The sequence below is a fragment of the Roseospirillum parvum genome (assembly GCF_900100455.1).
In the GTDB taxonomy this organism is placed as follows: domain Bacteria; phylum Pseudomonadota; class Alphaproteobacteria; order Rhodospirillales; family Rhodospirillaceae; genus Roseospirillum; species Roseospirillum parvum.
In genome coordinates this window covers 112,787-169,699 of record NZ_FNCV01000002.1, presented here as the reverse complement: position 1 = coordinate 169,699, position 56,913 = coordinate 112,787, and the positions used below count along the sequence as shown (strand labels likewise).

Genomic DNA, 56,913 nt, shown 5'->3' with positions numbered 1-56,913 from the left:
GTCGGCATGGCCATGGTGCTTCTGACCGGCACCCTGAACCGGGTGATGATCGTCGAGCTCGACGTGCCGGCCTGGCTGGTCGCCACCATGGTCGCCCTGCCGATCGTCTTCGCGCCCTTCCGGGTGCTGATCGGCTTCAAGTCGGACACCCACAAGTCGGTGCTGGGCTGGAAACGGGTGCCCTACATCTGGTTCGGCACCCTGTTGCAGTTCGGCGGTCTGGCGATCATGCCCTTCGCCCTGCTGGTGCTTTCCGGGCAGACCGAGATGGAGTCGCCCGAGATCATCGGCCGGGCCGCCGCGGGGCTGGCCTTCCTGCTGGTCGGGGCGGGGCTGCACACCACCCAGACCGCCGGCCTTGCCCTGGCCACCGATCTGGCGCCCGAGGACACCCGGCCGCGCGTCGTGGCGCTGCTCTATGTGTTCCTGCTGGTCGGCCAGATCCTGGCGGGCATCGTTTTTGCCGGCGCGCTGCTCGACTTCAGTCACTTCCGCCTGATCCAGGTCATCCAGGGGGCGGCGGTGATCACCCTGGTGTTCAACACCATCGCCCTGTGGAAGCAGGAGGCGCGCAATCCCCAGGCCACCGATCCGGAGGCGCCGCGCCCCAGCTTCCGCGAGACCTGGGCCGAGTTCATGGAGCAGGGGCGGCCGGCCCGCCTGTTGGTGGTCACCGGCCTGGGCACCGCCGGCTTCACCATGCAGGACATCCTGCTCGAGCCCTATGGCGGCGAGATCCTGGGCATGTCGGTCGGCTCGACCACCTTCCTGACGGCGCTGCTGGCGGCCGGCTCGCTGGCCGGCTTCGCGCTGGCCGGCAAGGGGTTGTCGAAGGGCTTCGACCCCCACCGGCTGGCCGCCTTCGGGGTGCTGGCCGGCATCATCGCCTTCACCGCCGTGCTGTTCGCCGCGCCGCTCGGCTCGGAAGGGCTGTTCCGGGTGGGCACCGTGCTGATCGGCTTTGGCGCCGGCCTGTTCGCCGTCGGCACCATGACCGCCGCCATGGCCCTGGCCACGGAAGGCGGCAGTGGTCTGGCGCTGGGCGCCTGGGGCGCCGTGCAGGCCACCGCCATGGGCTTTGCCATCGCCGTGGGCGGTGGCCTGAAGGACGTTCTCGGCTCGCTGGCCGAGAACGGATTGCTCGGTGAGGCGTTAGAAACCCCTTACACCGGATACGGACTCGTGTATTCTCTCGAAGTGGTGTTGCTGTTCGCGACCCTGGTCGTCGTTGGCCCCATGGTGCGCTATGGGGGAGGCGACCGGCGCGGACCGCCGCCGCGCTTCGGACTGGCCGAGTTCCCCGGCTAGTTCGTGTTGCCCGGCTTGGCCGAGTTCCCCGGCCAGCCAGATGTCCCTGAAGGAGGCCATGCAATGATTGGCGATTTTTCGAGCTACATGGACGTTGCCCAGATCGTCCTCTACGCGTTCTGGATTTTCCTGTTCGGCGTGATCTTCTACCTGCGTCGCGAAGACCGCCGCGAAGGCTACCCGCTGGAGCGCGACACCGACGGCAAGATCATGTCCATCGGGCCGTGGAACCTGCCCGCCCCGAAGATTTTCTACAAGCCGCAGGGCGGCACCTACTCGGCGCCCAACGCGGCGCGCGACACCCGGGCCATCAAGGCCACCCGGGTTGGCAACTTCCCGGGCGCCCCGCTTGACCCGACCGGCGATCCGCTGGTCGATGGCGTCGGCCCCGCCGCCTACGCCGAGCGTGCCGACACCCCGGACAAGACCCTGGAAGGCCGCACCCGCATCGTGCCCCTGCGCACCGACGCCGACCTGTGGCTGGCTCCGGAGGATCCCGATCCGCGCGGCATGGCCGTGGTTGCCGGCTGCCGCACCACCGTTGGCGCGGTGAGCGACGTCTGGGTCGACCGGGCCGAGAACATCATCCGCTACCTGGAAGTCAGCCTGGGCGGCGCCGAGGGCGGTGCCAAGGCCGGCAAGACCGTTCTGGTGCCGATGCCGATGGCCGTCTTCAACGACCTCACCCGTACCGTTACCGTGAAGTCGATGGACGCCAAGAGCTTCGCCAACGTGCCGACGCCGAAGAGCGCCGAGCAGATCACCCTGCGTGAGGAAGACCGCATCCAGGCCTACTACGCCGGCGGTACCCTGTACGCCAACAAGTAAGGCGAGGTCCGTTCTCGTGACCGATGTGATGGGTGAGTACGAGTCGGAGCCCGTTCCCGGGCTTCCGGAACACCCACCCGAGGACGAGCAGATCCTGTGGCAAGGGGGGCCAGGCCGCAAAGGCCTGGCCTTCCGCGCCCTGCACGTTCGCGCGGTGACCTTCTATTTCGCTCTCCTGATGGCCTGGGCCGGGTATTCCGCCTTCGCGGATGGCCAGCCGGCTTCCCAGGTTGTGGAGGCGACCCTCATTCCCGCCATTCCCGGCCTGTTCGTGGTCGGCCTGCTGTATGTCTACGCCTGGGCCGTCGCCCGGGGATCGATCTACACCATCACCAGCCGTCGGGTGGTGATGCGCTTCGGGATCGCCCTGCCCAGATCGATCAACCTGCCGTTCTCGAAGATCGAGACGGTGTCGCTGAAGATCCATCCGGACGGCACCGGGGACATTCCCATGGTGCTCAATCACAAGGACCGGCTGGCCTTCTTCCACCTGTGGCCGCACACCCGGCCGTGGCACTTCACCAAGACCCAGCCCATGCTGCGCGCCCTCGACAACCCGCAGCAGGTGGGCGAGATCCTGGCCAAGGCCATCGCCGCCGAACAGGCCCGCGTGGGGCGCGAGGGGGGAGCCGCCCCGGATGCCCAGCTTGATGCCGAGCTTGATGCCGAAACTGGGGCGCCGACTCCGTCCCAAGGCGGACCGGTGCGTCGCTCGGTTACCTGAGCCGGGTTCCCTCAATCGGGTCCCCAACCCGCGCCACACCAGACCACGAGATGGGCCGCCTTCGGGCGGCCTTTCGGCGTTTCGGGGGAGGCTGCCCAACGGGCGGGAGGGTGGGTCGTGAAAAGACGGGCGGGAGGGTGGGTCGTGAAAGACCGGCGGGAGGGTGGGTCGTGAAAGACCGGCGGGAGGGTGGGCCGTGAAGGACCGGCGGGAGGGCAGGCCGCGAAGGCTGGGTGTCAAGGCGGGCCGCCCGGGGGGCGTGTCGTCAGTAGCCCGAGCCGTCCGGGTTGTTCAGGTCGTGTTTCTCGCTGCCCTCAAGCGGCGGGTTGAAGACGCTGATCAGCACCATGTCCTGGCCCGGGTCGGCGCGCAGCCAGTGCTTGTCGTGCTGGTCGAGCACGTAGATGGTGCCCGGTTCGAGCGGGAACACGGTGCCCTCTTCGTCCTCCACCTCGCCGCGCCCGGCGATGCAGGTGCAGGCCTCCAGATGGTTGCGGTAGTGCAGCAGGCTTTCGCTGCCCGCCCGGACCACGGTGTGGGTAACGGTGAAGCCCATGCCGTCGGCCCGGGTCAGCAGCCGGTGGCTGGTGCCGTTGCCCCAGTCGACGAAGTTGGGCCCGGCCTCGACCTCGGCCAGGGTGCGGGTGAACATGGAGCCCTCCTCAACTCTCGATTGGCCCGGCGACCAGGTCGGCCAGCCGCCCCCGGGCCGGCTCGCTGATCGGCTCGGGGCGGCCCGACCCGCGGCCGACGAAGACGTGGATCCAGTAGGCCAGGGCGGCCGGTTGCCCGGCGTCCTGGGCGAACAGGCCCAGATTGTAGGTCACCGAGCTGGTGCCCAGCCGGACCACCCTCAAGCCCCCGGTGATCATCCGCCCGGCGTCCTTGTACTCGCCGGAATCGATGGGGGCCAGGAAGCGGCAGCCATTCTCCACCACCAGACACAACAGCGGCCCCTGGACCACGTCCAGGCCCAGGTGCTCGCGATAAAAGGTCAGGGTGATGTGTTCGAAATAGCTGTAATAGGCGACGTTGTTGACGTGGTCGAACAGATCGAAATCGCCCCAGCGCAACTGGATCGGGGTGCGGTAGGCGAAGTCGTCGAGGCCGGCGGTTTTGGGCAGCATGAGGCGGCTCAGTGGGTGGTGAAGCCGCCGTCCACCGACAGGTCGGCGCCGGTGATGCCGTCGCCGTCCGGCCCGCACAGGAACACCGTGAAGGCGCCGATCTGCTCCGGGGTGACGAAACGCCTGGAGGGCTGGCGCTCGCCCAGCAGCAGGGCCGCCTCTTCCTCGTAGGGGCGGCCGCTCTGCTTGGCCCGGGCCTCGATCTGCGCCTCGACCAGCGGCGTGCGCACCCAGCCCGGGCAGATGGCGTTCACGGTGATGTGCTGCTCGGCGGTTTCCAGGGCGACCACCTTGGTCAGCCCGACAATGCCGTGCTTGGCCGCCACATAGGCCGCCTTGTTCACCGAGGCCACCTTGCCGTGCGCCGAGGCGATGTTGATGATGCGCCCGAAGTCGCGCGCCTTCATCCCCGGCACGGCGACCCGGGTGGTGTGGAAGGCGGCCGACAGGTTGATGGCGATCACCTGATCCCAGCGCTCGGGCGGGAAGTCCTCCACCTTGTCGACGTGCTGGATGCCGGCGTTGTTGACCAGGATGTCCACCTTGCCGAAGGCGCTTTCCGCCTGCTTGACCAAGTCCACCGCCTGCTCGGGCTGGGAGAGGTCGGCCGGGTGATACAGCACGCGCACGCCGTGGGTCTGTTCCATCTCCTGGCGCAGGGCCTCGATCTCGGCCGCCTCGCCGAAGCCGTTCAGCATCACCTCGGCCCCGGCGGCGGCCAGGGCGCGGGCGATGCCCAGCCCGATGCCGCTGGTCGAGCCGGTCACCACGGCGCTTTTTCCTTGAAGGCTCACGTCTCTTCTCCCTGTCGGTTGGTGGGCGCGGACGGCGTCGGGCTGGCGGGGGTGGCGTCAGCCGCCGAAGATGCTTTCGGCGCCCGCCCGGGCCGCCTTCTTGGCCTCGATCATGGCTTCGGCGCGGGCCTGTTCGGCCTTCAACTGCTCGATATAGTCGGCCAGATCGGCCAGCGACATGCCGTCCAGATTACGTCCCAGCAGGCCAAGCGGCGGGGCCGGGGGCGGGGCCACATCGTCGGTGTCCATGGCGGGCCTCCTGGTCGAAAGGGGGAACGTGCCGATCGCCACCATGACCCAGGCCGCCCCGCCTTGTCGAGCCCCGGCGGCACCCCCCAAGTCTTCCCCTCACGCCTGGCGCGGTCCCAAGCCGTTTGACCCCGGGCCGCGAATGCCGTAAACGGAAATGTCCGTGATCCGGAGGCTCCCCGTTTCGACAGCGCGCCTCCCCTGCCGGTCCCCTGCTTTCGGGGTGGCTGGCGGGCCGGCGAACCTTTGCCCTCATCCAACCAACAAAACCCTGGAAGAGTCGTCCATGTCCCTGCCCCTGATGCCCAAGGCCACCGCCGTCTGGCTGGTCGAGAACACGGCGCTGACCTTCGAGCAGATCGCCGACTTCACCGGCATGCACGAGCTGGAGATCCAGGCCATCGCCGATGGCGAGGTGGCCCAGGGGATCGTCGGTCTCGACCCGGTGGCCAACGGCCAGTTGACGGCCGACAACATCAAGGCCTGCGAGGCCAACCCCGAGGGTAAGCTGAAGCTGGCCCGCACCGACAACCCGCGCCCGCAGACCCGGGCCAAGGGGGCGCGCTACACCCCGGTCAGCAAGCGGCAGGATCGCCCGGACGCCATCGCCTGGCTGCTCAAGCACCACCCGGAGCTGACCGACGCCCAGCTCTGCAAGCTGATCGGCACCACCAAGCCGACCCTCAACGCCATCCGCGACAAGACCCACTGGAACGCCGCCAACCTGAAGCCGCGCAATCCGGTTACCCTGGGTCTGTGCTCCGAGGCCGACCTCGAGAAAATGGTCGCCCTGAGCCCGCGCCGCCACACCATCGCCGAGCCCGACGAGCCCGCCGCCCCGGTCGAGGAAGCGCCGGCCGAGGAAATCTCGCCGCGCGACGGCCCGGCGCCCGATGCCGCCTCGGTGTTCGGCGGCCCGGTGTGGAGCAGCGCCAGCGACGACGACGCCGGCAGCGACGACCCCGAAACCAAGGACGGCTGAGCCGGCCGATGACCGAGTCCGACCCCGCAATCGCGGCGCTGATCGCCCTGCACCGGGGTCTGCCCCGCCAGGGGCCCGGCTCGACGGCGCTGACGGCGCGCCTGCTCGACGATCTGGCGCCCCGGTTGCCGGCCCGTCCCCGGGTCGCCGATCTGGGCTGTGGCAGCGGCGTCGCCGCCCGCCAGATCGCCGAACATCTGGATGCCGAGGTGGTGGCGGTCGATTTCGCGGCCGACTTCATCGACCAGTTGAAAGCCGCCCCGCCGCCCGCCGCCGGGCGCGTCATCCCCCGGGTGGCCGACATGCTGGACCCCGGCCTCGGGCCGGCCAGCCTTGATCTGATCTGGTCGGAAGGCGCCGCCTATGCGGTCGGTGTGCCGGCGGCGCTGGCCGCGTGGCGTCCGCTGCTCAGGCCGGGCGGGGTGCTGGTGCTCTCCGAGTGCGTCTGGTTCACCCCCGACCCGCCGCCCGAGGCGGCCCGCCACTGGGCCGAGGCCTACCCCGGGATGACCACCGCCAGCGGCCTGATCGCCCGCGCCGAGGCGGCCGGGTTCGGGCTGCTGTCGGCCCACCGCCTGCCCGCCGAGGCGTGGTGGGAGAGCTACTACACGCCGCTCGCCGCCAACCTCGCACGCCTGGAAGCCGAGCCGGCGGACGATCCCCACCTTATCGCCGCCATCGCCGAGACCCGCCGCGAAATGGCCCTGTTCAAGGCTCACCACACGGCCTACGGCTACCTGATCGCCGTCCTCGGTGCCTGACGCCTGCCGGTGGCAAAGGGGCGCTGCCCCTTTTGATCCCCGCCGGGGGGACCAGGGGCCCCCCCGGACCCCCGCCATGACTTAAAACCCCACAGAGGGGGCTTGCCCCCTCTGTGGGGTTTTGACTCGTGGTGGGGTCTGGGGAGGCCCCCGGCCTCCCCAGCGGGGGTCAAGGGGGCGGCGCCCCCTTTGCCGCCGGCAGGCGGCAGGCCCTCAGGGCCGCGATTTCAGCCACTGGCGCAGTTCGGTTTTCAGCACCTTGCCGGTGATGTTCTTGGGCAGGTGGTCGACCAGGAGGTAGTCCTTGGGGCGTTTGAAGCGGGCGATGTTGTCCAGGCACAGGGCGTCCAGTTCCGCCGGGTCGAGGGGGGCGTCCCCGGCCGGCACGATGAAAGCGACCAACTCCTCGCCCCAGCTTGGGTGGGGGCGGCCCAGGCAGGCGACTTCGGCCACCTTGGGGTGGGTCAGCAGGACCTCTTCCACCTCGCGCGGGTAGATGTTGGTGCCGCCCGAGATGACCACGTCCTTCGAGCGGTCCTTCAGGGTCAGGAAGCCTTCGGGGTCGAGGCTGCCCATGTCGCCGGTGTACAGCCAGCCGTCGCGCAGGGTCTTGGCGCTGGCGCCGGGGTCCTGCCAGTAGCCGCTCATGACGGTTTCGCCGCGCACCACCACCTCGCCGATCTCGCCGTCGGGCAGGGCGTGGCCCTCGGGGTCGGCGATCATCACCTCGACGGCGCTCTGGGCGATGCCGACGCTGGCCAGCCGTTCTTCCCAGCGCGCATGGCCGCGCTCGGCGTGCAGGGCCTTGGAGAGGGCGGTGATGGTCATCGGACTTTCGCCCTGGCCGTAGATCTGGACCAGCCGGGGGCCGAGCAGGTCGAGCGCCCGCTTGCACACCGAGACGTACATCGGCCCGCCGCCATAGACGATGGTCTTGAGGCCGGAGTGGGCCGCCGCCTCGGCGCCCGGGGCGTCGATCAGGCGCTGCACCATGGTCGGCGCGGCGAACATGGCGACGCCCTGGTGGGCTTGGAACAGCTCGAGGATTTCCGCCGGCTCGAAGCCGCCGCTTTCGGGGATCACCTGCATCCCCAGGCCGGCCACGTGGGGCAGCATGTACATGCCCGAGCCGTGGCTCATGGGGGCGGCGTGCAGGATGGCGTCGCCCGGGGCGATGGTGTCGACGTCGGCGAAGTAGCACAGGCTCATGGCCAGCAGGTTGCGGTGGCTGAGCATGGCCCCCTTGGGGCGGCCGGTGGTGCCCGAGGTGTAGAACAGCCAGGCCAGATCGTCGCCGGCGCGGTTGAAGGGCTCCATGGCGTGGTCGGTGAACAGGGCCTCGTACTCGGCGCTGTCCACCTCGATCATCTGGTCGAGGTCGGGCGCCTCGTTGGCCGCCTCGGCGATGGCGCTGGCCAGATCGGCGGTGACGAAGCACACCCGGGTCCCGCTGGCGGTCAGGATGTGGGCGAATTCCTTGGGGTGCAGCTTGGGGTTCATGGGCACCGCCACCAGCCCGGCCCACCAGGCGGCGAACATCACCTCGACGTAGGCCGGGCAGTTCTTCATGGCCAAGCCGATGCGCGCCCCCTCGGCCAGACCGAAACGTTGGCGCAGGGTGGCGGCCAGGGCGGCGACCCGCCCGGCGAGGCGGGCCTGATCGTGGGTGACGGTGGTGCCCAGGGCAACGGCGGGCCGGGCCCCATGGGCGCGCCCCGCCCGGGCCAGCAGGTGAGCCAGGTTCATGGCGGCAACTCCCCCTGTTATCGTCGCGACCGCTCTCCTCCCCCCAGGGTTTTGCCGGGAGCGGCCCCATACCACTTTGTTTTCCAGCGAGTATGCCCAAACCCCCGGCCGCTGGCCAGCATCGACGCGGCCTGCCCTGCGCGCGCCACGATTGACTGCGATAGACTGGACGGGCAACTCACCTTCGGGAGGCCCCGCCATGCTCCGCCGCTCGCCGCCAGCCCTGGTTCTGCTGCTGATCTGCGCCCTCGCCGCCCTGCCGGTGGCGGCCCAGGCCCCGACCCAACCGCCGCCCGAGTCGGCCAATCAGGCAGCCGATCAGGCGGCGCGGGCGGCCACCGCCCTGGCTCCGGTGCACGAGGTCATTGCCGCCACCCGGGCCTATGCCAAACGGGTGCTGGACGAGGCCGAGCGGAGCACCGACGGGGCGTTGATCCAGCGCACCCTGACCGAGGCCCGGGCGGCGGCCGAGGACGCCAACTGGTGGGCGGCGGTGCGCATCCAGCGTCAGGCCATCGCCCTGGGCGCCGGGGCGCCGCGCCACTGGCTGACCCTGGCCGGCTACGAGGCGGGCCAGGACGCCGCCGCCCTGGAAGCCGCGGCCGCCGCCTGGATCGCCCAGGCCGGCAGCGACGATCCGGCGGTCAAGGGCCCGGCGCTTGACCTCCTGTCGCGGGTGCTGGAGGCGCGCGGCGCCGACGGCGCGGCGTGGCGCCTCGCCGCCTGGGCCGAGGCGGTGGCGCCCACCCCCGGGCGGGCCGAGCGCACCTTGTGGCTGGCCCCCGGCAGCCTGCGCCTGAAGGATCAGGCTCTGGACGCCGAGCGCCCCCGGGCCAGTCTGTGCCTGACCTTCTCGGCGCCGCTCAAACGCGACGGGGCCGATGGCTACGCCGACTATGTGACGGTGACGCCGACCGTCGATCTGGCCCTGACCGTGAACGACACCCGGCTGTGCCTGGAGGGCTTCGAGCACGCCGCCAGCTATGATCTGACCCTGCGCGCCGGACTGCCGGCGGCCGGCCCGGCCCGCCTGCCGGCCAGCCGCGAGCTGGATATCCACGTGCCGGCCCGCGCCCCCCGGGTCGCCTTCCCCGAGCCCGGCCATGTGCTGCCGCGCGACGGTGATCCCGAAGTGCCCTTGAGCGCCATCAACGTGACCCGGGCCGAGTTGGCCCTCTACCGCCTGGGCGACGACGCCCTGGCCGGCCAGTTGCGCGAGGGGCGGCTGTTCCAGGACCTCAGCCAGTGGGATGCCCAGTGGCTGGCCGCCAACGTGGGCGAGGCGCTGTGGCGGGGCGAGATCGACCTGCCCGACCAGCCCAATCGCGAGACCACCACCCTGGTTCCCCTGGCCGGCCTGCTGCCCGACGACCGGCCGCCCGGGCTCTATGCGCTGACCGCCCGCCCGCTGTGGCCCGAGGTCAAGGACTGGACGGCCCAGGCCACCCAGTGGCTGACCGTGACCGATCTCGGGCTCAGCGCCCTGACCGGCGCCGATGGTCTGACCGTGGCCCTGCGCCGGCTGTCCGATGCCCGCCCGGTGGCGGGGGTCGAGGTGCGCCTGATCGCCCGCAACACCGATACCCTGGGCCGCGCCACCACCGATGCCGAGGGGCTGGCCCGCCTGCCCGCCGGGCTGCTGGCCGGCGACGGCGGGCGCACCCCGGTGGCGGTGGTCGCCCGGCGCGGCGGCGCGGACGCCGACTTCGCCTTCCTCGATCTGACCCGGCCCGCCTTCGACCTCTCCGACCGGGGGGTCGAGGGGCGGCCGCCGCCCGGCCCGCTGGACGCCTTCCTGACCACCGAGCGGGGCATCTACCGGCCCGGCGAGACGGTCCACCTGACTGCCCTGCTGCGCGACGACCGGGCGCGGGCGGCCACGGCGCCGCTGACCTTCAGCCTGCTGCGTCCGGATGGCTCCGAGGCGTGGCGCCGGGTCAGTCCGGGCGACGGGGCGGGCGGGCATGTGCTGTCGCTGGACACCGGCGCCGACTGGCCGACCGGCACCTGGCGGCTGGTGGCGCGGGTCGATCCCGACCGGCCGCCCATCGGCAGCGCCGATTTCCTGCTCGAGGATTTCGTCCCGGCCCGCGTCGAGGTGGCCCTGGACAGCGACCGGGCACGCCTGGAAAGCGGCGCCCCGCCGGCCGGGTTGACGGTGCAGGCCGATTTCCTCTACGGCGCTCCGGCGGCCGATCTGGCGGTCACCGGGCAGGTGCGGGTGGTCGCCGCGCCCGATCCCTTCCCCAACGCGGCGGGCTACAGCTTCGGCCCGCTGGCGCCGCCCACCGGCCGCACCGAACCGCTGGCCGAGGCGCGCACCGATGCCGACGGCCAGGCCCGTCTGCCGCTGATCCTGCCCGCCCTGCCCGACACCCTGGCCCCGCTGGAGGCCCGCCTTGAGGTGGAGGTGCGCGAACCCTCGGGCCGCGTGGTGCGCCGCCAGATGACCCTGCCGGTCGATCACCGGCCGTTCTTCATCGGCCTCAAGCCTCTGTTCTCCGGCCCCCTGGCGGCCGACGCCGAGGCCGCCTTCGAGGTCATCGCCCGCACCCCGGACGGGCAGGCGGCGACCCCCGGCCCGCTGGGCTGGGAGCTGATCGAGGAAATCCGCGACTACCAATGGACGCTGGACGGCGACCGCTGGCAGGTCCGCGCCGTCACCCGTGAACGCTCGGTGGCCGGCGGCACCCTCACCCTGCCCGCCGAGGGTCCGGCCCGGCTGGCCCGCCGCATGGAAAACGGCAGCTACCGGCTGGAGGTGTTCGACCCCGAGGGCCGGGCCCTGAGCGCCGTGCGCTTCCGGGCCGGCTGGTGGAGCCCCCGTCTGGCCGACGACGACACCCCGGACACCCTGAAGGTGGAAACCGAGAGCGCCGCCGTGGCGCTGGGCGACACCGCCCGGGTGGCGGTCACCGTGCCCCGGGCCGGCCAGTTGCTGGTCGCCGTGGCCCACCAGCAGGTGGTGACCACCCGGGCCCTGACGGTCGAGCCCGGGACCACCACCCTGGAATTGCCGGTGACCGAGGATTGGGGGGTCGGGGCCTATGTCTCGGCCACCCTGTTCACGCCGGGCGCGGTGGACGGGGCCGAGACACACGGCCCCGGCCGGGCGGTCGGGCTGGCCTGGGTCGGCGTCGATCCGGCGCCGCGCCGGTTGAGCGTCAGCCTCGATCCGCCGGCCGAGGTGACGCCCCGGCAGACGGTGAACATTCCCCTCCAGGTGGCCGGCGCCGGGGTCGCCGAGGGCGCGGTGCACCTGACCCTGGCCGCGGTCGACGAGGGAATCCTCGGCCTGACCGGCTTCGCCACCCCCGATCCGGCCGGCCACTACCTGGGCAAGCGCCGCCTGGGGGTGGAGATGCGCGACCTTTACGGCCGTCTGATCCGGCCCCGGGCCGGGGGGCGCGGCATCCCGCGCTCGGGCGGCGACGCCCTGGGCGGTCACGGCCCCCGCCTGGACGACAGCCCCATCGAGACGGTCGCCCTGTTCTCCGGCCCGGTGGCGGTGGACGCCGACGGGCGGGCCGAGGTGGCCCTGGACCTGCCCGACTTCAACGGCCGCCTGCGCCTGATGGCGGTGGCCTGGAGCCCGAACGCGGTGGGCGCCGCCGAGGCGCCGCTGCTGGTCCGCGATCCCTTGGTCATCGCCGGCGGGCTGCCCCGCTTCCTGGCCCCCGGCGACGCCGCCCGCATCGGCCTTGAGGTGCACAATCTGGCCGCCACCCCGGGCACCTGGACGGTCGAGGCCGAAACCACCGGCGCCCTGGCGGTGAGTCCGGCCCGGGCCAGTCTGGAATTGCCGAAGGGGGCGCGGCGTGGGCTGGGCTTCGAGCTGCTCGGCACGGCGGTCGGCCCGGGACGGCTGACCGTCCGCCTGAGCGGTCCCGACGGCCGCCAGCGGGTCCGCACCTGGGCGCTCACCGTGCGTCCGGCGCAGACCGTGGAAACCCGTCACCTGACCGCGCAACTGCCGCCCGGCGGCCGCGTCACCCTGGATGCCGAGGTGACCCAGGGCCTGCTGCCGGAGACCGTGCAAGTGGCCGCCGCCTTCGGTGGGGTGCCCCGGCTCGGGCTGGCCGGGCTGGTGGAAAGCCTGGCCGCCTACCCCTATGGCTGCACCGAGCAGACGGTCAGCGCCGCCCTGCCCCTGATCGACGGCGCCGCCCTGGCCGCCCGGGCCGGGATGGCCGCCCCGGCCAGCCAGGCCGAGTTGGACCGCCGGGTGGCCCGGGCGGTGGATCGGGTGATTGCCCGCCAGCGCGGCGATGGGGCCTTCGCGGCGTGGAGCCCGCGCGGCGGCGCCCATCCGTGGCTCAGCGCCTATGCCCTGGATTTCCTGCTCCGCGTCCAGGCCAGCGGGCGGGTCACCGTGCCCGACTTCGCGCTGGCCCGGGGCCTCGACTATCTGGCGCGCCTGACCACCACCGGCGAGGCGCCGACCGCCCGGCTGCCCGCCCTGGCCTATGCCCACTACGTGCTGGCCCGGGCCGGCCGGCCGGCCCTGGGCTCGCTGCGCTGGCTGGCCGACACCCGGGGCGGCGACCTGCCGACCGGGCTGGCCCGCGACCATCTGGCCGCCGCCCTGCTGCTGGCCGGCGACCGGGCGCGCCTCGCCGCCCTGGACGACCATGACCCGCTGCAACGGGCCAGCTTCAAGGGCGGGGCGCCGGACTACGGCTCGCCGCTGCGCGATCTGGCGGCCCGCCTGACCCTGGCCGCCGAGCACGACCTGCCCGGCCTCGCTCCCCTGGCCCTGGCCGAGGAGGTGGCGGCGCGGCGGGCCGCGCGGCGCTGGCTGTCGACCCAGGAGCAGGCCTGGCTGGCCCTGGCCGCCGGCCACCTGCTGGCCGATCAGGCCGACAGCCGCATCGCCGTCGCCGGGGCCGATCCGGTGGCCGGCCCGCTGACTCTGAGCCCCGACCGCGCGGCCCTGGACCGGGGGCTGATGGTCGCCAACGCCGGGCCGGGCCCGCTGTTCACCAGCCTCGACGTGCGCGGCATCCCGGCTACCCCGCGGGCCGCCGAACGCGGGCGCGGCTTCACCATCGAGCGCACCTTCCACGACCTGGACGGCAACCCGGTCGATCCGGCGGCGGTGCCGGCGCATGCCGTGCTGGTCGCCCTGATCCGCCTCAAGGCGGCCGACAGCCGGCCCCGTCAGGCCCTGGTGGTCGACCTGTTGCCGGCCGGGCTGGAGATCGAGAACGTCGCCACCGGGCGCGGCCGGGGCCTCGCCGGCCTCGACTGGCTGCCCAGGCTGACCCAGCCCGAGCACGCCGAGCGGCGCGACGACCGCTTTGTGGCGGCGCTCGACATCGACGGCACCGAGTCGCGCGCGCTGGCCTATCTGGTGCGCGCCGTCACCCCCGGCACCTACGTCCTGCCGGCGCCCTACGTGGAGGACATGTACCGGCCGCGCGACGCCGGCTGGGGGGCGATGGGCGAAATGGTGATCGGGGCGGCGGCGGCCCAATGATCGCCCGCCGCCTGCTCGCCGGGGGGATCGGGCTGGCCGGGCTGGCCGGTCTGTTCGGCCCGGCGCTGCTGGTCGACTGGCTGGCCGCCCGGCCGCTGTCGCGCGCCCTGCCCGCCGTGTCGTCCGAGGTGGTGGCCGGCGACGGCACCCTGCTGCGTCCCTTCCTCAGCCCCGACGGGCGCTGGCGGCTGGCGGTCGCGGTGGCCGAGGTGGACCCCTTCTACCGGGCCTTGCTGAAGGCCCGCGAGGACCGCCGTTTCGGCCAACACCCGGGGGTCGACGCCCCGGCCGTGCTGCGCGCCGCCGGGCAGAACCTGCTGGCCGGCGGGGTGGTCAGCGGCGCCTCGACGCTGGCCATGCAGGTCGCCCGGCGGCTCGACCCGGCGCCGCGCACCCTGGCCGCCAAGCTGCGCGAGACGGCCCGCGCCCTGGCCCTGACCCGCGCCCTGGGCGATGACGGGGTGCTGCGGGCCTACCTCACCCTGGCTCCCTTCGGCGGCAACCTGGAGGGGGTGCGGGCGGGCAGTCTGGCCTGGCTCGGCAAGCCGCCGGCGCGTCTGTCGCCGGCCGAGGCGGCGCTGCTGGTCGCCCTGCCCCAGGCCCCGGAGCGCCTGCGCCCCGACCGCCACCCCGAGGCCGCCCGCCGGGCCCGCGACCGGGTGCTTGCGGTGGCCGTCGAGGCCGGCCTGCTGTCGGCCGCCGAGGCGGCGCGGGCGGCCGCCGAGCCGCTGCCCAGCCGGCGCCACGCGCTGCCCCGGCTGGCCCCCCATGTGGCCCGCGAACTGGTCGAGACCGCTCCCGGGCCGGTGGTGCGCACCACCCTGGATGCCGCCCTCCAGGTCGATCTCGAAGCCCTGGTCGCCGAGCATGTGGCGGGGCTCGACGCCAAGACCTCGGCTGCCCTGGTGGCGGTCGATCTGGCCAGCTTCGAGGTCCGCGCCGTGGTCGGCTCGCCGGGGCTGCTGGAGACCGCCCGCCAGGGGGCGGTGGACATGTCGCGCGCCGTGCGCTCGCCCGGCTCGACCCTCAAGCCGCTGATCTATGGCCTTGCCTTCGCCGATGGGCTGGCCCACCCCAAGACCCTGATCGACGACGTGCCGACCCGCTTCGGAAGCTATCGGCCGACCAACTTTTCCGGCGGCTATCTGGGTCAGGTGACGGTCGGCGAGGCGCTGGCCCTGTCGCTGAACGTGCCGGCGGTCAAGCTTCTGGCCCGGGTCGGCCCGGCCCGTCTGGCCGCCCGCCTGACCGCCGCCGGGGTGACGCCGCGCCTGCCCGGCGAGGCACCGCCCGGCCTTGCCCTGGCCCTGGGTGGGGTGGGCGTCACACTGCGCGAGATGACCGGCCTTTACGCCATGCTCGGGACCGGCGGGCGCTGGCGGCCGCCGGCCCTCACCCCGCGCCCGGCCGAGGCGCCGCCGGTGCGCCAACTGCTCGACCCGGTGGCCGCCTGGGAGGTCGGGCAGATCCTGCGCACCGCTCCGCCGCCGCCCGGCTTCCTGCCTGGGGTGGCGGTGAAGACGGGCACCTCCTACGGCTATCGCGATGCCTGGGCGCTGGGTTTTGACGGGGGCATGGCGATCGGCGTCTGGGTGGGGCGGGCCGATGGCTCGCCGAGCCCCGGGCGGATCGGGCGTGACACCGCCGCGCCGCTGCTGTTCAAGGCCTTCGCCCGACTGCCCGGCGACGACCGCCGTCCGCCGCCACCGCCGCCGGGGCGTCTGGTGGCGGCCTCGGCGGCCGATCTGCCCCCCGCCCTGGCCCGTTTCGAGCCGCCGACCCCGGGCCGGGGGGAGGGGCCGCGTCTGGGCTTTCCCAGCGACGGACTGGTCCTCGACTGGGCCGGGGCGCGGCGGGGTGTGACCCTGGAAGCGGCCGGCGGGCAGGCCCCGCTGACCTGGCTGGTCGATGGTCGCCCGCTGGCCGACCTGCCGGGCAGCCGGCCGGGCGACTGGCGGCGGCCCGCCCGCTGGCAACCGCAAGGCCCCGGCGCGGCCCGCCTGACGGTGGTCGACGCCGCCGGCCGGGCCGCCTCGGCGACCGTCTGGCTGCGCCGCGAGGGACCCGGCCCGGCCCGGCTGTCCCCTTGAAACCCTTGGATTGTTACGCCCATATAACAGGTTCATGGTGCGCGGCGATATTGCCGCGCTGATTGAATCCGAGGACCCCGCCGCGTGAACCCGACCGCCGCCCCCCCGCCCCCCGCCCAGGCCGACTGGGCGCTGAGCGTGGTCACGCTCAACACCTGGAAAGGCGAAGGGCCGTACCGCCGCCGGCTCGACCTGATGGCCGACGGGCTGGCCGCCCTGGCGCCCGATGTGGTGCTGCTTCAGGAAGCCTTCGCCGCCCCCTCCCTCGGCCTGTCGACCGCCGAAGCGCTGGCCGAGCGCCTGGGCCTGTTCGCCATCGCCCCGGCGGCGCGCGCCAAGACACGCCAGGTGGAGGGGCGGAGCGTCTCCAGCACCTCGGGCCTGGCCCTGCTGTCGCGCCGACCGCTGGACCGCTACGAGGTGCTGGAGTTGCCCAAGGACGCCGCCGACGGCGACCGGCAGGCCCTGGTCGCCCGGCTGGCCACCCCGCACGGCGATCTGGTGGTGGTCAACACCCATCTGTCCCATCTTGAGCAGGCGGACGGCCTGCGGCTGGCCCAGTTGCAGGCCATCCTGTCGCACCTCGACACCCAGCCCGGCCGGCCCAGCGTGCTGCTCGGCGGCGACATGAACTGCCCGCCGGACGGTGCCTGCCTGCACTGGCTGATCGATCACCCCGGGCATCCGGCGATCGACCTGATGGCCGGCGCCGCCGACCCGGAATTCGCCACCCACCGCGACCTGCCCCCGGAAAGCGGCCGCATCGACCACCTGTTGCTGCTGCCCGGGGCCGATGGCCCGCACCTCGAGGTCACCGAGTGCCGCCCGGTGCTGAATACCCCGGGCGCTGACGGCACCTGGCCCAGCGATCACATCGGGCTGCTGGTGCGGCTCGCCGGCAAGGGGGCGCTGCCCCCTTGACCCCCGCTGGGGAGGCCGGGAGGCCCTCCCCAGACCCCACCCTGAATCAAAACCCCACACAGGGGGCCAAGCCCCCCTGTGTGGGGTTTTAAGTCACGGCGGGGGTCCGGGGGGGCCCCTGGTCCCCCCGGCGGGGGTTCAAAGGGGGCAGCGCCCCCTTGGTTACCCGGTCGCCCCGAGGCCGGCGGCGATGGCGTTGACGGTTTGCAGCAGCGGCGGCAGCAGGGCGTCGGCCTGGTCGGCGTGGTCGTTGTTCTTGGCCTCGCGCCACGCCTGGAGCAGTTTGATCTGGCGCTGGTGGATCGGTTCCAGGGCCGGGCCGCGCAGGGCCAGCACGTGGTGGACGCGGGGCCGGGTGTCGGCCAGCGGGCCCTGGTAGATGGCCTCCAGGCCGTGGCGGGTGCGTTCGTATTCGTCGAGGATCGGGTCGAGCAGGCGTTGCCGGGTGACCGGGTCGCCGACCAGCCCGGCGTAGCGCTGCATGATCGCCGGATCGGCGGTGGCCCAGCCGGTGGCGGCGTTGCTGATCAGGTAGTGCAGGGGCGGCCAGTCGGCGTCGCGCTTGCAGGTGGCGAGGCGCTCGAAGGTCTCCGGGTCGTCGTCCAAGAGGTCGAGCAGGGCGCTGCCCACGCCGTACCACGCCGAGACCAGGAAGCGGGCCTGACTCCAGGCGAAGACCCAGGGGATGGCGCGCAGGTCCTCCATGGTCCGCTTGCCGGTGCGCCGGGCCGGGCGCGAGCCGATGCGGCTGGCCTCGATCACGTCGATCGGCGTCGCCTGGGCGTAGAAGTCCATGAACCCGGGGGTTTCGAGAAGCTGGCGGTAGCGGGTCCGGCTGGTCTCGGCCAGCCGCGCCATGATGGGCGCCAGCGGGTGGGCCGCGCGACTGGCCCGGCGGCCGCGCAGGGTGGCGTTCAGGGTGCCGGCGGTGAGCAGTTCCAGGTTGTGGGCGGCGGTGACCACGTTGGCGTATTTCTGCGAGATGGTCTCGCCCTGCTCGGTCAGCCTCAGGGCCCCGTCGATGGCGCCGGGCGGCTGGGCGCGCACGAAGCGGTGGGTGGGGCCGGAGCCGCGGCTGATGGTGCCGCCCCGGCCGTGGAAGAAGCGCAAGGTGACGCCGTGCCGCTCGGCCACCTCGACCATGGCGGCCTGGGCCTGATGCAGGCCCCATTGGCTGGCCACCAGACCGCCGTCCTTGCCGCTGTCGCTGTAGCCGATCATCACCTGCTGGCTGGGCCTGGGGGCGCCGCTCTGGCGCTGTTGCCGGGCCAGGCTGGCGCGGGTCACCGGGTGGGCCAGGAAGGCGTCGAGGATGGCCGGGCTGTGGGCCAGATCCTCGATCGTCTCGAACAGCGGCACCACGGGCAGCGGACAGGCGGCGCCGTCCTCGCCGAAGGCGAGCAGGCCGGCCTCCCGCGCCAGCAGGTAGACGGCCAGAAGGTCGGCCACGTCGCGGGTCATGCTGACGATCAGCGCGCCCAGGCCGGCCGGGCCGTGGGTTTCCAGGCGCTGGGCGACCACCGCCAGGGCGCCGATCACCGCCTCGGCGTGGGGGCCGGCCCGGCGGCCGTCGTGGATGAAGGGGCGCGGCGAGGCCAACTCGCGGTCGAGCATCTGGCGCCGGCGGTCCATCGGCCAGTCGGCGTAGTCGGCGCCGTCGATGCCGCCGGCGGTCAGAAGGTCGGCCAGGGCGCGGTCGTGGAAGGCGCTGTTCTGGCGGATGTCGAGGGCCGCCAGATGGAAGCCGAAGGTCGCCACCTGCCGACGCACCGGGGTGACGTCGCGGCGGGCCAGACGCTCGGCGCCGATCTCCTTCAGGGTCTGGCTCAACAGGTCGAGGTCGGCCAGCAGCGCGTCGGCCGTCCGGTAGCGGCCCGGGGCCGGCGGGCCGAGCGGGTCGGGCAGGGCGGCGATCATCAGGTTGAGGAGTTGGCGCCAGGGCTCATCGCGGTTGCGGGCCAGGGCCGGCGGGGCGGCTTCGCCCAGGGCCTCGGCCAGGGCGTCGAGGCGGTGGCTGAGGGCTTCCGGCACGGCCTGGCGGGAGACGCTGAGCGACAGCCCGGCGGCGAGCCGGGCCAGGGCGGCGCGCAGGTTGTCGAGGGCCCGGGTGGCCAGGCTTTCCAGGGTGCGGGCGGTGACCTCGGGGGTGACCAGGGGGTGGCCGTCGCGGTCCCCGCCGACCCAGTTGCCGAAGCTCAGGCGGGGCCGCCGGGTGGCCTCGTCCAGGCTCGCCGGATCGAAGCCGACACGCTGCCAGGCGGTCAAAAGGCGGCGGTCGAGCCAGGGCAGGGTGGCCGGGAAGACGTCGCCCAGGAAGTGGAGCACGATGCCCAGTTCGCCGGCCACGGTGGGCTTTTCGAGCAGGATCTCGCCGGTCCGCCACAGGCGTTCCAGGGCCGCCTTCATGTCCTCGCGCAGGCTGGCCCGCTCGCCCGGGGTCCACATCTGGTTCTCGGCGTCGACCAGCAGGCGGTAGATGGCCCGGTGGTGGTGCAGCACGCTGGCCCGCTTGGCCTCGGTCGGGTGGGCGGTGAGCACCGGCTCGACGTGGACCTCGACCAGGGCGGCGGCAATCTCGGCCTCGCTCCAGCCATCGGCGGCCAGCCGGCTGAGCACGTATTCCCAGGAGCCCGAGTCGGCATCCAGGGCGCCCTCGCTTTCCACCTGCCGGCGGCTTTGGGCGAGGGCGTTCTCCTCGGCCTGATGCAGCAACTGGAAGGCGATGGAGCGGGCTTCCACGGCCCGTTCGGTCAAGGGGTCGTCGAGGTCCTGCGGCCAGTCGTTGACCCCCGGCGCGTCGAGCGCGATGGGGGCGCCGTTCTCGGCCGGCCAGGGCAGGCGCCGGGCCAGCTCGCCCTCGCCGATCTCGTGCAGGACCTCGGCGAAGGCGTCCATCAGGTGGCGCAGGTCGCGGTCGACCTTGGGCAGGGCCGTGGCGTCGGACAACCGCGAGGTTGGCGCTTCGGTCATGATCCATCTTTCCTGGCTGGATGGGGAGTCCCTGGATGGAGAGTCAACGGTAGCCCATTGGGCCGATGGCCGGGAAGGGCCGAGCGATGACCGTTCGGTTGAGACGGCGCGCACCGGCTCAGCGGCCCAGCAAGCGCAACGCCTCCCGCTGGGCCTCGGCGGCGGCACTGGCCGGGTCGCGGAAGCCGCCGACCACCCGGGCCACCATGTGACCGACCACCCGCTCGGCGTAGATCAGCCCGGCCCGGGGCTCGGCGTAGGCCCGTCCCGGATCGTGGCCGCTGACGATGGAAAAGGTGGCCGGGGTCTTGAGGGCGTCGGCCAGCCGCTGGGTGGTGTCCCGGCCGAAGGTGCGCAGCACGCCGAGCCGGTCGCGCAGGAAGGCATCGTCGCCGCCGATCCCGCCGAGCACCGGCAGCATGCCGCCCGGCGACATGTGCAGCCAGGTGATGTAGGCATCGCGGCGGAACAGGAAGCGGGCCACCTGGCGCGCCGCCCGGCGCCGTGCCGGGTCGCCGCGGGCGGTCAGCCCCAGGCCGTTGATCGAGTTGAAGGCGCCGACCCGGCCGCCCTGGCGCAGGGCGACCACCGGGGCGCTGTGGCGGACCAGGGTGGAATCGAAGGGGGCCCCGGGGAGGTCGTCGAAATGATCGCCGCCCAGCGAGTCGGCGGCCACCTCGGGGATGGCCAGATCGTCCATCAGGAAGGTGGAGTAGAACAGCATCCCGGCCCGGCCCTGCAGGTAGTAGTCGCGGGCCCGCCAGGTCAGGGTGCCCGGCCCGGCGTGGTTGGCCAACTCGCGGTAGACCCTCAGCGCCTCGACCATGCCCGGGCTGTCGAGGCTCGGCCCGTCGGCGGTGAAGACGGCGGCGCCGAAAGCGCGGGCGATCATCATGAAGCACTGCTGGGTGTAGTAGTCGCCGCCGGTGCCGAGGATGACGCCCCGCCGGTCGCGGGCCGGGTCGTTCAGCAGGCGGGCGGCGGTCAGCAACTCGTCGATGGTGCGCGGCGGCTCCAGGCCGTGCTCGTCGGCCAGCCAGTCGGCGCGCGTCCAGATCACCTGCGGCCAGCCGTGGAAGGGCACGGCGAGCAGGCTGCCATCGGGGCGGCGCAGGGCGGCCAGGGCGCCGGGCTGGAAGTCGAGCGCCCCGACATCGACCACCACCCGGGCGGTGGCGGCGGCATCGAGGAAGCCCTCGGCGTCGAGCGCCAGCAGGGCGTCGGCGCCGGTGTTGATCAAATCGGGGCGGGGCAGCAGGCTGCGCCCGGCGCGGACCAGCCGCAAAAGGTCGACCAGGTCCTCCTCGGGCACCACCTCGATGTTGACGCGGGGACCGCCGGACAGCGCCCGCTGGACATCCAGCAGGTGGCGCATGGTGATGCGGCGCCGGGGCTCGAGGTCGGTGGTCCACAGGCTCAAGGGCTGGTTGGTGCGCCCGAGCGGGCCGGCGCCGCCGGTCAGCAGGGCCGCCCCGACGCCCACGGCGCCGCTCAGGAAGGCTCGCCGGGGCAGGCTCATGTCTCCTCCATCCGGCGCACCCCGGTCCATTGGTCGGCGGCGGTCGGGTCGGCGGCCAGACGGGCCGTCAGGTCGCGGTACTTGATGGCCAAGGGGTCGTCGGGGCGCTGCCCGGCCAACTCGGCGAAGAGCCGCGCCGCGCCGGCGAAGTCCTGCAGGCGGCGCAGGCGGTCCTGAGCCGCCGCCCAGCGGCTGGCGAAGGCCACCGTGCCGCTGTTCACGGTGTGGCCGCTCACGGTACCTGGGGGGCCACCTGGGCCGCCACCTGGGCCGCCACCTGGGCCGCCAGCCAGTCGACCCCTGGGATGGACCCCGAGCAACTCGAAGATGCGCACCGCTTCCCGCGACCCCTTGGGCTGAACCCGGTCCACCTCGCGGGTGACGAAGGCGCCGTCCAGGCGTTGGCGGAGGTGCTCGGAGAGCAGGATCCCGGTGCCGTAGACCTTGTTCAGCCCTTCCAGCCGCGCCGCCATGTTGACCGTCGCGCCGATGGCCGAATAGTCCATCCGTTCCGAGGAGCCCAGGTTGCCGACCACCGCCTCGCCCAGGTGCAGGCCGAAGCGGGTCGGGAACGGCGGCAGGCGGTTTTCCTTCAGTCCGGCGTTGAAGGCCGCCACCCGCCGGTGGGCCTCGAGCGCCGCCAGGGCGGCCAGCCGGGGATGGTCCGGGTTCAGGGTGGGGGCGTTCCACAGCGCCATCACGGCGTCGCCGATGAACTTGTCGATCACCCCGCCGTTGGCCGTGACGGCGGCGGTGATCTCCTCGAAATAGTGCGAGACGCGGACCATCAGGTCCTCCGGCTCGACGCTTTCGGCCAGCGGGGTGAAGCCGGTGATGTCGGTGAACATCAGACTCAGCTCGCGCCGTTCGCCGCCCGGCCGGGCCTCGCCCCCGGCGGCGACGATCTGGCGCACCAGCTCCCTGGGCACATAGTGGCCAAAGGTGGCCAGCGATTTCTTCATGGTCTGCTGGGCGGTGGCCAGATCGTGGATTTCGCGGACCGGCGAGCGCACCCGTACCTCGCCGCTCATATCCAGCTCGCGGATGCGTGCCGCCTCCGCGGCCAGTTGGTTGAGGGCGTGGGACATGCGCCGGGCCACCACATAGGTCAGCGGCAGGCCGAGCAGGGCGAGGGCGGCGGCGAACAGCAGGCTGTCGGCGAGCAGGTCGTCGACCGGGCCGGTGAAGTCAGCCAGCGGGGCGGCCATGGCGACCACCAGGGGCTGCCCGCCGGGCAGGTTGACCGGCACTCGGCGGACCAGCAGCGGACCGTCGTTCCCGGCGGCCTCGTCGATCAGCGCCACGTCGGCCGCCGCACGTTTGGCGAGCAGGGCGTGCACGATTCCGGCATCGCCCAGGTCGCCCAGGGCGAGCGGCCGGCCGCGCACCATTTCGGCGCCGGTGCGCAGGCCCTCGGGGCCGCGATAGGCGATCACCTGCTCGTCGGTGGTGACCACCAGCAGGCGACCGTTGGGGGTCAACGCCTGCTGTTCCAGGAAGGCGGCGATGGCGGTCAGGGTCAGGTCGAGCCCGAACACCCCGGGCAGGTTGCCATCGAAGCCGCGGGCCAGGGTCAGGCCGGCCGAGCCCAGGCTGTCGAAGGTGTAGATGTCGGTCAGCGCCACCTGTTGGCTGTCGCGGCCCTGGCGGTACCAGGGGCGTCGGCGCGGGTCGTAGCTGGGGTTCTCGACCACCTTGGAGCCGAGCAGTTGGCGCGCCGGGTCGAGGTAGGTCCACACCTCCAGCCGCCGTCCCGGGTCCGGGGTCAGGATCACCCGATGGATGAAGCGCGTCCCGGGCGGTGCCCCGTGGGCCCGCGCCACCATGCGGTTGCGCAGCTTGGCGCGCAGGGTGTCGGCCGACTCGTGGGGGATGGCGATGATCTGGTAGAAGGCACCGTCGGCGTAGCCCATGTAGGCCGAGTAGAGGGCCGGATAGGCGTCCAGCGCCTGCATGATGTACCAGCCCGCCGGATGGATCAGCAGGTCCGGCGGGCGGGCCAGATCGGGCAGGCTGGCCGACAGCCGGGCGAGCACCGCCGCCGGGGCGAACAGCGCCTCCACCTGGTGGGCCACGCTGGCCGTCACCTCGCGCGACAGGGTGCGCCCGGTGGCCTCGGCCACCTGACGGCCCTTGACGGCGGTGAAGCCGGTCATCACCAGCACCACGCCCAGGGTCAGGGCGGCCATGATGGTGAACAGGTTGACGGCCAGCGGCACGCGCAACCCCAGCCGGCGCCGCCAGAGCGGCGTGGTGCCGATATCGCTGCCGTCCGTTCCGCCCATTCGGTTCGCTTTCCCTCGCGCCTTCCGACGCCTCCACCCACCGAGCATCCCACGCCGGCTTTCCGGGTCAAGGGCAATCGCCTGGTCCGGCCGGTCGGCGGCGGGGTCTGGCTGGCGTCTGTGACCGGCCTCACGGGGCGCCGCATTGCCGGTTCCGTCGGCGACTCGGCGGGGTTAGACTCGGGGCCAAGCCTCCCTCGGGACGCTGTCACGACCAGAGAGCACCCCCTGCCATGCGCCTGCTTCGCCACGGTTCGCCGGGGGCCGAAAAGCCCGGCCTGATGACCCCCGACGGGTCGATCCGCGACCTCTCCGCCCGCCTGCCCGAGTTGACTCCGGGGGCGCTCGATCCGGCCTGCCTGAAGCGGCTGGCGGGGCTCGACCCGGACAGCCTGCCGCCGGTGATGGGCGCGCCGCGCCTCGGCGTGCCGCTGGTCGGCATCGGCAACATCCTGTGCATCGGCCTCAACTACCGCGACCACGCCGCCGAGACCGGACTGCCCCCGCCGGCCGAGCCGATCCTGTTTTCCAAGCATACTTCGGCGTTGTCCGGCCCGTGCGACGCCATCCGTCTGGCCCCGGGCTCGACCCGCACCGACTGGGAGGTGGAGCTGGCGGTGATCATCGGGCGCCCGGCGCGCCGGGTCTCCGAGGCCCAGGCGCTGGACCACGTGGCCGCCTACGCGGTGCTCAACGATGTCTCCGAGCGCAGCTTCCAGATCGACCGGGGCGGCCAGTGGATCAAGGGCAAGTCGTGCGACACCTATTGCCCGCTCGGCCCCTGGCTGACCACCGCCGACGAAGTGCCCGACCCGCAGAGCCTGGGGTTGTGGCTGTCGGTGGATGGCGAGATGCGCCAGAACGGACAGACCGGCGACATGATCTTCGGGGTGGCCGAGCTGATCGCCTATGTCTCCCGGTTCATGACCCTGAAGCCGGGCGACGTGTTGGCCACCGGCACCCCGGCCGGGGTCGGCATGGGGCGCGGCGAGTACCTGAGGCCCGGGCAGACCGTGCGCCTGGGCATCGACGGCCCGGACGGTCTGACCCTGGGCCAGATGACCCTGCCGGTCGAGGCGACCCCGGAAGACTGAGGTCGGGCGACCCGGGCTTTTCCGGGTCGCCTCGTCCAGCCAGCTCGGGGTGGGGGCGCGTCGTGGTCAGGGCGCGGCGGCGGCGAGGCAGGGCAGCGGCGTCGCCCCGCCGCGCTGGCGCGGGGTGGGCCGGCTCGCCACGGGCGACAGGTCGCCGGCGGCGAGGCCGCAGCGGACCAGACTGTCGGCCAGCCGGCGGGCCTTGGCGATCAGGGCCAGACGGCCGGCGGTGCCCCGGCACAGCCACTGGGCGAGGCCGCTGGCGTGGCTGTCGGCACCGGCCAGGAACAGGGAAACCAGGGTCAGCAGGTCCTCGGCCCGGCGCCGCCGCAGGCGCCTGGCCTGGGCCGGGTCGGCCAGGATCAGGCAGGCCGGCAGCGGGCGGCGGGCGGTGCGCCGCCAGGCGGCGCCAAGGCTCGCGGCGCCGGCCAGCACGGCCTCGCAGTCGGCCAGGCCGAAGCTGCGCTGGCAGAGGATGGCCAGCCCCTCGTCGGGGTCGGCCGGGTCGCCGGCCATCCCTTCCTCCAACGCCCACAACAGTGCCTGGCGCGTCGGCGGTGCCGGCGTCGGGTCCGCTGCGACGATGCTGAGGTGGCAGGGCATGGCGGTTTCCCTCCTTGAACGTTCCGGTGTCTGCCGAATGGTGAGGGAACCATAGCCGAGGCGGCTCGATTTGTAAATGCGAACTATTTGCAGAATCAGGGCCGGGAGCGCGGATCGTCCACGAAGGCGCCGAGGACGGGGTAGACCTCGGCCAGCGGCGTCTGGTCGATGCGCGGGTGGCTGAACGGCACCCAGTGGAAGCGGCTCCAGAACAGCGGCGGCGGGTGGGGCGGGCGGCCGTAGTCGGCGGCCGGCCGGAACCGGCGCAGGTGCTCGCCGGCCGTGTCGATGTGCGCCAGATTGCCCCGCTGCGAGGCATAGAGGCCGAGCAGGGCCCGCTTTTCCGCTGCCTCCTCGGGGCTCGGCAGAAGCCGGGTTTCGTCGCCCCGGGGGGCGAAGAAGGTGGTGCTTTGGGGCCGCCCCGAGCCCCGGCTGTAGGCGGCGTACTCCCACAGGGCTGGGGTGTCGGTTGTCAGGGTGGCGGCCAGGGCGTGGGTGGCGTCGTGGTCCTGGTGGGCCCCCTCGAAGGCGGGCACCAGCACGGCGTCGGGGTCGCTGGTGGCAATGGCCGCCCGCAGGCGGGCCCGGGCCTCGGGCAGGTGGTGGCGCAACTGGCGGGTCGGCCACGCGGGCCACGGGCCGGCCAGGGTGGCGCCGAGCCGGGCCAGGGCTTTTTCGGCCTCGCCCAGACGGGCCGCGACCCGCTCCGGCTGGGCCGCCCGCTGCCACGGCCACAGGGCCGCCGGGGCCGGCTCGCCGTGGGTCAGGAAGAGCACCGACAGGGCACAGCCCCGGGCCCGCGCCCGGGCCAGCAGCAGGGCGCAGCCGACCACCTCGTCGTCCGGGTGAGGGGCGACGATCAGCAGCCGCCGCGCCTCGGCCAGCCCTTGCGGCAGCTCGGAATGGCTCACCGCGCTCCCTCCCTCAACGCCGCCCGCCAGCGCGGCACCAGGTCCTCAGCCAGCACCCCGTCCCAGGTCGGCAGCCGCGCCTCGGCGTCGGCGTGGGCCGCCCGGCCCATCGCCTGAAGCCGCGCCGGGTCGGCCAGCAGGGGGGCCAGCACCCCGGCCCAGTGGCCGGGGTCGGCCCCCTCGGCCACCGCCCCGGTCTGCCCCGGGCGGACCCAGGCATCCATGCCGCTGTCGCGGTTGACCACCGCCGGGGTGCCGGCGGCCAGCGCCTCCATGACCACGTTGCCCAGCACCTCGTGGGCGCTGGGCAGCACGAACAGGTCGGCGTCGGCGTAGAGGCGGGCCACCGTGTCCTGGGGCAGCGGCCCGGGGCAACTGGCGGCCTCGCCGAGCAGGGCGGTGATGTCGTCCCGCCGGTCGCCCTCGCCGGCGCACAGCAGGTGGAAGCGTTGCCCCTTCGCCTTCAGCTCGGCCAGGGCGCGGGCCAGCACCATCACCCCCTTGCCGTCGTTGACCCGGCCGACGAACAGCACCAGCGGCCGGTCCTCGGGAATACCCATCTCGGCGGCCAGCCGGGCGCGATCCCGGCGGCCCGGGTTGAAGCGCCCCCGATCCACCCCCCGGCGCAGGGTGCCGACCCGGGCCTCGGGCAGCACCGCGAGCGCCGCCGCCCGCTCCTCCGGCCGCGAAACCAGGGCGTGGCGGCTCACCGCCTGATGGGCCGCCAGCCGTCGCCGCTGCCCGGCCTCGGCGCGGGCCGCCATCGAAAACGGTGGGGCCAGCAAGCGGCGGGCCAGCCAGCCGTCGCCCAGCAGCCGCTTCACGGTGAGGGCCGTGTACAGCCGGGTGTAGCCGGGGGTGTCGGTGTGCAGCGAGTTGACCAGCGGAATGCCGCGCCGCCGCGCCACCCCGAGCGCCGTCTTGGCGAAGCAGAAAAAGGCATCGGTGGTGTGGATCACCTCGGCCCCGGCCAGCGCCCTGGCCAGCCCCGGGTGCCATGGCCCCAGGTCGGTGGCGTCCGGGGTGTGCGAGAGGAAAGGCAGCCACGCCGTGCTGAACACCGGCCGATGCAGCCGATAGCGCACGTTGGGCGCCAACGCCTCGACGCCGCCGCCGTGGCCCATGAAGTGCACCGTCAGGTCGACCTCGGATTGCCGCGTCGCCGCCTCGGCCAGCCGCTGCCAACACTTCACATGCCCGCCGGCGTCGGGACGCAACAGCAACGGCACCACCACATGAACCCGCACCGAACCGATCTCCCCAGTATCCGCGTCGGCCCGATCAAACACCGGCCAGGGGGGGCGCGTCCACCGTGCGGTGAAAAGGGGGCGCTGCCCCCTTGCCCCCGCTGGGGGACCCTGGGGGTCCCCCAGACCCCCGCCATTGCCTGCTCTGTCTCGGCGGTTGCGTTCCACGCCAACGACCGGAGGGGGTCCGGGGGGCCCCCCTGGGTCCCCCGGCGGGGTTCAAGGGGCAGCGCCCCTTTGCCCTCAGACCACGGTGCCGGCGCCGTGGGAGTCTTGGGAGGTCAACGCCTCCGGGGTGACGAAGTGTTGGGTGATCTGCAGGGTCAGGCTGGCGTTGAGGCCGATGGCTTCGCTGCTTTCGGTGAAGCGGTACAGCAGCTCGGCACGCATGTCGTCGGGCAGGCGGTGGCGGCTGCGCAGGATCAGATCGAGGCGTTTGTCGACCGGGGTATAGAGGCCGTCCAGTTGCAGCGCCCCCAGGTTGCTCAGTTCAAGGTCGATGACGAAGCGGGTGCCGCCCTTGCGGCGTCCGGGCGGGGAGTCCTCGTCCTCCGGGTCGGGCGAGCGGCGGACCACCATGCGGATGCGGCTGATCTCGGCGCCATCGGCGAAGGGCAGGGTCAGGGTGCGCCATTCGCTGCCCAGGGCCTCGCCGCGCCGGCCGGCCATTTCCTTCAGGTCGGAGGTCAGCCGGCGGGCCAGCTCACCGCCCTTTGGGCCGGCGTTGGCCAGGGCGCGGCCGGCATCGCCGCCCGGCCAGGGGCGGCCGTCGGCGGCGCGCAGGGCGCCCATGAAGCCGACCGAGGCGGCAAGCAGGCGGGGACCGTCGCGGGGCAGGCTTTCGGCCAGTTGGCGGGCCGCCGGCGGATCGTTGCGGGCGAGCAGCTCCAGGGCCTGATCGAGCGCCGGCCAGCCCGGCCCGGGTTGGGAGAGGATGGGGGTCGGGGGGACGGTGGGCGCGGCCGGGCGGGGCGGGGTGAGGCTCGCGACCTCCAGGCCGACCCGGCTGCCCGGCGGCAGGTCGGTGCCGGGAGGAACCTGGACGGCGAGCAGGCCGGCCGGGGTCTGGATCAGCGGTTGGCCGGCGCTGGTGTTGGGCGCCACCTGACCGCTCAGGATCAGCGGCGGGCTGAAGCTTTGCGGGGCGGCGGGGGAAGCCGGGGGTGGGGTGGGGACGCCTGTGGGGGCGCCGGCCTGCAGCGGGGTGGCGGGGCGCGGCGCTGGTTGGCTCGGCGGCTGGGATGTCGCGGGGGGGGCGCCGGGGGGGATCGGGGGTGTGCCCGGCGTCGGGCTGGGCGTGCCGGCGCCTGGGATGGGGGCGCTTCCCGCGGTGGCCGCGCCGCCCGGCGTGGGCGGACTGATCGCGGCGATCCGCACCCCGAGGCTGGTGCCCCCGGGGAGCGGTTGGGTCAACGGCCCGGAAGCGGTGCCGGTGGGCGGGGAAAGGCCGGGGGCCTGGAGCACGGTGGCGGTCAGCAGGGGGCCCGGACCGGTGGTCAGGCTGACCGCGCCGGCCCGCGCCCCGGCAGCCGCCGAGGCGCCGCCCGGAGGTGTGCCCGGCGGGCCTCCGGCGAGGTTGCCGGGAGGGGTGCCCGGGGGGCCGGCGGGTGGGGTGCCCGGCGGGGCGCCGGGCGGGCGGCCATCCACGGCGATCAGCCGGGCGCCGCGCTGGCCCATCTCGGGCGTGCCAGTGCCGGTTTGCGGTCCCAGGCGCAGGGTGACGGTGCTGCCTTCGGGCAGCGGCAGCGGACTGGTCAGGCTGAGGGGGCCGCCCGGGCCGGCCAGGGTGGCGGGGCTGCCGCCGCCACTGACCAGCAGCTCGACCAGCCCCTGGCTGGGCAACGCGGCGAGCGCCGGCGGCGCGGCGCTGAGGATGACCACCGGCGGCGCCGGCGTGGCGCTTGGGGTGGCAGGCGGCGGAACGGGTGGCACCGGCGTCGACATGGTCGCCCCCTTGTGATGGGTCGCCGGCGGGCGGCGCTCAGCCCTGCCGCGCCGCCGGCTGGAGCAGGCGGCTGGCGATCGCCTCGACGTCGGCGGCGGCCTCGGCGTTGGGCGAGCGGATGAGGATCGAGGTCTGGTTGCGGATGGCCTCGCGGACCCGGGCGTCGCGGCGGATGATGCCGGCCAGCGGCGGGCTGATCTTGAGGAAGCCCTGGCAGGCCTTGAGCAGGGTCTGGTAGGTGCGCTCGCCCTCGCGGGTCGAGTTGGCGGAGTTGATGACCACCCGCATGTCGACCCCCGGGCGCTGGTGGGCGGTGACCTTGATGAAGGCGTAGGCGTCGGTCAGCGCGGTCGGCTCGTCGGTGGTGACGACCAGGATGGTCGAGGCCTGGGCGGCGAGCAGCCGCACCGGCCGCTCGACCCCGGCGCCGAGGTCGATCAGCACCTTGTCGTAGGGATTGGCCATGGTTTCCAGGTCGCCCATCAAAAGCTGCAGGCGCGACGGCGGCACGTTGGCCAGACTGCCCGAGCCGGAGCGCCCGGCGACGACATCAAAGCCGCCGGCCTCGTAGCGCAGCGCGGCCTGGTTGAGGGTCAGCCGGCCGGCGATCACGTTGCCCAGGTCGTGGCGGGGCATCAGGCCGAGCTGGATGTCCACGTTGGCCAGCCCCAGGTCGCCGTCGAACAGCAGCACCCGCTGACCGAGGCGGGTCAGGGCGTGGCTCAGGGTGATGGCGAACCAGGTCTTGCCCACGCCGCCCTTGCCCGAGGCCACGGCCAGCACGTTGGGCAGCCCGCCCGGGCCGGAGCGGGCGGGGCTGGCCGGGGCGACCGGGCGCGGTGCCAGGGACGGCGGGGTGACGGGAGGCTGGGTCATCCACAGGGTTCCTTGAGGGTGGGTGGCGGGGGCGTCACGGGCGGGCGGGTGGTGGCGGGCGGGAAAGGCGGGCGGTGGTCGTCACGGGTGGTGGGCGGGGGCGTCACGGGTCGTTGTCGATGCGCCGGTTGCGCGCCGCGGCGCGCCGCTCGGCAGCCCGATCGGGGGCCGGATCGGGGGCCGGATCGGGGGCCACATCGGCGGTGGTGGGGCTGGCGGCGGCGGCTTCGGCGGTGCGCCCGGCCGGGCCGAACAGCGGGCGCGGGGCGTCGTCGTTCAGGGCGGCGATCCAGTCGTCCTGGTCGTTGGTCGGCTGGGCCCGGCGGGTTGGCGTGCGGTTCGGCGCGGCGGGCGGGCTTGCCGCCAGTTCGGCGGGGGGCTCGGCGGGGGGCTCGGCGGGAGTCTCGGCGGGGGTCTCGGCAAAGGTGCGGGCGAACTTCTCGGCCAGGGACTCGGCCAGCGCCTTGGTGTTGGGGTCGGCGCGGCCGGGGGCGGGCGTCGCGGACGGCGGCGCCTCGGCGATGGCGGGCGCCCGCGCCTCGGCCAGCTCCGGCGGCAGCAGCAGGCGGGCCAGCACGTCGGCGCTCAGCGGGCTCAGGCCGCTGGCCACGTGGGGGCTGGCCGAGACGTTGCAGAAGCTCAGGCCGGCGGCGTCGGCGGCGGCCAGCACGCCGCCCAGGCGGCGCGTCAGGTCGAGCCGGGTGGGGAGCAGCCGGGTGGCGCCCAGGCCGGCGAAGACCTCGGCCATCTCGGCCATTTCCAGCGGGTCGCCGCCGGCCGCCAGGGTGAGCACCGGCTCCACCTCGGCGGCCCCCAGCAGGGCGGCCAGATAGTCGAGATCCTGATCGTTGAAGGGGTTGATGCCGGGGCTGTCGATGAACACCAGATCGGCCGCCCGCTGGCCGTCGCCGCCCTTGCTGTCGCGCAGCCGGGCGGCCAGGCTTTGCGGTCCCCGGGCGCGGCCCAGCTCGATGCCCAGGATGTCGGTGAAGGCCGACAACTGGCCGAGCGCCCCGGCGCGGATGACGTCGGCGCTGATCACCGCCACCGAGCGGTTGGCGATGCGCCCCCGGGCGGCCAGCTTGGCCACCGTGATGGTCTTGCCCGAGGCCGGCGGGCCGATCACCATGAAGGCGCGCGGGGCGGCCCGCTCGGGCAGCGGGGCGAAGGTGAACAGGCCGTCCAGGGCCCCGGCCAGCAGGTCGGCGGCGCTGCCGCCGGGGCCGCTGACGGCGCGGCTCATCAGGCGGGCCGCCAGGTCCTCGGGCAGGCGGTGGTACTCCAGCTCCTCGGCCAGGCGGGCGGCCAGCGACGGGGCCTGGCCGCTGGGGGGCGGCTCGAGGTCGGCCTCGATGGCGCTTTCCTCCAGGGCGGCGGTGATGCGCACCCCCTGGCCCTCGGCCATGCGCTGGGTCGAGACGATGATGGCGTCGTCGCCCAGCTCGGCCCGCACCTGGGCCATGGCGGCGGTCATGCTGTCGGCGGTGAAGCATTTAAGCCGCATGTTCGAGGCCTCCGCCGGGCCGCGTGGGGGGGTGCCGGGTCATCAGATCTGCCCCAGGGTCTTGATGCGGGCCTTGGGGTGGATCTCGTTTTGCGACATGACCACGGTCATCGGCCGGAAGCGCTCGACGATCGAGCGCACGTAGGGGCGGATGGAGGGCGAGGTGAGCAGCACCGGCGTCTCGCCCTGCATGGCGAAGCGCTCGAAGGTCTGGCGCACGGCGACGATGAATTCCTGCAGCTTCGACGGCGCCATGGCCAACTGGCGTTCCTCGCCCTGGCCGATCAGGCTTTCGGCGAAGGCCTGTTCCCACTCCGGGGTCAGGGTGACCAGGGGCACGATGTCCTCGTCGTCGGCCGCCGCGTCGGAGAGCTGGCGCGACAGCCGGCCGCGCACGTGCTCGGTGATCAGCATGATGTTGCGGGTCATGCCGCAGGCCTCGGAGATGCCTTCCAGGATGGTCGGCAGGTCGCGGATGGAGATGCGCTCGGCGAGCAGGTTCTGGAGCACCCGCTGGATGCCGCTGACGGTGATCTGCGCCGGCACCATGTCGGCGATCAGCTTCTGCTGGTCCTTGTCCAACTCGTCGAGCAGCTTCTGGGTTTCGGCGTAGGACAGAAGCTCCTGCATGTTGTCGCGCACCACCTCGGTCAGGTGGGTGGTGATGACGGTCGGCGGGTCGACCACGGTGTAGCCCCGGAACAGCGCCTCCTCGCGCGCCGCCGGGTCGATCCACACGGCGGGCAGGCCGAAGGTGGGTTCCCGGGTGCGCTCGCCGGGCAGGGTGATGTCCTCGCCGCGCGGGTCCATGACCAGCAGCATGGCCGGCCTCAGGTCGCCGCGCCCGGCCTCGACGTCCTTGATGTGGATGGCATAGGCGTTGGCGGGAAGCTGCATGTTGTCCTGGATGCGCACCGAGGGCATGACGAAGCCCATGTCCTGGGCCAGGGCGCGGCGCAGCGCCTTGATCTGGTCGGTCAGCCGGGTGTTGGTGTCGTTGATCATGGGCAGCAGGCCGTAGCCCAGCTCCAGGCGGACCAGATCGATCTTCAGGGCGGCGCTGATCGGCTCCTCGGTGATCGGGATCTGTTGGCGTTCCAGTTCGACCGCCTCGGCGTCGGCGGCGGCCTTGACCCGATCCTGCTGACGCCCGGCGTACCAGGCGGCGGTGCCGGTCACCCCGGCCAGCAGGACGAAGGGCAGGAACGGCGTGCCGGGCACCAGGGCGAGCAGCAGGGCCATCCCCGAGCTCATGCCCAGGGCCTTTGGGTAGTTGGTGAACTGGCCGACCAGGGCGGTGTCGGTGGCCTCGGTCAGGCCGCTTTTCGAGACCATCAGGCCGGCCCCGACCGAGACGATGAGGGCCGGGATCTGGCTGACCAGACCGTCGCCGACGGTGAGGCGGGTATAGGTGTTGGCGGCCTCGGCGAAGGTCAGGTCGTTCTGCACCATGCCGATGATCATGCCGCCGACGATGTTGATGGCGGTGATGATGATGCCGGCCACGGCGTCGCCGCGCACGAACTTCGAGGCACCGTCCATGGCCCCGAAGAAGTCGCTTTCGTTCTGCAGCTCCAGGCGCCGGCGGCGGGCTTCCGGTTCGTCGATCAGGCCGGTCGAGAGGTCGGCGTCGATGGCCATCTGCTTGCCGGGCAGGGCGTCCAGGGTGAAGCGGGCGGTGACCTCGGCGATGCGGGTCGCGCCCTTGGTGATGACCATGAAGTTGACCAGCACCAGGATGGCGAAGACGATCACCCCGATGACGAAGTTGCCGCCCATGATGAAGCCGCCGAAGGCCTCGATGACCTGACCGGCGGCGTCGGTCCCCTGGTGCCCCTCGGCCAGGATCAGGCGGGTCGAGGCGAGGTTCAGCGACAGCCGAAGCAGGGTGGCGATGAGCAGCACCACCGGGAAGGCGTTGAACTCCACCGCCCGGCTGATGAAGATCACCGTCATCAGGACCAGCACCGAGAAGGTCAGCGACATGGCCAGCATGATGTCCAGCAGCCACGCCGGCATGGGCAGGATGAGCACCGCGAGAACGGCGATGATCGCCGCCGCGAAGCCCAGATCGCCGCGCTTCAGGGCGTCCTGGGCCCGCTTGCCGAAGGCCTGGAAGTCGAAGCCGCCGGCCGCCGTGTCGGTGTCGGGCGAGGCGCCGCCGCTGGAAGGATCGTCGGCCATCGCCGCCTAGCCTCTCGTCGGTCCGGGGGCCGGGCGGGCCTCGCCCGGGGGCGGCGGCACGCTCAGGCCCTCGTCGCCGTACTGGCGCAGCTTGTTGCGCAGGGTGCGGATGGAAATGCCCAGGATGTTGGCGGCGTGGGTGCGGTTGCCCAGGGTGTGGCCCAGGGTCTCCAGGATCAGGTCGCGTTCGACATCGGCCACCGTGCGGCCGACCAGCCCGGCGGTGCCGGTGCCGGCCAGGGCGGCGGGGTCGCCGTCGGACGTCGCGCCGGGGACCGAGGGGCCGTCGAGCAGGGCGATGGCGTCGGGGTCGATCTCCGGGCCCTGGGCCAGCAGCACGGCGCGGTGCAGGGTGTTCTCCAGCTCGCGCACGTTGCCGGGCCAGCGGTGGCGGCGCAGAAGGTCGCGCGCCTGGGCGTTGACCGGGCGTTCGGGCAGGTCGTTCATCTGGCTGTACTTGCGCACGAAATGGGGGATCAGCACGTCGATGTCGGCCGGGCGCTGGCGCAGCGGCGGCAGGGCCACGGTGACCACGTTCAGGCGGAAGTAGAGGTCCTCGCGGAAGGTGCCCTTGCGCACCTCCTCGGCCAGGTCGCGGTTGGTGGTGGCGATCAGGCGCACGTCCACCTTCACCGGCTGGCGGCCGCCGACCCGGTCGATCACCCTTTCCTGGATGGCGCGCAAAAGCTTGGCCTGCAGGCGCGGGTCCATCTCGCTGATCTCGTCGAGCAGAAGGGTCGAGCCGGAGGCTTCCTCGAACTTGCCGACGCGGCGCGCCACGGCCCCGGTGAAAGCGCCCTTCTCGTGGCCGAACAGCTCGCTTTCCAGCAGGTTCTCGGGGATCGCGGCGCAGTTGACGGCGATCATCTCGCGCTCGGCGCGGCGGCTTTTCTGGTGGATGTGGCGGGCGATCATCTCCTTGCCGGTGCCCGATTCACCGCAGATCAGCACCGAGGCCTCGCTGGGCGCGATCTTCTCGGCCATGGCGAGCAGCTTGGCCATCGCCGGGTCGGCGTGGATCAGCGCCTGGGCGTCCGCGGTGACGGCTTCCAGGATGGCGGCGATCAGTTCGGCGTCGGGCGGCAGGGGCACGTATTCCCGCGCCCCGGCCTTGATCGCCCGCACCGCGGCCTGGGTGTCGCTGCCCACCCCGGCGGCGACCACCGGGGTGGCGATGCGCTCGGCGTCGAGCATGCCGATCAGCCGGTCGACATCGAGGGTGACGTCGATCATCACCAGATCGGCCCCGCCGTGGCGCAGGATGTCCACGCCGCCGTCGATGTCGTCCGCCTGGATCACCTTGGCGCCACGCTGCATGGCCAGCCGCGAGGCTGCCCCGATCTGTCCGCCCAGGCTGCCGATGATGAGTAGCCGCATGCCCTTGAGGTGCTCCCGATAAGGTCCGTGGTGAAAGGTCAGCCGAAGAAAGGTCAGTCGAAGAACTGGATGCGCCGGCCCGGGGGCAGCAGGCTGTTGACCTGCATCTCCAGGCGGCGCGGGTTGTCCTGGCGGTTGATGGAGAGCACGCCGATGAGCTGGAGGCTCATGGTCAGTTGCTCGTCGGCGGCGTTCAACTCAAGCTTGCTGGCCAGCGGGGCGAGCACCAGGTTGGCCAGACAGGCGCCGTAGAAGGTGGTCAGCAGGGCCAGCGCCATGGCCGGGCCGATGGTACTCGGGTCCTCCAGCCGGCCGAGCATCTGGACCAGCCCGATCAGGGTGCCGATCAGGCCCATGGCCGGGGCCACCTCGGCCCCCTTGCGCAGCACCTGGGCGGCCTGCCGGCGGTCGGCCACGGTGGCCGCCAGCTCGGCGTGCAGCATGTCCTCGATCTCGCTTTCCTCGACCCCGTCGATGACCAGCCCGATCCCCTTGTGCAGGAAGGGGGTCGACTTCAGGGCCTCCAGGGTCGGCCCCTGGAGCTTCAGGATCCCCTGCTGGCGGGCCCGTTCGGCCAGCTCCAGCATGCCACGCGCCGCCTCGTCCGGATCGGGGCGGCGATAGAGCGCGGTGCGCCAGATCACCGGCCCGGTGGCCAGCAGCTCGGGCAGGCCGAAGCTGGCCAGGGTCAGGGCCAGGGTGCCGCCCAGCACGATCAGGATGCTCGGCAGGTCGAGGAAAGCCAGCGGCGAGCCGCCCAGGGCAATCGCCGTGATCATCAGGACCAGGGCGCCGAGGATGCCGAACAGGGTGACCGGATCGCTGATCGGCCGCTCCGCCCGGCTCATCGGGCGCGCCGCCGCGCCGGCGTTCGAGGCGCCGCCGACCGGCCGACGGGCGGTCAGGCCCTCGGGCAGGGGGGGGATGTCGAAGTCGCCGTTGTCGGCCATGGCCCGGTCCCGTGCCCCTTAGCTGCGGTCGGTCTTGATGATTTCGGTCATGGTCACGCCCAGGCGCTCCTCGACCACCACCACCTCGCCCCGGGCGACCAGCCGGTTGTTGACGTAGATGTCGATCGCCTCGCCGACCTTGCGGTCCAGCTCGACCACCGCGCCCCGGCCCAGCTTGAGGAGCTGGTTGACCTCCATCGACGACTTGCCGAGCACGGCGGAGACCTGGACCGGGATGTCGTAGACCGCCTCCAGGTCGGCCGCCGAGCGCGGCCGGTCGGGGACGTCGGGCATCTCCTCCAGGGTGGTGTCGCCGGTGTTGGACGACGGCGGCGTGGAGCCGCTCAGTTCATTCAGTCGCAGTTCGTCGTCGGCCATGGCCGGGGTCCCCTATCGGGCGGAAGGTGGGTCGGAGTCGGTTTCGGGCTTGGCACCGGCATCGGTGTCGGGGCCGGCATCGGCATCGGCATCGGCATCGGCATCGGGGCCGGCGGGCGGAGGCTCGGCGGGCGCGGCCGCCGCCGGGGTGGGGGCGGTGGTCGGCTCGTCGTCGACCGGCCCGGCATCCGCTGGTTCGGCATTCGTCGGTTCGGCATCCGCTGGCCCGGCATCGGTCGGGGCCGTCTGGGGCTGGGCCGCCGGGGCGGCCTGACCCAGCGTCGGGCCGGCCGGTGGCGTTTCGGTGAGGTCGGGGTGGGTGCCCAGGTGTTCCGACAGGGCGGTGTCGATCTGCGCCCACAGCCGGTCCAGGCGGCGTTCCACCCCGCCACCGGCCCATTCCACGCGGCCATCGCCGGGGGCGGTCAGGGTGTCGCCGATGACCACCAGACGGCCCTCGAAGCCGGCCGTTTCGGCCATTGGCTGCAGGCGCTGGCGCACCGTCTCGGCGAGGCTTTCGTGGACCCGGACGACCAGCCTCGGTTCTTCCAGCAGGTCGGGCAGGACGCTGGCCAGCAGGGCCTTCAACTCGTCCAGCATGACCTGATCGGCACTGGCCGGCAGCACCTTGCGGGCGATGGCGGCGGCCACCCCGGCCGCCTGTTCGACCGCCGTGTCGGTCAGGGCGCGCACCTGACGCACCGCCTCGGGCAGCACCTGGGCGACGCTTTCCAGGGCGTCGGCGGCCTGCCGGTCGATGGCGGTGGCCATTTCCTCGAAGGCCTCGGCGCGGCCCCGGGCGTGGGCCTCGGCGCGCGCCTCTTCCAGCTCCTCGGCGCTGTAGGTGGGGGGCGGCGGTGTCTCTTCCGGCTCGTCGGCCGATTCCGGGGGCTGGTCGACGCCGGGCAGGGCGGGATCCTCGTCGCCCAGGTCGTACAGGTCGTACAGTGGGCGGGTTTCCTCGCTGCCTTCGTTGTCGGCCGCCGGGGTGGCCTCGGCCGGCCGGTCGAAGCGTCGATCGAACAGGAAGCGGCGCACCGGCGCGCCCTTCTCCGGGCGGGCCGAGCCGTGGGGGTCGGGCGGAGTGGCGGCGGTCGCCGAGGGGGCAATGACCGGGCGTGTCATCAGTACACCAGCTCGTCGTCTTCCTTGCCCTCGGAGATGACGATCTGGCCACTGGCGGCCAGCTCCTTGGCCAGGGTGACGATTTCGTTCTGCGCCTCGTCCACCTCGCGCAGGCGGACCGGGCCCATTGCCTCCATGTCCTCGCGCAGCATCTTGCCGGCGCGTTCGGACATGTTGCCGAAGAACAGCTCCTTGGTGGTTTCCGAGGCTCCCTTGAGGCCCATCGCCAGACGGTCCTTCTCGACCGAGCGCAGCAGGGTCTGGATGCCCTGGCTGTCGATGCGCGCCAGATCCTCGAAGGTGAACATGAGCTGCTTGATCTTCTCGGCCGATTCGCGGTTGCGCTCTTCCAGCGCCGAGATGAAGCGGGCCTCGGTGTTGCGGTCGAGGTTGTTGAAGATCTCGGCCATCATCTCGTGGGCGTCGCGGCGCGCGGTGCGGGCCAGGTTGGACATGAACTCGGTCCTCAGGGTGCGTTCGACGCCGTCCAGCACCTCCTTCTGGACGGCCTCCATGTGAAGCATGCGCATGATCACCTCCATGGCGAAGCCCTCCGGCAGCAGGGCCAGCACGCGGGCGGCGTGATCGGGCTTCACCTTGGACAGCACCACGGCGACGGTCTGCGGGTATTCGTTCTTCAGGTAGTTGGCCAGCACCTGCTCGTTCACGTTGCCCAGCTTGTCCCACATGGTGCGCCCGGCCGGACCGCGGATTTCCTCCATGATCTGGTTGACCCGGTCGGTGGGCAGGGTCTTCATCAGCAGGCGTTCGGTGGTGTCGTAGGAGCCGACCAGCGAGCCGGTGTTGGAAATGGCGTCGGCGAACTCGACGAACAGGCGCTCGACCAGGCTCGAGGAGATGGTCCCCAGGCCGGCCATGATCTGCGACAGCTCGCGGATTTCCTCGTCATCCATCATGCCGAAGATGCGCGCGGAATGGTCCTCGCCCAGGGCCAGCAGCAGCACCGCCGCTTTCTGTGCCCCGGTCAGGCTGCGATAGTCTTCCTTGACCCGTCCCATCGTTTTCCCGTCGCCTCAGGTCTCAGCTTTCCTGGTAGAGCCAGTTGCGGATGATGCTCAACGCCTCTTCCGGATGCTTGTCGACGATCTCGCCGATCTTGCGCAGGCTGGAGGCCTTCACCCGGCCTTCCACCTTGTCGATGTCGATCAGGTCCTCGGGGATTTCCAAATCCTCGTCGACCATGCCGCTGGGGATGGGCATGCCGCCCGGTCCGGCCAGTTGCGGCGCTCCGGCGCCCTCGGCGGTGAGCAGGCGCTGGCCGTGCTCGTCGGTCGCCGGCATGGTCTCGAAGGCCCGGTTGACCAGCGGTCGCACCACCAGAAGGATGGCCAGGATGGCGACCACGGCGACGCCCAGGCCCTCGGCCATGCGCATCACCTCTTCCTTGGTGAAGCCCAGGAATTCCCACGGCACGGCGTCGTCCAGGCCGGTGTCGAGCTGGGCGAAGCGCAGGTTGACCAGCTCCACCTGATCGCCCCGGTTGGCGTCGTAGCCGATCGCCGAGCGGACCAGGGCGCCCAGCTTCTCCATGTCCTCCTCGCTGCGCGGGGTGTAGGTGGGCTGGGCGTCCTCGGCGGCGTCGGCGGGGGGCGGCTCGGTGATGCCGTCGACCATCACCGCCACGGTCAGGCGCTGCACGATGCCGCTTTCCTTGACCCGGTTGGTGACCCGGCGGCTGATCTCGTAGTTGACCGTTTCCTCGATCCGGCTTTCGTTGTTGCTGGCCGTCGGGTTGTTGCCGCCCAGACCGGGGTCGGGCAGGTTCTGCTCGACGGTCACCGCGCCCTGATCGTTCTCGGTCGAGGCGATGGTTTCCTCGCGCGTCGTGGTCGAGCGCACCACCTGGCCGTCCGGATCGTAGACCTCTTCCTCGATCACCTGACGGTCGAAGTCCATGTCGGCGCTGACCCGGGCCTGCACCTTGCCCGGCCCCACCGTGCGTTCGAGCAGGCTGACGATCTTGTCGGACAGGGTTCTCTCGTAGTCGCGGCGCATTTCCTCCTGGCGCATGGCGACCATCTGTTCCTGGTCCTCGAAGCCGCTGGACAAAAGCCGCCCGTGCTCGTCGACGATCGACACCTTCTGCGGCGACAATTGGGGCACCGAGGCCGCCACCAACTGCTGGATGGCGGTGATCTGCTCGCTCCTCAGGCTGCCGGCGTTCAGCTTGACGTAGACCGCCGCCGAGGGCTCCTGGGTTTCGCGGCTGAACATCTCGCGCTTGGGCAGCACCAGATGGACGCGCGCCGCCTGCACGCTGTCGATGGCTCGAACGGTGCGCGCCAACTCGCCCTCCAGGGCGCGCAGCAGGTTGACGTTCTGCATGAAACTGGTCGAGCCCAGGGTGCCCTGCTGGTCGAACACCTCGTAGCCCATGCTGGCCCCGGTGGGCAGCGCCATCTCGGCCAACTGCACGCGCAGCTTCAGTTGCTGGTCGGCGGGGACGAAAATCTCGGTGCCGTTGGCCCGCATCTCGTAGGGGATCTGCTGATCCTCGAGCTGGGCGATGATCGTCTTCGCCTCGCCGGCCGCCAGATTGCCGTACAGAAGCTCCATCGGCTGGGTCGTGAAGCGGGTGGCGAAAAAGGCGATGAAGGCCAACAGGGCCAGCCCCATGCCGGCCATGGCGGCCAGGCGGGCGGGACCCAGGTTGCGCATCTGCTGAACGAATCCGGCCACGGTCTTCGATGTCCCCGGTTGGTGCCGGCGGCGCCGGCCCCGGGGCATGGGGGGGCGGCGCGTGCGGCCTTAAGCGGTGGTCGCCGCCTTGCCCCCGGCCTTTGCGATAAAGGGGGACAAGCCAGCCTGACGACCCTAGTGCCGGGCGGTGAAGAACGTGTTAACGGTGGGCAAGAGTTGCCCACCGACGGCGGATCGTGCCGCCCCGGAGCCTCGTGCCATGAACCGCTGCCTGATCCTGCTGACCGATCCCGAGCCGGTGCCCGACCTGATCCGGCGCCTGAGAAGCGACGACCGGGGCCTGGGCCTGAAGGTCGCCCACAGCCTGGGCCATCTTGAAAAGGCCCTTGCCGAGGCGCCGCCCCGGGTCCGCCTGATGGCCTTCTGCAGCGGCGTGGTGGTGCCGCCGGCGCTTTTGAAGGCGCTGCCCGGCCCGGCCTACAACCTGCACCCCGGACCGCCCGAGGTGCGCGGCCTCTATCCCTCGGTACACGCCATCTACCAGGGGCTGCCGACCTTCGGCACCACCCTGCACGAAATGGCCGAGGGGGTGGACAGCGGCCCGATTGTCGCCGTCGACCGCTTCCCCATGCCCGCCCCGGCCGAACGCTGGCGGCTCGACCGGCTGAGCCTGGCCTCGGCGCTGGCCATGGTCGGGCGTCTGGCCCCGCAACTGGCCGACATCGACACCCCGCTGCCCCACCTGCCGGACGTCCAGTGGTCCGGCCCGGCCCACCGGCGGGCCGATTTCGAGGCCCTGTGCCAACTGCCCAGCCGCATCGACGCGGCCGAATTCGACCGCCGCTACCGGGCGGTCGGCGAAGGGCCGGAGCATGCCCTGTCGATCCGCATCTTCGGCCAGCGCTTCGTGCTCGACAACCAGCGCGACCCCGCCGCCGCCAGCCGCGCCGGGCGCTCCCGGCGCTGAGCCGGCGCCGAGGTGGTTTCCCCGCCCGGCCGGATGGGGTAGAAGCGCCGCAGCAGGCAACTTTGAGAAAATGGAAACCGGTTGATGGGTCGCATGCCGTATCGTCGTCGTCGGGTGTTGGTCACCGGGGGGGCCGGCTTCCTCGGCTCGCATCTGTGCGAGCGATTGCTCGACGCCGGGGCCGACGTGCTGTGCGTCGACAACTTCTTCACCGGCGGGCGCGACAACATCGTGCACCTGCTCGACCACCCCCACTTCGAGCTGATGCGCCACGACGTGACCTTTCCGCTGTTCGTCGAGGTGGACGAGATCTACAACCTGGCCTGCCCGGCCTCGCCGGTGCACTACCAGCACGACCCGGTGCAGACCACCAAGACCAGCGTCCATGGCGCCATCAACATGCTGGGGCTGGCCAAGCGCCTGGGGGCGCGCATCTTCCAGGCCTCGACCAGCGAGGTCTACGGCGATCCGGAAATCCACCCGCAGCCGGAAACCTATCGCGGCAACGTCAATCCCATCGGCCCACGGGCCTGCTACGACGAAGGCAAGCGCTGCGCCGAGACCCTGTTCTTCGACTATCACCGCCAGCACGGGGTGAACATCCGGGTGGCCCGCATCTTCAACACCTACGGGCCGAGGATGCATCCGGGCGATGGCCGGGTGGTCTCCAACTTCATCGTCCAGGCGCTGAAGGGCGAGCCCATCACTATCTATGGCGAGGGCACCCAGACCCGCAGCTTCTGCTATGTCGATGATCTGATCGACGGCTTCCTCAAGCTGATGGCCGCGCCGGACGAGATCATCGGCCCCATGAACCTCGGCAACCCGGACGAGTTCACCATCCGCCAACTGGCCGAAACCGTCATCGAGCTGACCGGCTCGGGCTCGCGGCTGGTCTTCAAGCCGCTGCCGGCGGACGACCCGATGCAGCGCCAGCCCGACATCACCTTCGCCAGCTCGGCCCTCAAATGGCAGCCCACCATCGCCCTGCGTGACGGCCTGACCAAGACCATTCCGTACTTCGAGGACCTGCTCGCCGGAAGCCGCATGGCCTGAGCTGCAAAGGGGCGCCGCCCCTTTGAACCCCGCTGGGGAGGCCGGGGGCCTCCCCAGACCCCACCATGAATCAAAACCCCACCGAGGGGGGCTTGCCCCCCTCGGTGGGGTTTTAAGTCACGGCGGGGGTCCGGGGGGACCCCTGGTCCCCCCGGCGGGGGTCAAGGGGGCAGCGCCCCCTTGCCGCTCAGCCATTGGGCGACCTCGGCCACCGGCCCGGTCCAGTCGCCGGGTTTGGTCTGCCGGACCAGGGTCAGCGCGGGGTACCAGGGGGTTGAGCTTCCGGTCGGGCCCCAGCGCCAGTCGGCGCCGGTGGGCAACAGGACCAGGGCCGGATGGCCCAGGGCGCCGGCCAGGTGGGCGACGGCGGTATCGACGGTGACCACGGTATCCAGACGCTGGATCAGGGCGGCGGTGGCGGCGAGGTCGGTCAGCCAGGGGGCGGCGTCGAGCAGGGGCGGACTGTCGGGACCGGCGGCCAATTGGGCCCGCGCCCCCACCTGCAGCGAGACCAGCGTGGTCCCGGGCAGGCGACCGAGCGGGGCCAGCAGCCGGGGGTGAAGGCTGCGTCGGCGGTCGTCCTCGTGCTTGGGGTTGCCGGCCCAGACCACCCCGACGCATCGTCCGGCAGGCAACCCGGGCAGGTCGACGTCGGTCGGCGGGCGCAAACAGGGCAGCGCCCCGGGCAGATCGTCGGCGTCGATGCCCAGGCGCTGCGGCAGGCTCATCGCCGGCACCACCAGATCGAGGTCGCCGGGCAGCGCCGCCCCGGCCTCGACCACCCGGGCGGCCCCGGGGGCGCTTTGGAACAGACGGCCGCACCCCGGGTGGCATTGCACGGTCACCTCGGCCCCCCGTTCGGCCAGGGCGGGCAGGAAGCGCAACATCTGGATCATGTCGCCGATGCCCTGCTCGATGGCCACCAGCAGGCGCCGGCCGGCCAGCGGCTGGTCGTGCCACAGCGGCAGGTCGGGCAGGGTGGGGGCGCGGCCCGGGCGCTTCAGGCGCCATTCGTAGAGCGCGAAGCCTTCCTTCAGCCGGCCGGCGGCGAGGCAGGCGGTGGCCAGGTTCCAGTTGGCCTCGGGCAACTCGGGGGCCAGGGCAACGGCGCGGCGCTGCGCCTCGATGGCGCCGGGCAGGCGGTCCAGCCGGCGCCGGGCGACGCCCAGGCCGATCCAGGCGTGAGGATCGTCCGGGGCCAGCCGGGTGGCCTGCCAGAAGGCCTCCAGGGCGGCGCCGGCGCGGCGGCTGCGGAACAGGGCATTGCCCAGGTTGCGCCACACCTCGGGCCGGTTGGGCAGGTCGCGGGCCAGGCCGTGGAGCAGGGGCAGGGCCTCCTCGTCGCGCCGCCGGGCGGTGAGGTGGACGGCCAGGGCGAGCCGCGCCGGGATGGCGCTGGGGGCGGCGGCGATGGCGGCCCGCCAGGCGACCTCCGCGGCGTCCGGCTGGCCCAGTTGGTCGAGCGCCCGGCCGAGCAGGGTCAGCCCCTCGGCGTCGCGCGGCTTGTGCGCCAGCAGGCGGCGGGCGTGGGTGGCCACCTCGGCCGGCCGGCCGAGGTTCTCGGCGGCGCGGGCGGCCAGACGGTTGAGGCGCGGATGGGTTGGGTGCAGCGCCAGCGCGCTGTCGGCCAGGGCCAGGGCCTTGTCGGCCCGACCGGCGGTGAGGTGGGCCTCGACCTGCTCGACCAACGCGCCGGGCGGCGGACCATCGGGGGGGTGGCTCATGGTGACCTCCCCGATGGTGACCTCCCCGAGGGCGTCGGGCGCTTAAGGATCACCGCTTGATGCGGACCAGCTCGTCGAGCATCTCGTCGGAGGTGGTGATGATCTTGGCCGCCGCCGAGTAGGCCCGCTGGGTGGTGATCATGGTGGTGAACTCCTCGCCCAGATCGACCGTGGAGGCCTCCAGGGCGGCCGAGGCGATGGACCCGGCGCCGGCATCGCCGGCCGTGCGCACGGTCGGCTGGCCCGAGCCGTCGGTTTCGATCCAGGCGTTGCCGGTCAGGCTTTCCATGGCGTTGGGGTTGACGAAGGTGGCAATGGGGATCTGGAACACCGGACGGGTGACGCCGTTGTCGAACAGCGCCTGGACGATGCCGTCCTCGCCGATCGACAGGCCGGCGAAGTTGCCGAACTTGGCGCCGTTCTGGGTGATGTAGTTGATCTGATAGGCGTCGCCCTGCTGGGTCAGGCCGTCGGGCACGTTGTAGTTGCCGGCAAACAGGCTGATCGCCGGGCTGCCGCCGCTGGTCACCGTGGTGTCGTTCATGTCGAGCGCGCCGTTGGTCCAGTCGATGTGGATGCGGGCCCGGGGGTCGGCGGCGGTGGCCTCGTCGTTGCCGAAGAACTTGTCCGGCGAGCCGTCGCCGTTGAACTCGACCATGGCCGGGTTGGAGCCCAGCCAGTTCTGGGTGGCGGTGACGCCGGTCACCGTGAAGACGTTGGTGGTGTTGGGGTCCTGCTGCACCGAGGCGATGTTGCCGTTGCTGTCGAGCAGGGCCGAGGTGTCGAACTGGATGTCGTTGGCGTCGGGGATGAAGGTGATGCCGGTGGTGCCGGCCACCCGGCTACCCCATCCGCCGGGCACGGTCGGCGGCACGCCCTGCTGGCTGGCCAGGAAGGCGTTGATGGCCTGGGCGGTGTCGTCGACGATCTCCGACAGCGAGCGCCCGGTGACCTGGATGTTGACCGACGCCGGCGCGGCGACCGCGGCTTCCGGGGTGGCGGCCGAGGAGGTGATGTCGCCGACGCCCAGGCCGCCGCCGATGGAGACCACGTCGTTGGCGGTATCGACCTGGGTCCAGGTGCCTTCGCCGAACTTGCTGGTCATGGTGTTCTGGATCTGGTCGGCGAGGTTCTGGATGTCGGTGTCCAGGGTGCCGGTGGCGGCGACCGAGATGTTGCCGGTGGTCACCGAGTTGTTGCTGTCGAACTCGAAGGTGAAGGTCTCGGTGCCGATGGTCACGTCGATGGTGTCGCCGTCGGCCGGCGGGGTGGTGGTGAAGTCCAGCTCGACCGTCGGCACGTGCACGTCGGTGGCGGCGTTGGAGTAGTTGATGGCGATGTTGGTCGCGTTGTGGGTGAACGACAGCGACGAGCCGTTGGCCGGGATGCCGGTGTCGCGGAAGTCGAGCCGGCCGGCCGAGTAGTAGATGCCGTTGTTCTGGTCGCGCAACTGCACCGAGGCCGAGCCGGCGGGCGGCTCGATGATGGTGCCCCAGGCGTTGGTGCCGCTCTTGAACCACGTGTAGTTCAGGTTGTGGGCGTTGCCCAGGCTGTCGTACATCAACATGTTGGTCTTTTCGGTGCTGTTGATGTCGACCCCGGAGGGCAGGTTGGCGCCCAGCGACATGGTCGTGGTGGCGGTGGCGGTGCCGCCGATGGTGTTCAGGTTGAGGCCGCGCAGGTTGGTGGCGTCGATCACGTTGTCGTTGACGTAGGTGATCTCGCCGGCATCGTTCTTGTAGGCCTTCATGTAGGTGTTGTTGCCGACGGTGACCTGGCTCGCCGTGGTCGTGCCGTCCCAGGTCTGCAGCGGCCAGCCTTGCAGGTAGAAGCCGCCGACGTTGGTCAGGTAGCCGTCGGAATCGACCTTGAACGAGCCGGCCCGGGTGTAGGCGTAAAGGTCCCCGGAGGAAGGCACGCTGGCCTGGTTGGTGATGAAGAAGCCCTGGCCCGAGATGCCGATGTCGGTCGACGAGGTGGTGGCCTGCAACAGGCCCTGCACGTCCACCCCCTGGCGCGGCGCCGACTGCACGCCGCCCGGCGAATACTGGGTCAGCGACACCTGCTTGGTGACCAGCGTCTTGAAGTTCACCTTCGAGCCCTTGTAGCCGATGGTGTTGACGTTGGTCACGTTGTCGGCGATGGCCCCCATGGCGCTGGACTGCGAGGCAAGGCCGGAAACGCCGGAAAAGAGTGCACCATAGAGCGACATCGTCGTTACTCCTGATCAAGCTCGGCCCGCCGCTTTCGGACAGGGCGCGGTCAAGTCCCTTTAGGTGGTGGTCTGCTCGTCGTCGTCGCCGGTGGCGGTGTCGTCGGCAGTATCGTCGGTGGCCGTATCGTCGCCGGTGGTGTCGTCACCGGTGGTATCGTCGCCGGCGGTGTCGTCACCGGTTTCGCCGGTTTCGCCCGTCGTGTCGTCGCCGTCGTCGGCGCCGGTCAGGGCGTCCAGGATGTCCTGCAGCACGCTGCTGTCGTCATCTTTGTCGTCGATGCCCTGGTAGTTGTCGCTGATCGCCAGCACCTTGCTCATCGGCACGCCGACGCCGTCCATGGACAGAAGCATCTCGTCATCGACCGTGGTGATGCCGGTGACCTTGCCGAACACCGTGGTCCAGGTGTCGATCTGGCCTTCGTTCGGCCCCAGGGCGGTGACCACCACCTCGTAGGCCCCGTCTTCCAACTGATTGCCGTAGGAATCGAGGCCGTCCCAGTTGAGGGCATGGACGCCGGCGGTGGTCTTGCCCTCGAACATGCGGACCACGGTGCCGGTGCTGTCCTTGATGGCGATCCAGGTCTCGCTGGCGTCCTCGGCCAGGCCGTAGGCCAGCTTGGCCTTGCCGTCCTGCAGCGGGACGCGGGTCGATTCCGCCTCGATGGTCGAGCCCAGGTAGTTCACCGCCATGGCCTGCTGGGTGGCGGTCTGGCTGATCAGCAGGTTCTCCAGGTTTTCGTTCTGGTAGATCTGCTGCTCGACCTGGGCGAACTGGACCAGCTGGTTGGTGAACTCGGTGGAGTCCATGGGCGACAGCGGGTCCTGGTTCTGCAACTGCGCGGTGAGCAGGGTCAGGAAGGTGTCCAGATCCTGGACCAGCTTCTGGCGCGACTGCTGCGAGGCGGTCAATCCGGTCTGGGCGGCGACTTGGGAAACGGCGTCAGCCATCGGTCGTGTTCCTTCTAGACCCGGACATCGACGCCACCGCGGGCGGCGGCCCGCTGGCTGGCGATCTGCTGGGCATCGAGCGAGGGACCCTCGAGGCCGTCGTCATCGGCCACGGTGGGGTAGGGCGAGCGACCCTGGCCGGCGCCCTTCTGCTGGCCGCCCTCGCCGCGCAGCGAGAAGGACAGGCTTTGCTGGTCGGCCTTCAGGCCGGCGTCGCGCAGCGACTGTTCCAGGGCCCGGGCGTCGTTCTTCAGCATCTCCAGGGTGTCGGCCTTGTCGGCGGTGATGGTGGCGTTGACCCGGCCATCGCCGCCCATCTCCAGGCGCACGTCGATGCGGCCCAGGTTTTCCGGCTTGAGCTGGATCTTGATCGAGTCCTGGCCAGCGCTGGCGCCGCGGGTGATCTCCACCTTGACCTGTTCGACCACCTGGCGGGCGGTCTCGTTGCCCTGCGCGGTGTGGGCGGTCGGGGCGCGGCTGGCGGTGTGGGTGGTCTGGCCGGTCTGCTGGGCCTGTCCGCCCTCGCCAGAGAGCAGGCCCTGGAAGGTGCCGCCCTGGCTGGTGGCGGTGGGCTGCACGGTCTGGGTGGCGGCCGAGGCGGTGGTGCCGGTGGCCCCGCTCGCCTGACTGCTCCCCTGCACCCCGCTGCCCTGGGCGGTCTGGCCGCCGGTGGGCGGGGTGACCGGGCGGGCGGCGCCCTGCTGCTGGGCGGCGGCGGCCATGGCCTGTTGCTGTTGCTGACCCTGCTGGAGGACCCGGTTGGCCGGCCCCTCGCTGGTGCCCTGGCCGCTGCCCTGGCCGGCGCCGGTGGGCTGGCCGGTCCACGGGTCGGTCGGCGCGCTCTGGGTCTGGGCGGTGCGCTGGGCGCTGGCTGTCTCGGTGGTGGTGGCACGGGCCTGGCCGTCGACGCGCACTTCCACCTTCACCTTGGTTCCGTCGTCCACCGACTTGGCCATCTCGGCGGCCTGACGGGCGGCGGCCTCGGTGGTCGAGCGGGTCTCGGTGGTGGCGTTGGCGGTGGCGTTGGCGCGGGCCTGTGCCGCCTGACCGCCCTGGGCGGCCTGGGTCTGGCCGTCGCCCTGGGGCGCGGTCTGGGCCTGGGGCTGCCCCGACGCCTGTCCGCCCTGGCCGGCGGTCTGGCTGTTGGCCGCCTTGGCCACCGGCGTGGCGGCCTGATCGGCCCCCTTGGTGGTCGTCTCGCTGTTGGCGGCGGCCTGCTGCTGCGGCGTCTGCACGGTGGCGGCGGCCGCCTGCTGGGTCGTCTGGTTGGCCTCGGTGTTGCCCTTGGCCGCCTGCTCGCCGGTCGGCTGGCCATCGCCCTGGGTGGCGGTCTGCTCGCCTTGGCTCGGCGTCTCGGCGTTTTCGGCGGAGTCGGCTGGCTTGGCGTCGGCCGTGTCGGTGGGCTTGGCCGTGTCGGTCGGCCCTTCGGCCGGGCGATCATCCTTGGCGGCGGTCTCGCGGGGCTCCGCCTCGCGCGGCGCGTCGGTCGCGGTGTCGTCGTCCCGCTCGGCACGGCTGTCGTCGTCGCGGCCGCGCGGCTCGTCGTCGCGCGGCCGGGCGGGCTCGGCTTCCTCGGCGCGCGCCGTCTCGGTCTCGCGGGGGGCGGGCTCGGGCGAGGGCTCGGCATCCAGCGACATGACCACCGAACTGGTCAGCTCCGACACCGCGTTGCCAGCCTGCACGGCGCGCTGGGCGGCCAGCAGGGCGTCGCTGAACGAGGTGCCGCCGCCAACCAGTCCGCTGGCATCGGTGCGCCCGGTGCCGTTGGACGACTGGCTGTTCCGGCCCTGGGTCTCCAGGCCGGGAACGACGGTGGTGGTAACGGTGCTGGCGTCCATGGCGCGGCATCCCGGAGGTTGGATCGGCTGCCCTGCCGACCGGAGGGGCAGGTTGCCCGGCGGGCAGGTTACCCCTCGTGCAGGCGGGCAGCCGGAAACACGAAGTCGCGACCAGGGCAGCAAGCCCCGGGCCAAACCGGCAAGCCTTTGTGAATCAAGCTTCTGTCGTTGGGGTCGTCGATCCTGGGGCGATCCGGCGGGCAAATCCTGCCGAGCCCCGACGGTCCCCGACGGGCAGCTTCTGCCGGCCCCTTCCCATGTCCCGCGATCCGGTCTAGCTTGCCCCGGTTTTCCCGTTCTTCCCTCAACCCACCGGAACCACCCCCATGTCCGTCGATGCCGTCACCGATCCCGCCCGCCAGTCCCCGGCCTGGCCGTTCCAGGAAGCCCGCGCCCTGCTCGACGACCAGCTGAAAGGGAAGCTGCCGGAAAAGGGCTACGTGCTGTTCGAGACCGGCTACGGCCCCTCCGGCCTGCCCCACATCGGCACCTTCGGCGAGGTGGTGCGCACCACCATGGTGCGGCGCGCCTTCATGCGTCTGGCTCCGGACATGCCGACCCGCCTGTTCGCCTTCTCCGACGACATGGACGGCCTGCGCAAGGTGCCCGACAACATCCCCAACAAGGAGATGGTGGCCCAGCACCTGGGCAAGCCGCTGACCCGCATCCCCGATCCCTTCGGCACCCACGAAAGCTTCGGGCACCACAACAACGCCCGGCTGCGCGCCTTCCTCGATTCCTTCGGCTTCGAGTACGAGTTCCAGAGCGCCACCGAGCACTACACCTCGGGCAATCTCGATGCCGCCCTGCTCCGGGTGCTGGCCAACTACGAGGCGGTGAAGAAGGTGGTGCTGCCCACCCTGGGCGAGGAACGCCGGGCCACCTACGCCCCCTTCCTGCCCATCTGTCCGCGCACCGGGGTGGTGCTCCAGGTGCCGATTTTGGAGACCGACGTCGAGGCCGGGACCATCGTCTATGAGGACCCGGAAACCGGGCAGAAGGTGGAAACCCCGGTCACCGGCGGGGCCTGCAAGCTGCAATGGAAGGCCGACTGGGGCACCCGCTGGTACGCCCTGGACGTGGACTACGAGATGTCCGGCAAGGACCTCATCGATTCGGTCAAGCTGTCGACCCGCATCTGCCAGATCCTGGGCGGGCGGCCGCCCAAGACCCTGACCTACGAGCTGTTCCTCGACGACAAGGGGCAGAAGATCAGCAAGTCCAAGGGCAACGGCCTGGCGGTCGACGAGTGGCTGGCCTACGCCCCCTCGGAAAGCCTGGCCCTGTTCATGTACCAGAAGCCCAAGGCAGCCAAGCGGCTGTACTTCGACGTCATCCCGCGCACCGTGGACGACTACCTGGCCCACCTCGCCGCCTTCCCCGGGCAGGACGAGGCCGAACGCCTGAACAACCCGACCTGGCACATCCACGACGGCGCCCCGCCGGCCGAGCGGGCCGGGCTGTCGTTCTCGCTGCTGCTCAATCTGGTCAACGTCTGCCACACCGAGGACCCGGCCGTGCTGTGGCGCTACATCGCCGCCTACGACCCCGAGGCCAACCCCGAAACCGATCCCCTGTTGGCCCGGCTGGTCGATCACGCCATCGCCTACTACCGGGACTTCGTGCGCCCGGCCAAGCAGTACCGCACCCCCACCCCGGCCGAGGTCACGGCGCTCAAGGAGCTGCGGGCGGAGTTGGCCGGCCTCTCCGCCGACGAGGCCCACGACGGCGCCCTGGTCCAGAACCGGGTCTACGAAGTGGGCAAACGCCACGCCGACACCTTCCCGGCCCTCAAGGACTGGTTCAAGGCCCTCTACCAGATCCTGCTCGGCCAGGACCAGGGCCCGCGCATGGGCGGCTTCTTCGCCCTGTTCGGCCAGCAAGACTCCCTGGCCCTGATCGACAAGGCCATCACCGACGAGGCGTGAGGGCGCGCACGCCCCAAGGCATGCGATGAGCGGGGGCGTTGCCCCCGTACCCCCACCGGGGGATCGAAGGCGATCCCCCGGACCCCCTCCATTCCTTGCTGTGAAACGCCGGCAGCGGCTTGAATTCGGATGGGGTTGGGTGCGGGCCAGCTTTGCTGGCCCGCGTGAACAAACACCAAGGAAATGGCGCAAAGAGGCGTGGATCAAGCCCGCGCAGGGCCGCTGTGCGGTGGTTTTTGGTTCCGCAGGCCAGCGAAGCTGGCCTGCACCCAAACACCACTCGCGCCCGGCAACTTGCGCCGGCAACTTGCGCCCGGCAATTGCCTTGGCGTTCTGCTCCAACGACCTGGCGGGGTCCGGGGGGACCCAGTCCCCCCGGCGGGGATTTAAAGGGGCGGAGCCCCTTTATGACTCCTGCCTGTGCCCTACGCCGCGGCGTCGACGAAGCGGCAGTTGCGGGCGAATTCCCAGTAGAGGTCGCGGGCTTTCTGGTACATCGGGCCGGGTTTGAAGCTTTTGTCTTCCAGCCGGGTGAGCGGGCCGACCTTCTGGTAGTTGCCGGTGGCGAAGATTTCGTCGGCTTCGAACAGTTCGTGGTAGGCGACGGCTTTTTCCACCACGTCCACGCCGGCGTCGCGCAACAGCTTGATCACCCGTTGGCGGGTCAGGCCGTTGAGGAAGGTGCCGTTGGCCATGGGGGTGTAGACCACGTGGTCGCGGGCGTAGAACAGGTTGGTGTAGGCGAATTCGGCGACATTGCCGATGGGGTCGAGCATGACGGCGGTATCGAAGCCGGCCTGATTGGCGGCTTTCACGGCCCGGCTGACGTTGGGGTAGAGGCAGCTTGCCTTGGCGTCGGTGGGGGCGGTGTCGCGGGCCGGGCGGCGGAAGCGTGACAGGTGGGCCGAGAAGCCCTTGGGCTCGGGCAGCGGGCTTTCCCACAGGGTGAGGGCGAAGCGGGTGCTGGCCGGATCGGGCACGATGAAGCCGCTGTCGGCGTAGAACATGGGGCAGATGTAAAGCTCGGTCGAGGGCGGGAAGTGGGCGATGCCTTCCCAGGCCAGCTCGGCGATTTCGAAGCCGGTCAGCATGGGTTCCAGACCCAGGATGCGGGCGCTGTCGACGGCCCGCTGGCAGTGCCGGTTGAGGTCCGGGGCGGCGCCGTCGAAGTAGCGGGCGCCATCGAACACCACCGAGGACAGCCAGACCCCGTGGGTGCGCGGGCCGAGCAGGCCGGGGTTGCCTTCGTGCCAGGTACCGTCGGCGAAGACCAGGGAGCGCCCACCGGTGCTTTTCGGGCGCGGATCTGGCAGGGGGGGGGCGTCGGAGGCGTTCATTGTCTTTGTGGGGCTTTCTGGAGCTTTCTGGCGTCTTGTGGCCGGCAGTATTGCGACTCCCTGTCACCATAGCGGCCCTGGCCCCGGGTTGTCCAATGTCACCGGGACGGTCGGCGTGCCTTTGCGGCGCTGGCGCGCAGGGTGGCGAGACGCCGGCCGAGGTGGGCCAGTCGGCGGTCGCCCGGGGCGACGGGGCCGAGGCGGCGGCGGCGGGCGGCGAGCTCGGCCCGGGTGGTGGCGCAGAGGTCGGCCAGGACGGCGGCCGGATCGGCCGCTGGGGGGCGGTCGTGGGGCGGCTGCTCCCAGGCCGGCACCGGGCCGTCGAAGCGCCGCGCGGTGGCCGGGTCGGCGGCGAACAGGCCGGCCAGGGCGCGCCGGTCGGGGGGTGGGGTCGTGGTGGGTGGGCTCACTGGGGTGGGCTCACTGGGGGAGTGGGCTCACTGGCTGACCCACAGCACCCGGGCCACCCAGTCCATTTCCGGGCCGTCCAGGGTGCGGTCGGGATAGTCCGGGTTGATGGAGCGCAACTCCAGCCGGTTGGCGGTCTGGCGGACCAGTTCCTTGACCATCACCTCGCCGCCGGTGGTGCGGGCCACCACGCGGTCGCCGCGGCGCAGCCGGGCGTTGGGCGAGACGACGAGGTAGTCGCCGTCGCGGTAGGCCGGTTCCATGCTGTCGCCGGCCACTTCCAGGGCGTAGGCGTTGGGGTCGCCCAGTTCGGGGAAAAGAATCTCATCCCAGCCACCGCCGATGGGGAAGCCGGCGTCGTCGAAGTAGCCGGCCTCGCCGGCCTGGGCGAGGCCGATCAGGGGAATGCGGCGATAGGCGGCGCGGTCGGCGTTGCTGTCCATCAGGGCGACCAGATGGCTCATCGAGGTGCCGGTGCTGTCGACCACCTTGGCCAGGCTTTCGGTGCTGGGCCAGCGCAGTCGGCCGCCCGGGGTGGCCCGCTTGCTTTTGTTGAAGGTGGTCGGGTCGAGGCCCGCCTTGCGGGCCAGTCCGGAGACCGACAGTCCGCATTCCTCGGCGAGTCGATCGATGGCCCGCCAGATATCGGCATGTTTCATGGTCGAGGTTCCTGCTGGAGGTGGGGGCGGGTGGCGGGGTGAGGGGGCCTGGGGGCGAGGCCGACCGGTGGGCATTGTAAACCTATGATTGCCGCTCCCGGCGGCATTGTCCAGGGAAAAAATCACTAAACCGCCGTGGAGAAAGCGAAAAGGCCTTATTGCAAGCATTAATGGCCAAAATAGGCTTGTGGTCCTTTCAAAAATGCGCTACCAGCAACAACCATAAGCCATCGCTTTCGGACAACCACCATGAAGAAGCTAACCCCCCGTCCCCTGCCAGAGGCTGCCGCCACCGAGCCCTTTGCCGATGCCGAGGAGGCCTGGTTGTGGTTCTGGCACTGCCAGCGGCTGCGGGACTCCAGGGTGCGGCTGGAACGCTCCGGCGACCGGGCGGGGCGGCCCTGCGATCCCGACGACATCTATCGCGCGGTGCGGCGGTTGCAGGCCGCCGGACGGTTGGGGCGGGGGCATCTGCTGGTGCTGGTGCGCTACGGCCAGCGCCAGCGGCCGCCCGATCCCCGCCTGCCCGAGGAGGCGGTGCATGCCGACCTGTGGCGGGCCGGGCTGGACCGCCTGCACCGGGCGCTGGCCGACAAGGGGCTGGTGCAGCCTTTGAAAACCGGCGAGTCGGGGGATGGTCATGGGAGGTGATGCCGCCGCCCTGATGGCCGCCGCCGGGCTGGCCCCGCCGTGGCGGCGGGCCCTGGTGGTGTTCACCGACTCGCGCCGGGTGTGGTGGCTCAGGGGGCTACGCCCCGGCTTTCGCCACTGCCTGGTGATTCTCGAATCGGCGCGGACCTGCGTGGTGCTCGATCCACTGTTGCAGGGGGTCGAGGTGCGCCTGCTGCCCAGCCCCGGGTTGCCCGAACTGCTGGTCCGCCTCAAGGCCGAGGGGGCGACCGTGGTGAGTTGCCGGCCGTGCCGCCCGATGCCGCGCATGGTGCCGCCGCGCCCCTTCACCTGCGTCGAGCTGGTCAAGCGGGTGCTCGGTATGCGGGCGCCGTGGGTGTTGACCCCCTGGCAGCTTCATTGCCGCATTCGGTCCTTGGAAAAGGAAAAAAACCTGTTGACGAGACGATCTTCGGGTTGTACATAGGGGTCAGCCGCCGGGAGACGTGTGTCCGCCCCGGGGCGTCCCCCTCGGTCGCCCCGCCCGCTTCACCGATCCCGCGTCGCCCTTGCCATCGTTCCCGTCCTGCCCGCCCCGACCGGTCCATCCGGCGGGGTTTTTTCGTCGCCGGCCCCGGACATCCCGTCCGGGGCCGTTTTCGTTGTCCCCGCAGCATGAAGGAGATCCGCCATGGGTTCCCTGTTTTCCAGCCCCGCGCCGCCGCCCGCCCCGGTCTACGAGCCCGGTCCCGATCCCGAGGTCGAGGCGCGCAAGCAGCGCCTGGCCGAGATGGAGCGCCGCCGGCGCGGTCGGAACGGCCTGATCGCCACCGGCGAGCGCGGCCTTTTGAGCGCCGCCGAAAGCGGCGCCGGGGTGACGCGCAAGACCCTGCTTGGCGAATAGGAGGCGCGCCATGTCCGTTTCGCCCTTTCCCGCCCAACCGCGCGGCGGCGCGTCGCAGGCGGGGCACGACATCGCCGCCTTGACCCGGCGCTACCGGGCCGCCCTGGCCCGGCGCGACGCCTGGCAGGGGCTGTGGCGCGACTGCGTCGCCTTCACCCTGCCCCAGCGCGACACCAACTTCGGCGAGGCCGCGCCCGGGGCGCCGCGCGGCGACCGCCTGTTCGACGGCACCGCCCCGGATGCGGTCGACCAGTTGGCGGCCAGCCTGCTCGCCGAGCTGACCCCGCCGTGGGCCCGCTGGTTCGGGCTGGCCCCCGGGTCGGAGTTGTCCGAGGCCGAGCGCGAGGCCGTCGCGCCGCGCCTGGAAACCACCGCCGAACGCCTGAAGACCCACTTCGAGCGCTCCAACTTCAGCGTCGAGATCCATCAGGCCTATCTCGACCTGATCACCGTCGGCACCGCCTCGATCCTGTTCGAGGAGGCGCGTCCCGGTGGCCCCAGCGCCTTCCGCTTCACCGCCGTGCCGGCCACCGAACTGGCCCTGGAGGAGGGGCCGGAGGGGCGCCTGGACGTCACCTTCCGGCGCAGCGACATGCGCCGCGACACGCTGGCGGCGCGCTTTCCCCAGGCGACCCTGCCGCCCGACCTGGAGCGGCGGGCCGAACACGATCCCGAGGCCCGTTTCGCGGTCATCGAGGCGGTGATTCCCGATGGCGGGGCCTATGCCTACACCGCCTTCCTCGACCTCGGCGAGGCGGGCGGCGCCGGCGTCGACGAGGACCTGAAGCTGGCCCAGGGGCGCTTTGCCCGCTCGCCGTTCATCAACTTCCGCTGGATGAAGGCGGCCGGCGAGGCCTATGGCCGCTCGCCGGTGATGAAGGCGCTGCCCGACATCAAGACCGCCAACAAGGTGGTCGAGCTGATCCTCAAGAACGCCTCGATCAGCGTCACCGGCATCTGGCAGGCCGACGACGACGGGGTGCTCAATCCGGCCAACATCAAGCTGGTGCCTGGGGCGATCATCCCCAAGGCGGTGGGCAGTCAGGGCCTGACCCCGCTCGCCGCGCCGGGGTCGTTCGATGTCTCGCAACTGATCCTGGAGCAGTTGCGCGGCCGCATCACCCACGCCCTGCTGGGCGACCGCCTGGGCCAGATCGACGCCCCGGCGATGACCGCCACCGAGGTGCTGGAACGCTCGGCCGAGATGGCCCGCATCCTGGGCGCCACCTACGGCCGCCTCCAGGCCGAGCTGTTGACCCCGCTGGTCGCCCGGGCGCTGGGCATCCTGGCGCGGCGCGGCGACGTGCCGGGGCTGGTCATCGACGGCCGGGTGGTCGAGCTCAAGTACCTCTCGCCGCTGGCCCGCCAGCAGGCCAGGAAGGATGCCGGAGCGGTGCTCCAGTGGCTGGGCTCGCTCAGCCAGTTGGGGCCGGCCGGCATGGCCGCCGTCGATGGCGCGGCCACCGCCCGCTGGCTGGGCCGGGCCATGGGCGTGCCCGAGGACCTGATGCGCTCGGCCGAGGAGGCCCAGGCCGAGGGGGGCGATGTCCAGGCCCTGCTCGGGGCGCTGGGGCCGCTGCTCCAGAAGCTGGGCGGCCAGGGCGGCCAGGGCGGCGCCCCGATGGCGGCCGCCGCCGGGCCGATGGCCGGGGAGGGGGGCGATGTCTGAGCCCGTTCTGCCC

General features: G+C 72.0%; 45 protein-coding genes (2 of these 45 only partly in view). 17 read left to right on the top strand and 28 right to left on the bottom strand.

All coding sequences use genetic code 11. The features are described from left to right. The 3 genes from BLR95_RS03780 to puhB all read left to right on the top strand — a co-directional run. Positions 1–1,308: the 3' portion of a BCD family MFS transporter gene (locus BLR95_RS03780; protein WP_281241283.1), read on the top strand. It extends 567 nt beyond the left edge of the window; 1,308 of the gene's 1,875 nt are visible here — the last part of the coding sequence; the start codon falls outside the window, past its left edge; it ends in the stop codon at positions 1,306–1,308. Between the two features lie 63 nt (positions 1,309–1,371). Next, positions 1,372–2,136: a photosynthetic reaction center subunit H gene (puhA, locus tag BLR95_RS03775; protein ID WP_092615658.1), complete on the top strand. Its 765-nt coding sequence runs from the start codon at positions 1,372–1,374 to the stop codon at positions 2,134–2,136. A gap of 16 nt (positions 2,137–2,152) precedes the next feature. Continuing rightward, positions 2,153–2,860: a photosynthetic complex putative assembly protein PuhB gene (puhB, locus tag BLR95_RS03770; RefSeq protein WP_245689232.1), complete on the top strand. Its 708-nt coding sequence runs from the start codon at positions 2,153–2,155 to the stop codon at positions 2,858–2,860. Positions 2,861–3,125: 265 nt separating this feature from the next. On the opposite strand, the gene BLR95_RS03765 is transcribed toward puhB, so the two are convergent. The 4 genes from BLR95_RS03765 to BLR95_RS03750 are packed head-to-tail and all read right to left on the bottom strand — an operon-like array spanning position 3,126 to position 5,030. After that, the gene (locus tag BLR95_RS03765) at positions 3,126–3,512 is read right to left on the bottom strand and encodes an ectoine synthase (RefSeq protein WP_092615656.1); all 387 of its coding nucleotides are present in this window, start codon (positions 3,510–3,512) and stop codon (positions 3,126–3,128) included. Between the two features lie 10 nt (positions 3,513–3,522). Further along, positions 3,523–3,987, bottom strand: a complete 465-nt coding sequence (locus tag BLR95_RS03760) for an acyl-CoA thioesterase (RefSeq protein ID WP_092615653.1) — start codon at positions 3,985–3,987, stop codon at positions 3,523–3,525. An 8-nt stretch (positions 3,988–3,995) separates the two neighbouring features. Next, positions 3,996–4,781: a 3-hydroxybutyrate dehydrogenase gene (locus tag BLR95_RS03755; RefSeq protein ID WP_092615650.1), complete on the bottom strand. Its 786-nt coding sequence runs from the start codon at positions 4,779–4,781 to the stop codon at positions 3,996–3,998. Positions 4,782–4,838: 57 nt separating this feature from the next. Further along, the gene (locus BLR95_RS03750) at positions 4,839–5,030 is read right to left on the bottom strand and encodes a DUF1192 family protein (protein ID WP_092615647.1); all 192 of its coding nucleotides are present in this window, start codon (positions 5,028–5,030) and stop codon (positions 4,839–4,841) included. A 286-nt stretch (positions 5,031–5,316) separates the two neighbouring features. On the opposite strand from BLR95_RS03750, the gene BLR95_RS03745 reads away from it, so the two are divergent. Then, the gene (locus tag BLR95_RS03745; protein WP_092615644.1) at positions 5,317–6,012 is read left to right on the top strand and encodes a DUF1013 domain-containing protein; all 696 of its coding nucleotides are present in this window, start codon (positions 5,317–5,319) and stop codon (positions 6,010–6,012) included. A gap of 8 nt (positions 6,013–6,020) precedes the next feature. Further along, the gene (locus BLR95_RS03740; protein ID WP_092615641.1) at positions 6,021–6,773 is read left to right on the top strand and encodes an SAM-dependent methyltransferase; all 753 of its coding nucleotides are present in this window, start codon (positions 6,021–6,023) and stop codon (positions 6,771–6,773) included. A 213-nt stretch (positions 6,774–6,986) separates the two neighbouring features. On the opposite strand, the gene BLR95_RS03735 is transcribed toward BLR95_RS03740, so the two are convergent. Then, positions 6,987–8,519: a class I adenylate-forming enzyme family protein gene (locus BLR95_RS03735; RefSeq protein WP_092615638.1), complete on the bottom strand. Its 1,533-nt coding sequence runs from the start codon at positions 8,517–8,519 to the stop codon at positions 6,987–6,989. A gap of 199 nt (positions 8,520–8,718) precedes the next feature. Between BLR95_RS03735 and BLR95_RS03730 the strand changes: the two genes are divergently transcribed. From BLR95_RS03730 to BLR95_RS03720, 3 genes are all read left to right on the top strand, one after another. Then, the gene (locus BLR95_RS03730; RefSeq protein WP_092615634.1) at positions 8,719–13,998 is read left to right on the top strand and encodes an alpha-2-macroglobulin family protein; all 5,280 of its coding nucleotides are present in this window, start codon (positions 8,719–8,721) and stop codon (positions 13,996–13,998) included. Then, the gene (pbpC, locus tag BLR95_RS03725) at positions 13,995–16,088 is read left to right on the top strand and encodes a penicillin-binding protein 1C (protein ID WP_092615631.1); all 2,094 of its coding nucleotides are present in this window, start codon (positions 13,995–13,997) and stop codon (positions 16,086–16,088) included. The genes BLR95_RS03730 and pbpC overlap by 4 nt, the downstream gene beginning before the upstream one ends. An 84-nt stretch (positions 16,089–16,172) precedes the next feature. After that, positions 16,173–17,009, top strand: a complete 837-nt coding sequence (locus BLR95_RS03720; RefSeq protein ID WP_176787593.1) for an endonuclease/exonuclease/phosphatase family protein — start codon at positions 16,173–16,175, stop codon at positions 17,007–17,009. Positions 17,010–17,171: 162 nt separating this feature from the next. Here BLR95_RS03720 and BLR95_RS03715 read toward each other — a convergent pair whose 3' ends face one another. The 3 genes from BLR95_RS03715 to BLR95_RS03705 form a co-directional block, all read right to left on the bottom strand. Next, positions 17,172–19,979, bottom strand: a complete 2,808-nt coding sequence (locus BLR95_RS03715) for a phosphoenolpyruvate carboxylase (RefSeq protein WP_092615625.1) — start codon at positions 19,977–19,979, stop codon at positions 17,172–17,174. 118 nt (positions 19,980–20,097) lie between these two features. After that, on the bottom strand, positions 20,098–21,498 hold the full coding sequence (locus BLR95_RS03710) for an ABC transporter substrate-binding protein (RefSeq protein ID WP_176787591.1): 1,401 nt from the start codon (positions 21,496–21,498) through the stop codon (positions 20,098–20,100). Continuing rightward, a complete protein-coding gene (locus BLR95_RS03705) occupies positions 21,495–23,783 on the bottom strand; it encodes an adenylate/guanylate cyclase domain-containing protein (RefSeq protein ID WP_092615619.1) in 2,289 nt (762 codons plus the stop codon). Before BLR95_RS03705 ends, BLR95_RS03710 begins: the two co-directional genes overlap by 4 nt. A 233-nt stretch (positions 23,784–24,016) precedes the next feature. Here BLR95_RS03705 and BLR95_RS03700 point away from each other — a divergent pair, with 233 nt between their 5' ends. Next, positions 24,017–24,877 (top strand): fumarylacetoacetate hydrolase family protein, encoded by an 861-nt coding sequence (locus tag BLR95_RS03700; RefSeq protein WP_092615617.1) that lies wholly within the window; start codon positions 24,017–24,019, stop codon positions 24,875–24,877. A gap of 66 nt (positions 24,878–24,943) precedes the next feature. Here the strand turns inward: BLR95_RS03700 and BLR95_RS03695 are convergent, their stop codons facing one another. The 13 genes from BLR95_RS03695 to fliF all read right to left on the bottom strand — a co-directional run bounded on the left by BLR95_RS03695 (position 24,944) and on the right by fliF (position 40,677). Next, positions 24,944–25,480, bottom strand: a complete 537-nt coding sequence (locus tag BLR95_RS03695) for a hypothetical protein (protein ID WP_143130924.1) — start codon at positions 25,478–25,480, stop codon at positions 24,944–24,946. Between the two features lie 95 nt (positions 25,481–25,575). After that, the gene (locus tag BLR95_RS03690) at positions 25,576–26,391 is read right to left on the bottom strand and encodes a PIG-L deacetylase family protein (RefSeq protein ID WP_176787589.1); all 816 of its coding nucleotides are present in this window, start codon (positions 26,389–26,391) and stop codon (positions 25,576–25,578) included. Next, a complete protein-coding gene (locus BLR95_RS03685; protein ID WP_092615608.1) occupies positions 26,388–27,638 on the bottom strand; it encodes a glycosyltransferase in 1,251 nt (416 codons plus the stop codon). The genes BLR95_RS03690 and BLR95_RS03685 overlap by 4 nt, the downstream gene beginning before the upstream one ends. A 243-nt stretch (positions 27,639–27,881) precedes the next feature. Beyond that, entirely contained in the window at positions 27,882–29,582 is a 1,701-nt protein-coding gene (locus tag BLR95_RS16195) for a hypothetical protein (protein ID WP_143130923.1), read from the bottom strand. A 37-nt stretch (positions 29,583–29,619) separates the two neighbouring features. After that, positions 29,620–30,459: a MinD/ParA family protein gene (locus tag BLR95_RS03675; RefSeq protein ID WP_092615602.1), complete on the bottom strand. Its 840-nt coding sequence runs from the start codon at positions 30,457–30,459 to the stop codon at positions 29,620–29,622. Positions 30,460–30,562: 103 nt separating this feature from the next. Further along, on the bottom strand, positions 30,563–31,963 hold the full coding sequence (locus tag BLR95_RS03670) for a flagellar biosynthesis protein FlhF (protein WP_176787586.1): 1,401 nt from the start codon (positions 31,961–31,963) through the stop codon (positions 30,563–30,565). A 42-nt stretch (positions 31,964–32,005) separates the two neighbouring features. Beyond that, the gene (gene flhA / locus BLR95_RS03665) at positions 32,006–34,147 is read right to left on the bottom strand and encodes a flagellar biosynthesis protein FlhA (protein WP_092615599.1); all 2,142 of its coding nucleotides are present in this window, start codon (positions 34,145–34,147) and stop codon (positions 32,006–32,008) included. Positions 34,148–34,153: 6 nt separating this feature from the next. Next, on the bottom strand, positions 34,154–35,524 hold the full coding sequence (locus BLR95_RS03660) for a sigma-54-dependent transcriptional regulator (RefSeq protein ID WP_092615596.1): 1,371 nt from the start codon (positions 35,522–35,524) through the stop codon (positions 34,154–34,156). 53 nt (positions 35,525–35,577) lie between these two features. After that, positions 35,578–36,474: a motility protein A gene (locus BLR95_RS03655; RefSeq protein WP_245689229.1), complete on the bottom strand. Its 897-nt coding sequence runs from the start codon at positions 36,472–36,474 to the stop codon at positions 35,578–35,580. An 18-nt stretch (positions 36,475–36,492) separates the two neighbouring features. Next, entirely contained in the window at positions 36,493–36,852 is a 360-nt protein-coding gene (fliN, locus tag BLR95_RS03650) for a flagellar motor switch protein FliN (RefSeq protein ID WP_092615593.1), read from the bottom strand. A gap of 12 nt (positions 36,853–36,864) precedes the next feature. Continuing rightward, positions 36,865–37,977, bottom strand: a complete 1,113-nt coding sequence (locus tag BLR95_RS03645) for a FliH/SctL family protein (RefSeq protein ID WP_092615591.1) — start codon at positions 37,975–37,977, stop codon at positions 36,865–36,867. Continuing rightward, the gene (gene fliG / locus BLR95_RS03640; protein WP_092615588.1) at positions 37,977–38,996 is read right to left on the bottom strand and encodes a flagellar motor switch protein FliG; all 1,020 of its coding nucleotides are present in this window, start codon (positions 38,994–38,996) and stop codon (positions 37,977–37,979) included. The genes BLR95_RS03645 and fliG overlap by 1 nt, the downstream gene beginning before the upstream one ends. Positions 38,997–39,018: 22 nt before the next feature. Next, positions 39,019–40,677: a flagellar basal-body MS-ring/collar protein FliF gene (gene fliF / locus BLR95_RS03635; RefSeq protein ID WP_092615585.1), complete on the bottom strand. Its 1,659-nt coding sequence runs from the start codon at positions 40,675–40,677 to the stop codon at positions 39,019–39,021. 220 nt (positions 40,678–40,897) lie between these two features. On the opposite strand from fliF, the gene BLR95_RS03630 reads away from it, so the two are divergent. Further along, positions 40,898–41,605, top strand: coding sequence for a formyltransferase family protein (locus BLR95_RS03630; protein WP_092615582.1), 708 nt, complete (start codon positions 40,898–40,900; stop codon positions 41,603–41,605). Between the two features lie 93 nt (positions 41,606–41,698). Next, a complete protein-coding gene (locus BLR95_RS03625) occupies positions 41,699–42,661 on the top strand; it encodes a UDP-glucuronic acid decarboxylase family protein (RefSeq protein WP_092616466.1) in 963 nt (320 codons plus the stop codon). Between the two features lie 161 nt (positions 42,662–42,822). Here the strand turns inward: BLR95_RS03625 and BLR95_RS03620 are convergent, their stop codons facing one another. The 4 genes from BLR95_RS03620 to BLR95_RS03605 are packed head-to-tail and all read right to left on the bottom strand — an operon-like array spanning position 42,823 to position 49,386. Further along, complete coding sequence (locus BLR95_RS03620; RefSeq protein ID WP_092615579.1) at positions 42,823–44,385, bottom strand: tetratricopeptide repeat protein; 1,563 nt, start codon at positions 44,383–44,385, stop codon at positions 42,823–42,825. Positions 44,386–44,434: 49 nt separating this feature from the next. Next, positions 44,435–46,597, bottom strand: a complete 2,163-nt coding sequence (locus BLR95_RS03615) for a flagellar hook-basal body complex protein (protein WP_092615576.1) — start codon at positions 46,595–46,597, stop codon at positions 44,435–44,437. Positions 46,598–46,657: 60 nt separating this feature from the next. Next, on the bottom strand, positions 46,658–47,548 hold the full coding sequence (locus BLR95_RS03610) for a flagellar hook assembly protein FlgD (protein WP_092615573.1): 891 nt from the start codon (positions 47,546–47,548) through the stop codon (positions 46,658–46,660). Positions 47,549–47,562: 14 nt separating this feature from the next. Then, complete coding sequence (locus BLR95_RS03605; protein WP_092615570.1) at positions 47,563–49,386, bottom strand: flagellar hook-length control protein FliK; 1,824 nt, start codon at positions 49,384–49,386, stop codon at positions 47,563–47,565. A 326-nt stretch (positions 49,387–49,712) separates the two neighbouring features. On the opposite strand from BLR95_RS03605, the gene BLR95_RS03600 reads away from it, so the two are divergent. Further along, the gene (locus tag BLR95_RS03600) at positions 49,713–51,314 is read left to right on the top strand and encodes a lysine--tRNA ligase (protein ID WP_092615567.1); all 1,602 of its coding nucleotides are present in this window, start codon (positions 49,713–49,715) and stop codon (positions 51,312–51,314) included. A gap of 425 nt (positions 51,315–51,739) precedes the next feature. Here BLR95_RS03600 and BLR95_RS03595 read toward each other — a convergent pair whose 3' ends face one another. From BLR95_RS03595 to BLR95_RS03585, 3 genes are all read right to left on the bottom strand, one after another. Beyond that, positions 51,740–52,651: a branched-chain amino acid aminotransferase gene (locus BLR95_RS03595; RefSeq protein ID WP_092615564.1), complete on the bottom strand. Its 912-nt coding sequence runs from the start codon at positions 52,649–52,651 to the stop codon at positions 51,740–51,742. Positions 52,652–52,749: 98 nt separating this feature from the next. Then, positions 52,750–53,061 (bottom strand): hypothetical protein, encoded by a 312-nt coding sequence (locus BLR95_RS03590; protein ID WP_092615561.1) that lies wholly within the window; start codon positions 53,059–53,061, stop codon positions 52,750–52,752. 27 nt (positions 53,062–53,088) lie between these two features. Then, complete coding sequence (locus BLR95_RS03585) at positions 53,089–53,718, bottom strand: S24 family peptidase (RefSeq protein WP_092615558.1); 630 nt, start codon at positions 53,716–53,718, stop codon at positions 53,089–53,091. Between the two features lie 249 nt (positions 53,719–53,967). Between BLR95_RS03585 and BLR95_RS03580 the strand changes: the two genes are divergently transcribed. The 5 genes from BLR95_RS03580 to BLR95_RS03560 form a co-directional block, all read left to right on the top strand. Further along, on the top strand, positions 53,968–54,369 hold the full coding sequence (locus BLR95_RS03580; RefSeq protein ID WP_092615555.1) for a hypothetical protein: 402 nt from the start codon (positions 53,968–53,970) through the stop codon (positions 54,367–54,369). Then, entirely contained in the window at positions 54,359–54,814 is a 456-nt protein-coding gene (locus BLR95_RS03575) for a hypothetical protein (protein ID WP_092616463.1), read from the top strand. Before BLR95_RS03580 ends, BLR95_RS03575 begins: the two co-directional genes overlap by 11 nt. A 204-nt stretch (positions 54,815–55,018) precedes the next feature. Continuing rightward, positions 55,019–55,231: a hypothetical protein gene (locus BLR95_RS03570; RefSeq protein WP_092615552.1), complete on the top strand. Its 213-nt coding sequence runs from the start codon at positions 55,019–55,021 to the stop codon at positions 55,229–55,231. Between the two features lie 10 nt (positions 55,232–55,241). Continuing rightward, entirely contained in the window at positions 55,242–56,900 is a 1,659-nt protein-coding gene (locus BLR95_RS03565) for a portal protein (RefSeq protein WP_092615549.1), read from the top strand. Further along, positions 56,893–56,913 carry the 5' portion of a Bbp19 family protein gene (locus BLR95_RS03560; protein ID WP_092615547.1) on the top strand. 258 nt of this gene lie beyond the right edge of the window, so 21 of the gene's 279 nt are visible here — the first part of the coding sequence; the start codon lies at positions 56,893–56,895; its stop codon lies off the right edge, out of view. Before BLR95_RS03565 ends, BLR95_RS03560 begins: the two co-directional genes overlap by 8 nt.

Excerpts from the sequence above, each read along its gene's own strand:
- puhA (WP_092615658.1), top strand. The coding sequence starts at position 1,372 with ATGATTGGCGATTTTTCGAGCTACATGGACGTTGCCCAGATCGTCCTC.
- BLR95_RS03765 (WP_092615656.1), bottom strand. The coding sequence starts at position 3,512 with ATGTTCACCCGCACCCTGGCCGAGGTCGAGGCCGGGCCCAACTTCGTC.
- BLR95_RS03760 (WP_092615653.1), bottom strand. The coding sequence starts at position 3,987 with ATGCTGCCCAAAACCGCCGGCCTCGACGACTTCGCCTACCGCACCCCG.
- BLR95_RS03750 (WP_092615647.1), bottom strand. The coding sequence starts at position 5,030 with ATGGACACCGACGATGTGGCCCCGCCCCCGGCCCCGCCGCTTGGCCTG.
- BLR95_RS03745 (WP_092615644.1), top strand. The coding sequence starts at position 5,317 with ATGTCCCTGCCCCTGATGCCCAAGGCCACCGCCGTCTGGCTGGTCGAG.
- BLR95_RS03740 (WP_092615641.1), top strand. The coding sequence starts at position 6,021 with ATGACCGAGTCCGACCCCGCAATCGCGGCGCTGATCGCCCTGCACCGG.
- BLR95_RS03735 (WP_092615638.1), bottom strand. The coding sequence starts at position 8,519 with ATGAACCTGGCTCACCTGCTGGCCCGGGCGGGGCGCGCCCATGGGGCC.
- BLR95_RS03730 (WP_092615634.1), top strand. The coding sequence starts at position 8,719 with ATGCTCCGCCGCTCGCCGCCAGCCCTGGTTCTGCTGCTGATCTGCGCC.
- pbpC (WP_092615631.1), top strand. The coding sequence starts at position 13,995 with ATGATCGCCCGCCGCCTGCTCGCCGGGGGGATCGGGCTGGCCGGGCTG.
- BLR95_RS03715 (WP_092615625.1), bottom strand. The coding sequence starts at position 19,979 with ATGACCGAAGCGCCAACCTCGCGGTTGTCCGACGCCACGGCCCTGCCC.
- BLR95_RS03710 (WP_176787591.1), bottom strand. The coding sequence starts at position 21,498 with ATGAGCCTGCCCCGGCGAGCCTTCCTGAGCGGCGCCGTGGGCGTCGGG.
- BLR95_RS03705 (WP_092615619.1), bottom strand. The coding sequence starts at position 23,783 with ATGGGCGGAACGGACGGCAGCGATATCGGCACCACGCCGCTCTGGCGG.
- BLR95_RS03700 (WP_092615617.1), top strand. The coding sequence starts at position 24,017 with ATGCGCCTGCTTCGCCACGGTTCGCCGGGGGCCGAAAAGCCCGGCCTG.
- BLR95_RS03695 (WP_143130924.1), bottom strand. The coding sequence starts at position 25,480 with ATGCCCTGCCACCTCAGCATCGTCGCAGCGGACCCGACGCCGGCACCG.
- BLR95_RS16195 (WP_143130923.1), bottom strand. The coding sequence starts at position 29,582 with ATGTCGACGCCGGTGCCACCCGTTCCGCCGCCTGCCACCCCAAGCGCC.
- BLR95_RS03675 (WP_092615602.1), bottom strand. The coding sequence starts at position 30,459 with ATGACCCAGCCTCCCGTCACCCCGCCGTCCCTGGCACCGCGCCCGGTC.
- BLR95_RS03670 (WP_176787586.1), bottom strand. The coding sequence starts at position 31,963 with ATGCGGCTTAAATGCTTCACCGCCGACAGCATGACCGCCGCCATGGCC.
- flhA (WP_092615599.1), bottom strand. The coding sequence starts at position 34,147 with ATGGCCGACGATCCTTCCAGCGGCGGCGCCTCGCCCGACACCGACACG.
- BLR95_RS03660 (WP_092615596.1), bottom strand. The coding sequence starts at position 35,524 with ATGCGGCTACTCATCATCGGCAGCCTGGGCGGACAGATCGGGGCAGCC.
- BLR95_RS03655 (WP_245689229.1), bottom strand. The coding sequence starts at position 36,474 with ATGGCCGACAACGGCGACTTCGACATCCCCCCCCTGCCCGAGGGCCTG.
- fliN (WP_092615593.1), bottom strand. The coding sequence starts at position 36,852 with ATGGCCGACGACGAACTGCGACTGAATGAACTGAGCGGCTCCACGCCG.
- BLR95_RS03645 (WP_092615591.1), bottom strand. The coding sequence starts at position 37,977 with ATGACACGCCCGGTCATTGCCCCCTCGGCGACCGCCGCCACTCCGCCC.
- fliG (WP_092615588.1), bottom strand. The coding sequence starts at position 38,996 with ATGGGACGGGTCAAGGAAGACTATCGCAGCCTGACCGGGGCACAGAAA.
- BLR95_RS03630 (WP_092615582.1), top strand. The coding sequence starts at position 40,898 with ATGAACCGCTGCCTGATCCTGCTGACCGATCCCGAGCCGGTGCCCGAC.
- BLR95_RS03625 (WP_092616466.1), top strand. The coding sequence starts at position 41,699 with ATGCCGTATCGTCGTCGTCGGGTGTTGGTCACCGGGGGGGCCGGCTTC.
- BLR95_RS03620 (WP_092615579.1), bottom strand. The coding sequence starts at position 44,385 with ATGAGCCACCCCCCCGATGGTCCGCCGCCCGGCGCGTTGGTCGAGCAG.
- BLR95_RS03615 (WP_092615576.1), bottom strand. The coding sequence starts at position 46,597 with ATGTCGCTCTATGGTGCACTCTTTTCCGGCGTTTCCGGCCTTGCCTCG.
- BLR95_RS03610 (WP_092615573.1), bottom strand. The coding sequence starts at position 47,548 with ATGGCTGACGCCGTTTCCCAAGTCGCCGCCCAGACCGGATTGACCGCC.
- BLR95_RS03605 (WP_092615570.1), bottom strand. The coding sequence starts at position 49,386 with ATGGACGCCAGCACCGTTACCACCACCGTCGTTCCCGGCCTGGAGACC.
- BLR95_RS03600 (WP_092615567.1), top strand. The coding sequence starts at position 49,713 with ATGTCCGTCGATGCCGTCACCGATCCCGCCCGCCAGTCCCCGGCCTGG.
- BLR95_RS03595 (WP_092615564.1), bottom strand. The coding sequence starts at position 52,651 with ATGAACGCCTCCGACGCCCCCCCCCTGCCAGATCCGCGCCCGAAAAGC.
- BLR95_RS03585 (WP_092615558.1), bottom strand. The coding sequence starts at position 53,718 with ATGAAACATGCCGATATCTGGCGGGCCATCGATCGACTCGCCGAGGAA.
- BLR95_RS03580 (WP_092615555.1), top strand. The coding sequence starts at position 53,968 with ATGAAGAAGCTAACCCCCCGTCCCCTGCCAGAGGCTGCCGCCACCGAG.
- BLR95_RS03575 (WP_092616463.1), top strand. The coding sequence starts at position 54,359 with ATGGGAGGTGATGCCGCCGCCCTGATGGCCGCCGCCGGGCTGGCCCCG.
- BLR95_RS03570 (WP_092615552.1), top strand. The coding sequence starts at position 55,019 with ATGGGTTCCCTGTTTTCCAGCCCCGCGCCGCCGCCCGCCCCGGTCTAC.
- BLR95_RS03565 (WP_092615549.1), top strand. The coding sequence starts at position 55,242 with ATGTCCGTTTCGCCCTTTCCCGCCCAACCGCGCGGCGGCGCGTCGCAG.